At 52.9% G+C, this 57671-nt stretch carries 52 protein-coding genes (2 of these 52 running past the window's edge); 23 read left to right on the forward strand and 29 right to left on the reverse strand.

Going from position 1 to position 57671, the window contains the following annotated elements; all coding sequences use genetic code 11:
* Positions 1 to 1100, reverse strand: partial view of a proline--tRNA ligase gene (locus A6X21_RS02815; RefSeq protein ID WP_068846045.1) — the 5' portion only. It extends 673 nt beyond the left edge of the window; 1100 of the gene's 1773 nt are visible here — the first part of the coding sequence; the start codon lies at positions 1098 to 1100; its stop codon lies off the left edge, out of view.
* A 389-nt stretch (positions 1101 to 1489) separates the two neighbouring features.
* On the opposite strand from A6X21_RS02815, the gene A6X21_RS02825 reads away from it, so the two are divergent.
* The 6 genes from A6X21_RS02825 to pheS all read left to right on the forward strand — a co-directional run bounded on the left by A6X21_RS02825 (position 1490) and on the right by pheS (position 7141).
* Positions 1490 to 2746 (forward strand): glutamate-5-semialdehyde dehydrogenase, encoded by a 1257-nt coding sequence (locus tag A6X21_RS02825; RefSeq protein WP_068846046.1) that lies wholly within the window; start codon positions 1490 to 1492, stop codon positions 2744 to 2746.
* A 137-nt stretch (positions 2747 to 2883) separates the two neighbouring features.
* Positions 2884 to 4011 carry a flagellar motor switch protein FliM gene (gene fliM / locus A6X21_RS02830; protein WP_068845988.1) on the forward strand — a complete coding sequence of 376 codons (1128 nt, stop codon included), beginning with the start codon at positions 2884 to 2886 and terminating at the stop codon, positions 4009 to 4011.
* A gap of 303 nt (positions 4012 to 4314) precedes the next feature.
* Positions 4315 to 4824 (forward strand): translation initiation factor IF-3, encoded by a 510-nt coding sequence (gene infC, locus A6X21_RS02835; protein WP_390416245.1) that lies wholly within the window; start codon positions 4315 to 4317, stop codon positions 4822 to 4824.
* Between the two features lie 325 nt (positions 4825 to 5149).
* A complete protein-coding gene (rpmI, locus tag A6X21_RS02840) occupies positions 5150 to 5350 on the forward strand; it encodes a 50S ribosomal protein L35 (protein WP_013110759.1) in 201 nt (66 codons plus the stop codon).
* Positions 5351 to 5491: 141 nt separating this feature from the next.
* Positions 5492 to 5884, forward strand: a complete 393-nt coding sequence (rplT, locus tag A6X21_RS02845) for a 50S ribosomal protein L20 (protein WP_068845989.1) — start codon at positions 5492 to 5494, stop codon at positions 5882 to 5884.
* A gap of 252 nt (positions 5885 to 6136) precedes the next feature.
* Positions 6137 to 7141 (forward strand): phenylalanine--tRNA ligase subunit alpha, encoded by a 1005-nt coding sequence (pheS, locus tag A6X21_RS02850; RefSeq protein WP_068845990.1) that lies wholly within the window; start codon positions 6137 to 6139, stop codon positions 7139 to 7141.
* A gap of 184 nt (positions 7142 to 7325) precedes the next feature.
* On the opposite strand, the gene A6X21_RS02855 is transcribed toward pheS, so the two are convergent.
* From A6X21_RS02855 to A6X21_RS02880, 6 genes are all read right to left on the reverse strand, one after another.
* Positions 7326 to 8579, reverse strand: a complete 1254-nt coding sequence (locus A6X21_RS02855) for a DUF2135 domain-containing protein (RefSeq protein ID WP_131818158.1) — start codon at positions 8577 to 8579, stop codon at positions 7326 to 7328.
* A 188-nt stretch (positions 8580 to 8767) separates the two neighbouring features.
* The gene (locus A6X21_RS02860; RefSeq protein WP_068845992.1) at positions 8768 to 11275 is read right to left on the reverse strand and encodes a vWA domain-containing protein; all 2508 of its coding nucleotides are present in this window, start codon (positions 11273 to 11275) and stop codon (positions 8768 to 8770) included.
* 359 nt (positions 11276 to 11634) lie between these two features.
* Positions 11635 to 11949, reverse strand: a complete 315-nt coding sequence (locus A6X21_RS02865; protein ID WP_068845993.1) for a hypothetical protein — start codon at positions 11947 to 11949, stop codon at positions 11635 to 11637.
* A gap of 204 nt (positions 11950 to 12153) precedes the next feature.
* Positions 12154 to 12657: a hypothetical protein gene (locus A6X21_RS02870; RefSeq protein ID WP_131818159.1), complete on the reverse strand. Its 504-nt coding sequence runs from the start codon at positions 12655 to 12657 to the stop codon at positions 12154 to 12156.
* Between the two features lie 429 nt (positions 12658 to 13086).
* Entirely contained in the window at positions 13087 to 13383 is a 297-nt protein-coding gene (locus A6X21_RS02875) for an Hpt domain-containing protein (protein WP_068845995.1), read from the reverse strand.
* 69 nt (positions 13384 to 13452) lie between these two features.
* Positions 13453 to 13683 carry a hypothetical protein gene (locus A6X21_RS02880; RefSeq protein ID WP_068845996.1) on the reverse strand — a complete coding sequence of 77 codons (231 nt, stop codon included), beginning with the start codon at positions 13681 to 13683 and terminating at the stop codon, positions 13453 to 13455.
* Between the two features lie 356 nt (positions 13684 to 14039).
* Here A6X21_RS02880 and A6X21_RS02890 point away from each other — a divergent pair, with 356 nt between their 5' ends.
* Complete coding sequence (locus A6X21_RS02890; RefSeq protein WP_041401719.1) at positions 14040 to 15221, forward strand: LptF/LptG family permease; 1182 nt, start codon at positions 14040 to 14042, stop codon at positions 15219 to 15221.
* Positions 15222 to 15288: 67 nt separating this feature from the next.
* Here A6X21_RS02890 and tsaD read toward each other — a convergent pair whose 3' ends face one another.
* Positions 15289 to 16389 (reverse strand): tRNA (adenosine(37)-N6)-threonylcarbamoyltransferase complex transferase subunit TsaD, encoded by a 1101-nt coding sequence (gene tsaD / locus A6X21_RS02895; protein WP_068846047.1) that lies wholly within the window; start codon positions 16387 to 16389, stop codon positions 15289 to 15291.
* 91 nt (positions 16390 to 16480) lie between these two features.
* Complete coding sequence (locus tag A6X21_RS02900; protein ID WP_068845998.1) at positions 16481 to 18001, reverse strand: S41 family peptidase; 1521 nt, start codon at positions 17999 to 18001, stop codon at positions 16481 to 16483.
* A 1064-nt stretch (positions 18002 to 19065) separates the two neighbouring features.
* On the opposite strand from A6X21_RS02900, the gene A6X21_RS02905 reads away from it, so the two are divergent.
* Positions 19066 to 19488 carry a hypothetical protein gene (locus A6X21_RS02905; RefSeq protein ID WP_068845999.1) on the forward strand — a complete coding sequence of 141 codons (423 nt, stop codon included), beginning with the start codon at positions 19066 to 19068 and terminating at the stop codon, positions 19486 to 19488.
* 96 nt (positions 19489 to 19584) lie between these two features.
* Here the strand turns inward: A6X21_RS02905 and A6X21_RS02910 are convergent, their stop codons facing one another.
* Both A6X21_RS02910 and A6X21_RS02915 read right to left on the reverse strand, forming a co-directional pair.
* Positions 19585 to 20352: an ABC transporter ATP-binding protein gene (locus tag A6X21_RS02910; protein WP_240490145.1), complete on the reverse strand. Its 768-nt coding sequence runs from the start codon at positions 20350 to 20352 to the stop codon at positions 19585 to 19587.
* Between the two features lie 70 nt (positions 20353 to 20422).
* The gene (locus tag A6X21_RS02915) at positions 20423 to 21973 is read right to left on the reverse strand and encodes an ABC transporter permease (RefSeq protein ID WP_068846000.1); all 1551 of its coding nucleotides are present in this window, start codon (positions 21971 to 21973) and stop codon (positions 20423 to 20425) included.
* A 401-nt stretch (positions 21974 to 22374) separates the two neighbouring features.
* Here A6X21_RS02915 and A6X21_RS02925 point away from each other — a divergent pair, with 401 nt between their 5' ends.
* Positions 22375 to 23655 carry an AAA family ATPase gene (locus tag A6X21_RS02925; RefSeq protein ID WP_068846002.1) on the forward strand — a complete coding sequence of 427 codons (1281 nt, stop codon included), beginning with the start codon at positions 22375 to 22377 and terminating at the stop codon, positions 23653 to 23655.
* Between the two features lie 140 nt (positions 23656 to 23795).
* On the opposite strand, the gene A6X21_RS02930 is transcribed toward A6X21_RS02925, so the two are convergent.
* Positions 23796 to 24407, reverse strand: coding sequence for a peroxiredoxin family protein (locus A6X21_RS02930; RefSeq protein WP_068846003.1), 612 nt, complete (start codon positions 24405 to 24407; stop codon positions 23796 to 23798).
* Between the two features lie 323 nt (positions 24408 to 24730).
* Between A6X21_RS02930 and A6X21_RS02935 the strand changes: the two genes are divergently transcribed.
* From A6X21_RS02935 to A6X21_RS02950, 4 genes are all read left to right on the forward strand, one after another.
* Positions 24731 to 25750: a glycosyltransferase family 4 protein gene (locus tag A6X21_RS02935; protein WP_131818160.1), complete on the forward strand. Its 1020-nt coding sequence runs from the start codon at positions 24731 to 24733 to the stop codon at positions 25748 to 25750.
* 340 nt (positions 25751 to 26090) lie between these two features.
* Entirely contained in the window at positions 26091 to 26405 is a 315-nt protein-coding gene (groES, locus tag A6X21_RS02940; protein WP_068846005.1) for a co-chaperone GroES, read from the forward strand.
* Positions 26406 to 26563: 158 nt separating this feature from the next.
* A complete protein-coding gene (gene groL, locus A6X21_RS02945) occupies positions 26564 to 28183 on the forward strand; it encodes a chaperonin GroEL (protein ID WP_068846006.1) in 1620 nt (539 codons plus the stop codon).
* A 238-nt stretch (positions 28184 to 28421) separates the two neighbouring features.
* Entirely contained in the window at positions 28422 to 29027 is a 606-nt protein-coding gene (locus A6X21_RS02950) for a hypothetical protein (protein WP_068846007.1), read from the forward strand.
* Between the two features lie 1137 nt (positions 29028 to 30164).
* On the opposite strand, the gene A6X21_RS02955 is transcribed toward A6X21_RS02950, so the two are convergent.
* The 4 genes from A6X21_RS02955 to A6X21_RS02975 form a co-directional block, all read right to left on the reverse strand.
* A complete protein-coding gene (locus A6X21_RS02955; protein WP_083233361.1) occupies positions 30165 to 30851 on the reverse strand; it encodes a HEAT repeat domain-containing protein in 687 nt (228 codons plus the stop codon).
* A gap of 327 nt (positions 30852 to 31178) precedes the next feature.
* Positions 31179 to 31769 carry a hypothetical protein gene (locus A6X21_RS02965; protein ID WP_068846010.1) on the reverse strand — a complete coding sequence of 197 codons (591 nt, stop codon included), beginning with the start codon at positions 31767 to 31769 and terminating at the stop codon, positions 31179 to 31181.
* 99 nt (positions 31770 to 31868) lie between these two features.
* On the reverse strand, positions 31869 to 32417 hold the full coding sequence (locus tag A6X21_RS02970) for an REP-associated tyrosine transposase (protein WP_068846011.1): 549 nt from the start codon (positions 32415 to 32417) through the stop codon (positions 31869 to 31871).
* 81 nt (positions 32418 to 32498) lie between these two features.
* Positions 32499 to 33683 (reverse strand): alpha/beta hydrolase family protein, encoded by a 1185-nt coding sequence (locus A6X21_RS02975; RefSeq protein WP_068846012.1) that lies wholly within the window; start codon positions 33681 to 33683, stop codon positions 32499 to 32501.
* Positions 33684 to 34171: 488 nt separating this feature from the next.
* Here A6X21_RS02975 and A6X21_RS02980 point away from each other — a divergent pair, with 488 nt between their 5' ends.
* Complete coding sequence (locus A6X21_RS02980) at positions 34172 to 34570, forward strand: zinc-ribbon domain containing protein (protein ID WP_165603666.1); 399 nt, start codon at positions 34172 to 34174, stop codon at positions 34568 to 34570.
* 17 nt (positions 34571 to 34587) lie between these two features.
* On the opposite strand, the gene A6X21_RS02985 is transcribed toward A6X21_RS02980, so the two are convergent.
* From A6X21_RS02985 to tpx, 4 genes are all read right to left on the reverse strand, one after another.
* Positions 34588 to 35769: an ankyrin repeat domain-containing protein gene (locus tag A6X21_RS02985; RefSeq protein ID WP_165603667.1), complete on the reverse strand. Its 1182-nt coding sequence runs from the start codon at positions 35767 to 35769 to the stop codon at positions 34588 to 34590.
* Between the two features lie 50 nt (positions 35770 to 35819).
* On the reverse strand, positions 35820 to 36698 hold the full coding sequence (locus tag A6X21_RS02990; RefSeq protein ID WP_068846015.1) for an alpha/beta hydrolase: 879 nt from the start codon (positions 36696 to 36698) through the stop codon (positions 35820 to 35822).
* 200 nt (positions 36699 to 36898) lie between these two features.
* On the reverse strand, positions 36899 to 37834 hold the full coding sequence (locus tag A6X21_RS02995) for a YihY/virulence factor BrkB family protein (protein WP_165603668.1): 936 nt from the start codon (positions 37832 to 37834) through the stop codon (positions 36899 to 36901).
* Between the two features lie 232 nt (positions 37835 to 38066).
* On the reverse strand, positions 38067 to 38570 hold the full coding sequence (gene tpx, locus A6X21_RS03005) for a thiol peroxidase (protein WP_068846050.1): 504 nt from the start codon (positions 38568 to 38570) through the stop codon (positions 38067 to 38069).
* Between the two features lie 144 nt (positions 38571 to 38714).
* Here tpx and A6X21_RS03010 point away from each other — a divergent pair, with 144 nt between their 5' ends.
* The 4 genes from A6X21_RS03010 (at position 38715) to A6X21_RS03020 (ending at position 42772) form a co-directional block, all read left to right on the forward strand.
* Positions 38715 to 39230, forward strand: coding sequence for a hypothetical protein (locus tag A6X21_RS03010; protein WP_068846017.1), 516 nt, complete (start codon positions 38715 to 38717; stop codon positions 39228 to 39230).
* 72 nt (positions 39231 to 39302) lie between these two features.
* Entirely contained in the window at positions 39303 to 41144 is a 1842-nt protein-coding gene (gene mnmG / locus A6X21_RS03015) for a tRNA uridine-5-carboxymethylaminomethyl(34) synthesis enzyme MnmG (protein ID WP_068846018.1), read from the forward strand.
* A 39-nt stretch (positions 41145 to 41183) separates the two neighbouring features.
* A complete protein-coding gene (locus A6X21_RS24230) occupies positions 41184 to 41891 on the forward strand; it encodes a hypothetical protein (protein WP_131818161.1) in 708 nt (235 codons plus the stop codon).
* Between the two features lie 38 nt (positions 41892 to 41929).
* Complete coding sequence (locus tag A6X21_RS03020; protein WP_068846019.1) at positions 41930 to 42772, forward strand: dCTP deaminase; 843 nt, start codon at positions 41930 to 41932, stop codon at positions 42770 to 42772.
* A 194-nt stretch (positions 42773 to 42966) separates the two neighbouring features.
* Here A6X21_RS03020 and A6X21_RS03025 read toward each other — a convergent pair whose 3' ends face one another.
* The 7 genes from A6X21_RS03025 to A6X21_RS03050 form a co-directional block, all read right to left on the reverse strand.
* Positions 42967 to 45999, reverse strand: a complete 3033-nt coding sequence (locus tag A6X21_RS03025; protein ID WP_068846020.1) for a DPP IV N-terminal domain-containing protein — start codon at positions 45997 to 45999, stop codon at positions 42967 to 42969.
* A gap of 128 nt (positions 46000 to 46127) precedes the next feature.
* Positions 46128 to 47231, reverse strand: a complete 1104-nt coding sequence (locus A6X21_RS03030; RefSeq protein ID WP_068846021.1) for a cis-3-hydroxy-L-proline dehydratase — start codon at positions 47229 to 47231, stop codon at positions 46128 to 46130.
* A 122-nt stretch (positions 47232 to 47353) separates the two neighbouring features.
* On the reverse strand, positions 47354 to 47554 hold the full coding sequence (locus tag A6X21_RS23575; protein WP_083233363.1) for an alpha/beta fold hydrolase: 201 nt from the start codon (positions 47552 to 47554) through the stop codon (positions 47354 to 47356).
* An 18-nt stretch (positions 47555 to 47572) separates the two neighbouring features.
* A complete protein-coding gene (locus A6X21_RS03035) occupies positions 47573 to 48061 on the reverse strand; it encodes an alpha/beta fold hydrolase domain-containing protein (protein WP_083233364.1) in 489 nt (162 codons plus the stop codon).
* A gap of 50 nt (positions 48062 to 48111) precedes the next feature.
* Positions 48112 to 48564 carry a hypothetical protein gene (locus A6X21_RS03040; RefSeq protein WP_131818162.1) on the reverse strand — a complete coding sequence of 151 codons (453 nt, stop codon included), beginning with the start codon at positions 48562 to 48564 and terminating at the stop codon, positions 48112 to 48114.
* A gap of 121 nt (positions 48565 to 48685) precedes the next feature.
* Positions 48686 to 49681 (reverse strand): DUF1559 domain-containing protein, encoded by a 996-nt coding sequence (locus A6X21_RS03045; RefSeq protein ID WP_068846023.1) that lies wholly within the window; start codon positions 49679 to 49681, stop codon positions 48686 to 48688.
* Positions 49682 to 49887: 206 nt separating this feature from the next.
* Positions 49888 to 50631 (reverse strand): hypothetical protein, encoded by a 744-nt coding sequence (locus tag A6X21_RS03050; protein ID WP_068846024.1) that lies wholly within the window; start codon positions 50629 to 50631, stop codon positions 49888 to 49890.
* Between the two features lie 545 nt (positions 50632 to 51176).
* On the opposite strand from A6X21_RS03050, the gene A6X21_RS03060 reads away from it, so the two are divergent.
* Complete coding sequence (locus tag A6X21_RS03060; protein WP_041403630.1) at positions 51177 to 51755, forward strand: response regulator; 579 nt, start codon at positions 51177 to 51179, stop codon at positions 51753 to 51755.
* 304 nt (positions 51756 to 52059) lie between these two features.
* Positions 52060 to 52872 carry a sensor histidine kinase gene (locus tag A6X21_RS03065; RefSeq protein WP_068846026.1) on the forward strand — a complete coding sequence of 271 codons (813 nt, stop codon included), beginning with the start codon at positions 52060 to 52062 and terminating at the stop codon, positions 52870 to 52872.
* 73 nt (positions 52873 to 52945) lie between these two features.
* On the opposite strand, the gene A6X21_RS03070 is transcribed toward A6X21_RS03065, so the two are convergent.
* Positions 52946 to 53425, reverse strand: coding sequence for a transthyretin-like family protein (locus A6X21_RS03070; RefSeq protein WP_083233365.1), 480 nt, complete (start codon positions 53423 to 53425; stop codon positions 52946 to 52948).
* Between the two features lie 95 nt (positions 53426 to 53520).
* Positions 53521 to 54531 carry a DUF1559 domain-containing protein gene (locus A6X21_RS03075; RefSeq protein ID WP_068846027.1) on the reverse strand — a complete coding sequence of 337 codons (1011 nt, stop codon included), beginning with the start codon at positions 54529 to 54531 and terminating at the stop codon, positions 53521 to 53523.
* A gap of 664 nt (positions 54532 to 55195) precedes the next feature.
* Here A6X21_RS03075 and A6X21_RS03080 point away from each other — a divergent pair.
* The 3 genes from A6X21_RS03080 to A6X21_RS03090 form a co-directional block, all read left to right on the forward strand.
* The gene (locus A6X21_RS03080; protein WP_068846028.1) at positions 55196 to 56311 is read left to right on the forward strand and encodes a dihydrodipicolinate synthase family protein; all 1116 of its coding nucleotides are present in this window, start codon (positions 55196 to 55198) and stop codon (positions 56309 to 56311) included.
* Positions 56312 to 56519: 208 nt separating this feature from the next.
* The gene (locus A6X21_RS03085) at positions 56520 to 56960 is read left to right on the forward strand and encodes a hypothetical protein (protein ID WP_165603669.1); all 441 of its coding nucleotides are present in this window, start codon (positions 56520 to 56522) and stop codon (positions 56958 to 56960) included.
* A 143-nt stretch (positions 56961 to 57103) separates the two neighbouring features.
* Positions 57104 to 57671, forward strand: partial view of a DUF1559 domain-containing protein gene (locus A6X21_RS03090; protein WP_068846030.1) — the 5' portion only. Its footprint extends 395 nt past the window's final position; only the first 568 of its 963 coding nucleotides appear in the window; it begins with the start codon at positions 57104 to 57106; the stop codon falls past the right edge of the window.

Below are 57671 nucleotides of genomic sequence, written 5' to 3' on the forward strand. Positions count from 1 at the left end.
TCGACATTCGCACCCACGACGGCTGGAACGACCTGAGGGATATCGTGGTCGGCCACAAACCGGCACTTCAAACCGACAGGCCCGGCAAAGCCAATGGGAGCACTGGAAACCTTGAAAACAGTCGCGGCATCGGCCATTTCCAGAGTTTTGGCACCCAGAGCGCGGCGAATCTTCCCTTCGTTGGCTTCGTGATCGCCTCGTAAGAGGACAGCCACAGGCTCACCATCAGCCAGAAGGATCAAGGTCTTGATCAGTTGTGTCGGCTGGCAGTTCAGCAGGCGGCACAATGCATCGATACTCCCCACATTGGGAGTATGCAGTTTTTCCGATGCGGGAAGAGCCGTATCAACCGGCTTGACCTGGCTGCGGACACGCCCTGTCTCGGCACGCTCCAGATTGGCGGCGTAACGTGTCTTGCGGCAGAAGACAATCTGGTCTTCGCCATTGGCAGCGGGGGCCATGAACTCGTGAGAGGCATCGCCACCAATGGGCCCGCTTTCGGCCTCGACGGGAAGATACTCCAGACCACAACGGGCGAAGATGCGGCAGTAGGCGCGATAGATCTTCTGATAGGTCTCCGACAGCGATTCGACCGAAGAGTGGAAGCTGTACGCATCCTTCATGAGGAATTCGCTGGTGCGCAAGACTCCAAAGCGTGGCCGTTCTTCGTTCCGGAATTTGGTTTGAATCTGGTAAACCGTCATCGGTAACTGGCGGTAGCTGCTGATGTGACGCGACATGAGATCAGTCACAACTTCTTCGTGAGTCGGCCCCAGTGCCAGATGGACCTGATGATTCTGCCGGCGGATGTTGAAATTGATGAGGACGTTACCAAAGGCCTCTTTGCGACCTGTCCGCTCGAAGAGATCGATGGGCTGGAGGGCGGGCATGAACATTTCGAGAGCGCCGGTGGCGTCCATCTCTTCGCGGATGATGGCTTCAATTTTGCGGATCGAACGCCAGCCCAGCGGCAAATAAGTGTAAGCACCAGCCATTAATTGACGCACATAACCGGCACGCAGCATGAGCTGGTGGCTGGGAATTTCGGCATCAGAAGGATTTTCTTTGAGCGTGGGAATGAAAGACTGTGACCAGCGCACGAGTAACATCCTTGAAATATGGCAGATAGCAACCGGGCTTAAACTGAATGGCGAGCAGGGATTGTAAAGAAGAGACGATTCTCTTGAAAGCGAGGTTCATTCGCAGTCATCAGCCGGGCTGGCTGCTGCGGGTAGGGCAGCACCGGGGCAAATTCAGGGCACGCGCTGTTCGAATTCAAGTACTGGAATTGGCCAGAAACGCCGGAATTGACCGATTCCCCTGTTTCCGGGATGATTCCCCCTGAGCTTTGAGCGAACTTGAACCTGCCACCCTGATTGCGCGTCTAGCCTGAATTCTCGATTCATGAGGCAATGAAGAGGCTCTGAGCAGGAATTCCAAGACCACCTCGATGGTTGAACTCCGGTATTCGTTTGGGAAATTTGTCGCGATGTCCTGGCAAGCGTACTCACAAGATATTGGTCAAGCGGCTCGAAAAGCTTCCGTCGCGTTGCGGAATGTTTCCCCGGCCCGCAAGACTCAAGGCGTACTGGCCATTGCCAGAGCCTTGCGCAGCCAGTCGGCGGCGATTCTCGCTGCCAACGCGAAAGATATCGAAGCCGCCCCCGGCTATGGACTCAACTCGGCGGCGATTGATCGACTACGACTTTCGACTGACCGCATTGAAGCGATGGCTCGGGCCGTCGAGGAAGTAGCCGCACTGCCTGATCCTGTGGGAGCTGTGATTGATGGTTCTATTCGGCCGAACGGGCTGCAGGTTCAGCGAATTCGAGTTCCCCTGGGTGTGGTACTGTTCATATACGAATCCCGCCCGAATGTGACCACAGATGCTGCTGCCTTATGCCTGAAGAGCGGGAATGCCGTGATTCTGCGGGGTGGCAAAGAGGCCATGCACTCGAACCTGTGCCTGGGTGAAATTGTGCAGGGGGCTGTCGCAGAGGCCGGTCTACCCCCTGCCCTGGTCCAGATTGTCAATACGCCCGCCCGGGAAGTGGTTGGAGAACTGCTGCGACTGAACACCTTGATTGACGTGGTGATCCCGCGTGGTGGGAAGTCGCTGATCGAGCGGGTGATGTCAGAAGCGACCATGCCGGTCATCAAGCATTATGACGGCATCTGCCATGTGTATATCGACTCGAGTGCTGATCTCGATATGGCCAGCCGGATTCTGGAAAACAGCAAATGCCAGCGAACCGGGGTCTGCAATGCGGCTGAAAGTGTGCTGGTGCATGCAGCGATTGCTGAAAAGTTTCTGCCAATACTGGGCGAAATCATGTCCCGGCGCGGGCTCGAAGTGCGTGGTTGCTCGAAAACGTGCTCTCTATTGCCAGAAGCAAAGGCAGCTCAGGAAAACGATTACCGCACAGAGTACCTGGACATGATCATTTCCTGCAAAGTCGTCGATTCTCTCGAGCAGGCGATCGGACACATTGAAACGTATGGTTCGCACCATACCGACTGCATTATTACTGATGATTATTCTGCTGCTCAGCAGTTTGTGCAGGAAGTCGATTCTGCGGCTGTCATGGTCAATGCCAGTACGCGGTTTAACGATGGGGGAGAACTTGGCCTGGGGGCTGAGATTGGTATCAGCACTGATAAGTTTCATGCCCGTGGCCCTTGTGGGCTGATTGAATTGACGAGCTACAAATATGTTGTGCGGGGGGCTGGGCAAATTCGCGGCTGAGCCAGAGATCAAGCCATACCAGTTGTCAGCAGGGATGAGAGAAGAGCAGCGTGTTGGCAGCGATTCGTTATTAGCAAAAAATTTCGACTGAATTTTTCTCGACTGAATTCATCTCGACAGGGAAGTGGAGAGACAACATGGCCGATGTACTCAGCCAGTCGGAAGTAGAGACACTGCTGGCAGCACTCGATCCGGCTCCACGCAGTAATGCTGGAGCTGCCATGAGCAGCCCGGCACCCAGTTCGACACCGGTCCGTCGGCGAGATAATGGGCCACAGATCAGTGTGTACGATTTCAAGCGTCCCGAGCGCGTCAGTAAAGAGCAGATGCGTGCGTTTCAGGCATTGCACGAAGGTTTCAGCCGGGAGTTTGGCGCTGCACTTTCGGGGATGCTGCGAGCCATTGTGGAAGTCAAACTGATCAGCGTGGATCAATTAACGTACAGCGAGTTTGTCTTCAGCCTGGAGAACCCCACCTGCTTCAATCTCCTCGAATCGAAAGGTCTTGAAGGACATCTGATTCTGGATTTGAGTCCTTCGATCATTTTTCCGATTGTCGATCGTCTCCTAGGTGGTGGGAAAGAAAGCATCCCGAGCATTCCCAGTCGGCCACTGACTGAAATTGAACTGCAACTGGTTTCCCGGATCACATTGCTGGTGATCAATGGTCTTGAAAACGCCTGGCATAATGTGTGCAGCCTGGGTCTGAAGGTCACACAGATCGAGAGCAACCCTCAACTGGTGCAGATCGTCCCTCCCAACGAAGTGATTGTGCTGGTCAGTTTTGAGATCACGATGGGTGAAGTTCGCGGCATCATGAACCTGTGCATCCCGTTCAATACGATCGAGCCACTTTCCGGAAAACTCTCTTCAGACACATGGTCGGCTTATCAGAAGAAGGGGCTCGACCCCAAACAGCGAGTGATTCTGGAAGACGGGCTTTCCAAGGCTGCCGTCAAAATGATTGTGAATCTGGCACATACCCGACTCACAGCGCGAGACCTGGCCCATCTGGCGGTGGGTGATGTGATTATGACTGAACATCCCAAAGAAGATGGGCTGGAAGTGGTGGTCGAGGGCTGCCCGATGTTTATGGCGAAACCGGGTGCTGTGAAGGGGAAAAAGGCCATTCGGGTTACGGGAATGGTGGCCCACAGCCGGGATATTCTGCGGGAAAAGCTGCAAAGTGTCGCAGAATCATCGACGAGCAAATCTATGCCATCTGTCACTGAACCGAAAACTAATCCACCCAAGCCGCGGACCTGATTGACATTTGTGGTGCCAGTTCGCCGATGCACACTACGCCAGCAAATACATTAACGTGTATTGATTTGTATTCACCGACAGATATGCTGACAGTGACAAACTGATCCACCGAAAATCGTTGTCAAAAAAACTTCAATTTGCGGCAACTTGTTGACTCAGTACGATTTCCGGTATAAATCAATTGAGACAACGCGAAGTCGAGAAGAGAAATTGCTTGCCAGACGCCAGTTCATGGCGGATGCCATGCAGTTTGCGGCGATTGGATATTTGAAATAACTTCTTTCCTTACTGGAGATTACGGCAATCGAAACGACGCATCGTATTAATGATCAGATTCGACTTTCCCCAATTCGGGTGGTTGATCACGAAGGGAAAATGCTGGGAGTCATTCCCACCTCAGAAGCCATGCGTGTGGCATTGGAAGTTGGCATGGATCTCGTTGAGGTTGCTCCTGGCGAGCGTCCTCCAGTCTGCCGAATCATGGATTACGGCAAGTTCAAGTACGAACAGAAGAAAAAACACGCAAATTCGGCCAAGCAGCATCAGGTGCAGATTAAGGAAATTCGTCTCCGCCCCAAAACTGGTGAACACGACATCGAGTTTAAGGTGAAGCAGGCGAAGGAATTTCTGTCCCAAAAAGACAAAGTGAAGCTGAATATCATCTTTCGTGGTCGTGAAAATGCGCATCACGATCGCGGCAAGGAAATTCTTGCAAACATTATCCAGCAGTTGGCAGAGCACTGTAAAGTGGAGCAGATGCCCAAGCTGGAAGGTGGACGCAACATGATTGCCGTACTGGCTCCCAAGACATAACACGTTGGCTTAACAGCAGATGCAATCAGCCTGTTTGCATCAGACACGTGATGATTCGGGGAGATCAGCGGCTCAATCCGCCTAGTTTCCATCCATCGGTTCATTCATCATTCTGCGTTCTTGAGTGATTGAGCGCGATCGCTGGAAATTTACCGGGTCACTGAACTATACTCCCTTTTCCCGGATTCATGGCTTTTGATCAGAGGAACAGATCCTTTGATGAAAGACTTTGCTAAGCTGCAGCGTTTTCACTGCATTTTAAGACAGACAGTATTTCACGACAGGCAGTCTGCCGACATGTTGGCAGTCAAAGTTGAGAAGAGTTATGACTAAACAAAAGACCCACAAGGGAATGCTCAAGCGGTTCAAAGTCACAGCGAGTGGCAAGGCTAAGCACCGGAGTGCATACCGCGGGCACCTTTTGTCTCACAAGAGTGGCAATCGTAAGCGTCACCTCCGTCTTGATAACGTGGTGACAGGCCCGAACGCCAAGAACATCATTGAAGGTCTCCGGCCAATTCTCTAATCGACAGGCCTGTTTTTTATGGCCAATTTCTAAAGACCACTTTTTGATGTCCACTGTGGCTGGGAACGCGTTCATATCGTTTGTTCTTTGCTGATCGACGATCACACGAATACCGCCCTCTGAAGTTTACGACAGGTTATTATGCGTATCAGTTTTGCAGTTGCCCGCCATAAATCTCACAAACGACTTTTCCGCGAAGCTCGCGGTCAGGTTGGTGGTCGTAGCAAGCAGATTCGTCTGGTGAAAGAAACAGTGGTTCGTAACCGCTGCTTCGCTTTCCGTGACCGTCGCGCCCGCAAGCGTGATTTCCGCTCACTGTGGATCACTCGTATAACAGCCGCCGCTCAAATGCGTGGTCTTTCTTACAGCCGGTTTATTAACGGGATGGATCTTGCAGGGATCAAGCTCAATCGCAAGTCTCTCAGCGAGCTGGCGATTCATCACCCAACGGTGTTCGACGAAGTGGCCAACCTCGTGAAGGCTGCACTGCAGAAGAACAACGTCAATTTTGGTCGCAAGCTGGCTGCTGTCTAATCAACTATTTTCTGAATGCACGCTTTCGGGCGATTCAGGAGATTCAGGATATGGTTCTGGCGATGGGAGATCGCCCAGTCTTCAAATGTTTGAAGAGTCTCTCTGGGGGCGTGGAGTATCCACAGCCCCCTTTTCTTTTGTATGAAGCTCCTTGAAACGCTGGTTTTTCAGGATCATTGACTCACCGATCGAGCGACACTTGCCACGAAACGGGTCTCCATCACTTACCCATAATCACCGGATGAGAATCGAATGAGTACAGCCTACGAGGCCTTTCAGGTCTTTGAACAAGAGGCCACCGCAGCGATTGAAGCGGCACGAAATGTGGCTGATCTTGAGCAGGTACGCATCCTCTTTCTCGGGAAAAGCAAAGGGCGATTGAAAGATCTGCAGAGTGAACTGGGGAAAGCGACTCCCGCAGAAAGACCGGCCATTGGTCAGGCCTTTAATGAAATGAAACTGCGGGTCACTCAATTGTTTGATACCCGGGTCGAAGTGCTTTCTCGCCCGGAGAGCCAGCCTCGCGATTTTGATGTGACGTTGCCGGGAAATCTTCCCAGGTTAGGACGGGAACATCCCATCACCCAGACGATTGAAGAATTCAAAGAAATCATCGGTCGCTTCGGGTTCACTGTCGATGATGGCCCGGAGCTGGAAGACGAATATCACAATTTCGATGCGCTCAACATTCCTAAGGATCATCCCGCACGGGATCCGCTCGATAACTTCTACCTGGCGGCTGCTAAAACAGCGAACGGCCAGCCCATCCTTCTGCGAAGTCAGACTTCGACTGTCCAGATTCGAGTGATGGAACGAACTCGGCCACCCGTCAGAATTGTCTCTGTGGGCCGCGTTTATCGACCGGATGAAATCGATCGCACCCACCACCAGATGTTCCATCAGATGGAAGGACTCATGGTCGGCGAAGGAGTCACCATGGCCACTCTCAAGAGTGTGCTCAAGATGTTCGCGGCCGCTTATCTGGGTGAAGATGTCGAGATCCGCTTTCGCCCCTCATTCTTCCCGTTCACGGAACCATCGGTCGAAGTCGATGTCCGCTGGAGAGACGGCTGGCTGGAACTCGGTGGTGCCGGGATGGTCGATCCACAGGTTCTCGAGAATGTCGGTTACGATCCCGAGAAGATCACCGGCTTTGCGTTTGGATTAGGGATTGCCCGCTTCTGCATGCTGCGCCACGGCATCGACGATATTCGACTTTTCTATGAAAACGACCTGCGTTTCCTGAAGCAATTTTAGACCTGATCGCAGAGATCTCTCTTAGTGGCTGGTCGTAACAGTTCAGGAAAGACATATTCCTTTCCTGCGAGAAAACTGCGAGCTGCTGCCTGCTAAATCATGCTTGCCCAGAGCTGCAAGCATGGCACACGATCGGTGGTCTTTCTGTGCAATCAGTCAGTGGAAATCCATCAGCAAGTAACCGTCATCGACCAATCGGGCCGGAGGCTGTGCTGAACTGGAGCACGTCTCGAATTGCCGTAAAGTTAGGCTGCAATGTCAGCCTGACGTATCGGCGATCTCCCGAAACAACCGCCAGCGCTGCCATCGAAACGCCCTCGGCAATCGATGTGACCTGAGGAGCCTGAAGGGCTACTCCGACACCCACACCACCACCTCCGCCAGCATTGGGCCCGACCTGAGCCAGTGGTGGCCAGTTTCGAGCATCCGGCAAATGCCCTCTCAGCTCCGACAGGACCACATTGCCGGATGTTGTTGGCCTGGTCGCTTTACGCGAGGAAGCATCGGGAACTGGTGCAGCCACTTGACGACGACCACCTCGCATGAGAACTCGTAACTCCTGATCATCCTTTCCCAGGATAATCGTCCGGGTCGTCTCGTCCGCATCCGTCTGACCTTTGCGACGAGTGATCGTGACAGCCACCCGCTTACCGACAATATCGCCCTGCACATGACGAATCCGAATTCGATACTCACCATCGAAAGCGAACGGGCAGACGTATTCTTCCTGGCAGTTTTCCTGCCGTGGTCCAAAACCGTCTCGAGAAAGTAACCCACCGGCTGGAGTCCGGGGCGTTTCATGCGAACACGTCGACCCGCCGGGCTCATCGACCAGCAGATCGACATCACCGGCACCATTCCACTCGACTTTGACACTAAGGTCGCAGGCTTTGGATTGCTCGAATTGTCTGGTCAACATTTCTGCTGTCGCAGTCTCGCCCTTCTGTCGGAAAGCCGTGCTCGCTTCGATTGTCGCCGCTTCTGCCAGCTTGAGCATTTCTTCGCGATCAGCACCCCAGGCATACTGTGCGAGCCCTGGAGCACTCCACAAAATGGTCTCCCAGGCTTTATTGGCCATCGCGATTTTCGTGGCGAGTAAATACAACTCCACGCGCGTGGGATCTTGCCGAACTGCCTGGTCTAACAGCGACAGCGCACGTTCGGGCCGCCCTAAACGAGAAAAGTAGTTGGCAAGAAAAGCCAATGAAGCGGGATCATTTGCCCCCACATCGACGCCCGAGAGCATGACGCGTTCGATCTGTGCCTTGGGACGCTTATCAAGCTCCATCGATAACGCCAGCACTTCGTGCATCCAGGGCTGAACCTGGCCAGCCCGGATCGATGCCTCAATGAGACCGATGGCCGCTGCATGCTGACCCGATGAAGAAAAACCGGTGATCAGATCCCGAATAACATCGGGCTTTAGTGACTTCTCCACCAGAAACCGATCCCATTCTTCTGGCGTTTTAAAATTCACTGTTCTGGATGTGATATCCGTCGATGGAGAGTCTTTTTTCTGGCAGAAAGTCCGCTTGGAAAAAACAGAACTGCGAAGCGGGGCAGGTGGCAAAACCTCCTGCCCAAACTCCGCAGTTTCATTAAGAGACCTAGAACTCTGAGTCGAGTTTATCGGGTCTGGTTTTTTTTTAGTTGTTCAGCAGGCAAGCTGAAGAAGTTTCCTCCGCCACCGCCAAAGCCTTGCTGCCCACCCTGATTACCTTGTCCGCCGAGACCATTCTGCTGGCCACCGTTTAACTGGCCATTGTTACCACCACCTAAGCCACCAGCGCCAAAGAACGATTGAATCGGGATTACCAGGTCTGCGACCGGATAAACGCGGGTCGAAAGTGCGGTTTCAGCATCGGTGAGGGTCGTGATCTCCATCACTTCGTTACGAATCACATAAGTAAGCTGCAACGGTTCCAGCATCAGTCGGAGTGCACTCCGCAAGCTGACACCTGAAAGCTGCAGATTCACAGGTTGATCAATCGCGATCCCCTCTTCCATGATCTTGGCTTCATTGATCCAGATCTCAATCTTGTGGAGATCTTCGATGAAGTCCAAAGCGTCCTTCAGAGAGGTATCAATGAATTCCACTTCAGTAGGCTGATCCAACGCCGACAGAATCTTCTGCTCGTTGGGGCTGTTCTGCCTCAGGTCAACCGACTGGTAACGCTTGCGTCGTTCGCTCAAGGCCTTCCAGACTTCGGCCGGTGGGAAGACAATCGGAGGTTCATCCGGGAATGGCACGTGCGAGAGTTCAACCTGGTAAAGTGTTTCCAGGAACATATCCGCACGGCGAGCCCGCAGACGGAACACCCGGCGTAACTGTGTGGCTGCTTCGGCATTGAACAGAGCCGCTGCGGCTGCACCACTATTGGGTTCCAGATCGACCGCGACTCGGGCCACCGCCTCAGCTTCCGAGAAGGCGGCATCATCACCATGCCATCCCGCATTCATCAGAGCACGAATGCGGTCAATCAGATTCGCCAGACGCTCATCATCGAGAACCGATTGTTCGACAAGACGCTGCTGAGCCTCAAGCTGGGCCGATCGTTCCAGATTGCGAACGCGATCCAGATTTTCTTTTTCAATACGATTCGTCGTGGCCAGAATTTCCGAGCCAAGGACTCGTTCGAGACGCACACGTTCTTCAGCATTAATATCAATCGCAGACCGAACGGCAGTCAGTGACCGCTTCAGTTCATCGAGTGCCGCTCCGGAATCAACGGCTGAACGGGCAAACTGGACTGTCGAACTGACCTGCTGCCGTAACTTCTCGGCTTGAACTCGAATCAGTTGTTCCCGCTCGTCGAGTAATGAGGGCCCCTGGCCTGGAACAGTTCGTTCAACCATCGGTGCTTCGGAGGCAGGGGCATCCTGAGGAGCTGCGACCAGTCGTTCAATGGCGGCACTTTGAACTGAAAGAACTTTGGCCTGGGCAGCCAGTTGTGCGAGAACCTGACGATCACCTTCGCGAGAGGCTTTTTCAGCCCGGGCTGCGAGTAATCGGCTCCCTTCTTCAAATTCGCTGCTGGCCAGGCCCAAAGCTTCGAGCCCTGCCAATGAATTGGTGATCCCTTTTTCCGAAATCACCTGTCGCACAAAGGCGGGCAGGAATGCCGCATGGGCTGAGGATGGAGAGAGGTTATATTTCTCGGTGACAGCCCGACCGGCGACTTCACCGCGGATTGACAGTTCTTCGCCATGAATTGTTCCACGGCCCAGATAAACAGTTTCGCGATCTGACCTGAGTGGCAGGCCGCGAGACGGAATGAGTTCAAAAGCGGCATCACCTTCCACCTGAAATTCTTCAACTCGCAGGATGGGTGCTGTAATCGAGGCAGCGACTTGTGGGGCATCAGCCGCTGGTGTGGCTGAAGGCAGGCACCACAGGGCTCCACCGGTCTGCTGAGCGAGTGAGCCAATCAATTTGCCGTTGAATTTCGGCCCAAGGACATAGCTGTGAACAGCAACCTGCTGCTTCTCCAACTGGTTCAAAGTGGTCTGAAATCGTTCGATCGACACATACTCGGCGGTGCTATGGCCATCGCCAATGTAAAGAATGTGTCGAGGCCCTTTTTGGGTAAACCAGCCAGAGACTTCGTCCAGAGCCGCTGGAAGATTGGTGGCTCCCAGAGGTGTTCGCATCTTCAACTGTTGAACAGCTGAAACAGCGGCCGGTGTTGTCGAGGATGCGAATTCACCCATGAGGGATTCGACACCCACATCGACGGCAGCCACCCTGACTGTAACTTCTTGAGGAAGCGATTTGAGCAATTCGCTCACCAGTTCGAGGCTACCCTGGCGATAGGCACCCACCTGGCTGGCCGAAGTATCGACCAGAACAACCAGTTCTTGCGGACCTGCCACCGGAGCGAGATTTTTCCCTCGCAGGGCAATTGCCGAGTAAGTCGTCCCATCAGCATCTGCCTGCTGAAAGACCTGTGCGCGAACTCCGTGCTGATCGCCAGCAGTCGTGGCGACTGGCCGGGAAATGCGGGCATTGGCAGCATTGGTGGCCTTCTCATCCGCCCACGAGAGAGGCGCCCATGAGAGAGGAATGGCTACCGAACCGCTGAGGAGTGTGCAGAGCACCAGTCGTGACCACTGACGCTGAGAGAGGAAATGCATGTTTGAGCTTTCCAGAACTTCTGGCCGAATCTTCGAGATGGGGCTGCTGAATCAACATTTCAACAGCAGACAGATTTCCTGATCCGCAAAGTTTACCGCCATGAACCAACACCTTTGAAGAAAAATCTTCTCGCTTCTCGGGTGCAAATTGGCAAAAACCACACTTACCCGGCGCAATCCGTCTCATCGGTGGTCGTCGGGAAGATCGGCGAAGTCGCTCAATGACCGTGATTTCTGTTCTTCACAGGCGAATGAGTCTTGCAACCCGCATAACCCGAACAAGATTTTCAAGGGCAAAAAACTGCGGCCGTTGAGAAAATAGACCTGCAAAATAGCGAACCATCGATTTCAATCGCATTTTATCCAATCGCCTGCATTCCCAGAAACACGGCTCCTAAAATCCAGACGACGACCAGCAGGCTTTGCATCGACGTGAGTTGAAACCTGCCGCGAAGATGCCGCACTTTTTCAAACTCGGTTCTACCCCAGAAAATATAGAAAACCATCATTGCGAGCGGCACGACCATTAAACCAGCTCGTACCCATGGTCTATTTCCGCCAGGATCAACTCCGCTGAACCGCAACACAGTCAGCACGATTTGAAGCTCAAAAAGCGTCAAGAATATCAGCACACATGCCAGTGTGTACGTCGAAACACTGGGGGGTTGAGACATCGTCGAATCTCCTAAAGATCCCATCCCAAGAGATCACAGCCCAAGAGATCACAGTCCAAGAGATCACAGCCCAACCCGTTTTGAGCTGTCAGCAAACGATTCCGCCTCTAGCAACGGAAATATCGTGGAAAGCTCATTCGGCATGTGAACAGCACAACATGGCCTTGGACGGAATTCGATGACGAATTGATCCGCGATCGACGTTTAGTTTTCCGGAGCGGCTTCTGTCGCCGCCGCCTTTCCGCTGGTGAGGCTGATCCGCTGTCCTTCCAGCTTTTTGAAGCGAGAAATCGGATACATGCGGATGACGCGGTTTTTGTACATCAAACGACCTTCCTCATCCTTGGTGAGATGAGTCGCAATTTCGTCTGTCGCATCGCCTGAATACAGTGCTGCAAATGTGTAAGGATCGACGCCTCGACCTGATTCCAGATCGGAAACCACATCCAGCCCGCCGACAATCACACCATAAGGATTCAGAGATTTTGTCGCAGGAACATATCGTTGCTCCTGCTTGAGCCCTTCCATCGCGGCCCGCAATGAATCATAAGCGACAACAATCTTCTTGACTGTGTCCTCTGAAGGAGCCTGAAACTGCTCATCCTGAGCCGCGATTTGTGGCACCATGGCCTTCTGCCAGCTAACCCCTGCACCAAAAGCCAGAATCAGGCAGCTTACAGCACCAGCGAACTTCAATGATGGCGGCATCAACATTTCCTCAATTCAAATCCCACGGGCACATCGAATCAGCAATATACGGCCCAATCACATGGAAGTGTGATTGTTATGGAGTACTTTCCACATTCGCGGCGTGAACTCGTCGGTCCGCACTCAATTTGCCGTTCGTGCCGACCACGAGTCATCTCGTTTGTCAGGTCAAACGAGACGACCTCCCTGACAGCATAATTGCTGAATCCCCCGGGGAAAAGTCCCTGTTTCTTCAGGACGCGGATTCAGGAATCACTTCGCCAGAGGGCAGCAAGGGAAAATACGCGTCATCAGCAGTGATTGACACGAGAGATCGCGGTGGCAACACAATGAAAGGGAATCTGAAAAGCCAGGCCATCCCCCCAGGAACCCACACATCCAGAGAACGCGTAAGTCATAACCAATAAGCATTTTACGACAAGCAGAGAGTCAGACTGAAATTCGCCGCAAGTAGGAAATCAATTCGGCTGTCAGTTCCAGAATGTCATCTGTCCGATTTTCCCGGCAGGCCGATTCCACCTGAGCAGCCAGCAGGCTCAACTCCGGGAATCCATAGCCACCTCCAGCCCCTTTGAGCTGGTGCGCCTTCCGCTTCAGTTCATCGTGGGCTCTTTGCCCCAGCACCAGTTCAAGTTCAGAAATCCGCTCCGGCATCACTGCCACAAAATCAGCGATCAGTTCTTCATAATCGGGATCAGAAGCATATTCAGAGCGAACAGGTTGCATCAAACAATTCCTGGTTTCCAACACGATTTCGGCTGGGTGGCTCGAAAGGAAACAGCGTGGAAGCCTGCGTCAGGCGGCCTTTTCCTGCCAGCCATGATTTTGAACCGGGACGACTTCGCTCGGTCCCTTGGGAAGCAAATCTGCCGGCAATTGCCAGGCATCATCTGCACAAGTTTCCAGTCCGTCAGCCGCACGGAACCAGCCAGCCAGCTTGAGCAACACCAACCCGGCACCCAGCCCGGAAGCGCACAGCAATAAAGCTGTGGCGTCATCACCGATCAAATGCCTGAGAATTTCCATGGTCTTCCTCGCCACGAGGGTGCAAATGTCTGGTGTTGCACAAATTTTGACCGGCTCATGGGAGCTGATCGTGTATTTGCCGCTTAGCAGCAAAATGACTGACTTCAATCTCTGTTTTCCATCGACTTCCGCACTCCGGCGACTGCAATACAAAAACTTCATTCCTCAAGGATCAGGTGAACTCGCGCGTTAATCCCGGTGTATCCGCGCGGCTTGACACCTCCGCCGGCCTTATGGAAGCGAAAAATCGTCCTTGACCATTTCCATGGTTTTCTCGAAAACCCTGCATGAGTTCATTCCCCGGATGCCTCAGGACATCCGCATGGCCATTTCACCAGAGGAGTACAGCGACCGTGATGCCGCTGCTGCAGCGATACATCCTGGTCGATTTACTGAAGGTATTCGCCGTCAGTGCTGCAGGCTTTACGCTTTTGCTCGTCTTTGCCGGGGTTTATGTTGAGGCCAAGGAACATGGCCTGGGACCGATGCAGATCCTGCAGATCCTCCCCTTTATCATTCCCACACTGCTTCCCTTCACAATTCCTACGGCACTGCTCCTGACAGTTTGCGTCGTTTACGGCCGACTCTCTGGTGATCAGGAAATCATCGCTGCGAAAGCAGCTGGCATTCATATCATCTCCGTCCTCTGGCCCGCGTTTCTGCTGGGTGTGGTTCTCAGCATCTTCACGCTCGTCATCACGGACCAGATGATTCCGTGGTCGATGAAGCGTATTCAGCGGACCATCGCGATGGCTGTTGAAGACATTTTCTTCGATGTCCTCAAGGCCCAGAACCAGTTGAATCTACGCGATCAAGGGCTCTCGATTACCGTCATGGATGTCCGGGACCGTACGCTTTACATGCCCACATTCCGGTACATGCGTGGCAATAAGCCGGTCACAGTGCAGGCCAAAGAGGCCAGACTCCGCTTTGATCTCGACCGTGATGTCGTCGTCATGGAATTCAAGGATGGTTACATCAGCCTTCCGGATGATGCCAATACGCGTGTGCGCTTCCGCTATGATGCTCGCGAATTTCCCCTGCCAAATCGCAGTCAGAAGGCCAAATCCCGAGATATGACATCCCGGGAAATTCTGGCAGAAACGCGAGCGATGGCTACAGGCGATGCCACAGCCACCCGCCAACTGGCGATTGAGGCCGCTCTCATTCTGGCATCCGGCGATTTTGATCGCTTTGGGGAAAAAGAGTTCGCTGTCAGTCGCTATCAGGTCGACGAAGAACGCAACCGCAGCATGAAACTGACCACTGAACTCCACAACCGCATTTCCATGGCGTTTGGCTGTTTTTTCTTCGTGCTCGTGGGTGCACCATTTGCCGTCTACATGGCCAAGAACCAGTTTCTGACCAGTTTTCTCTTCTGTTTTGTTCCGATCCTGGTGGTCTATTACCCACTCTCCATGATGGCTCAGAATCTGAGCAAAGTCGGCAAGGTCGATCCCTCTTGGGCGGTCTGGCTCCCCAATGGTGCTCTCACCTTGGGATTCCTCTACATCATTCGACAACTGGCCCGCAATTAAACAGTTCGGGCCACCGCACGATGAGACCAGATTCCCGAATCATCGGTTTTACCTGAGACGATCCTCTTCACGATTTCCGCGGGACTGCCGTTCGAATCAGCCCTGGGGAAACATCCAGATCGAGTGGTGCCAAGCGACCTTTTTCGACCAGTTCCCAACCCAGGCCCCCCATCGCTGCGTTATCAGTGCACAATTCCCGAGGAGCGACATGCAGCCGGAAGCCTCGCTTTTGTGCCACTTGCTCCAGCTTTTCCCGAAAAGCCTGATTCGCTGCCACACCACCACCAACGCAGAGCGAGGAATATCTGGTCTTTTTCAAAGCCTGAACCGCTTTTGCAATCAGGACATCGACCACAGCCGCCTGAAAACTCGCTGCCAGATCGGCTCGACGGGCATCATCCAATGGTGGAGGCTGAACTTTAGCTCCTTGAATTCCATGAGCCGCATAAAGCACGGCAGTTTTCAAACCACTAAAGCTGAAATCGAGCCGCTCTTCGTGAATGAAAGTCCGGGGAAAGGCAAAGGCATCCGCTCGGCCGGCTTTGGCACACTTCTCGATCGCCGGGCCACCTGGAAACCCTAAATCGAGGACCTTGGCAACTTTATCGAAGGCTTCACCCGCAGCATCATCTGTCGTAGCCCCTAGAAGCTCAAAATCGACCGGCGAAGCACAGGCATAGAGGTTCGAGTGTCCGCCACTGACGACCATTCCCACACAGGGATAGATCGACTCCGACTGAACTTTTTGCTCAGCGGCTTGACCCGATTGCGACCATAATGCCAACTGGCAGGCGTAAATGTGTGCCTGCAGGTGATCAATCGCAACCAATGGCACTCCCAGGCTCCATGCCAGGGTTTTTGCCGCTGTCAATCCAATGAGTAACGAACCAACCAGACCAGGTGTTGTCGCGACAGCAATGGCGGTCAAATCTGCAAGACGAATCCCCGCCTGCCTGATCGCTTCATCGATCACTGGCAGAATGTTCTGCACATGAGCTCGCGAGGCCATTTCAGGAACCACGCCACCAAAGCGGGTGTGCAATTCAAACTGGCTCGCCACCACATTCGAGAGCACTCGCCGCTGCCGATCAATCACTGCAGCGGCCGTTTCATCACAGGAAGACTCAATAGCCAGCAGAAAGCCACTTTCAGAAGATTCTGCAGCCACGGACGCTGCAGAATCTGGCGTAACAACATCAAATGGAAGCAATTGGATTCCAGAATCTCGCGAGACGTTAAATCAGGAATAGCTGCCGTCTCTACCTGGCAGAATTCTCTTTGGAAGCAGAATCACCTTGTGGAGCAGTACCAGGCGGGGAAGTTTCGCCTTTGGCCTTTTCCTTCCCATCTTCTGGCTTGGCTTCGGAAGCCGGTGAGATTTTGGACTTCAGATACTCCACAGCCTTCGCCAACTGAGGATCGTCAAACGACGAAGCGCCGGCTTCTTTCCGCAGCACATCCCGCTGCCGACGATATTCCAGATATTTCTGCATCTGCTCAGGTGTCATTTTCACTTCATAACCCTCGGTGGGTTTGACACCCCATTCATCGGTCTCCTTCGAATTGGGGAAGCGATGAATGTTCTTACCACTGGGGCGATGGTAGCTGGCTGTGGTCAGCTTGAGTGCACTCTTGCCACCATCGACATTGATGACATTCTGTACGCTCCCTTTCCCCCACGATCTCTCACCGACAATGATCGCTCGATCATGATCCTGCAGTGCAGCACTCAAAATCTCACTGGCCGAAGCACTGAAGCGGTTCACCAGCACGACGACAGGAAAATCGCGAAATGTCCCAGACTTTTTCGCCTTGAAGACCTGTTCCTCGGTGTTGCGACCACGAGTGCTCACAATCACACCACTATCAAGAAACATGTCGGCAATTTCAGTGGCAGCCGTCAACAGCCCGCCCGGGTTGTATCGCAAATCAAGAATCAAACCCTTCATCCCCTGTTGCTCCAGCTCTTTCAGAGTGGATTTGATTTCATCAGCACTGTTCCTGCCGAACTGAGAGAGCCGGACATAAGCCACCTTGTCGAGTCCATCGAGGTAGAAAGACCAGCTTCCATCCTCGTTGTACTTGTCGCCCAGCACAGAAGGCGTACGAATAATCGCCCGTTCAACGTCCAGTTCCACGGGTGTCGATTCTGTCTCGTGAAGCACACTCAGTTTCACGATCTCGCCGGGTTTGCCTTTCATCAGCACGACGGCTGATTCGAGTTCTTTACCATCGGCAAACTCAGCTGTCGGCTTTCCCGCGATGGAAAGAATTCGATCTCCAGCGCGAATTCCCGCTTTATAGGCCGGTGTCCCAGGAAGCGGTGTCATGACGACGAGCTGCCGCGTTTTGGGATCGAGTGAAACCTGAATACCAATCCCACCAAACTCCTGCTCCACCTGCTGCGTGAACTCTGCCAGACCCGATGAATCGATATAGGACGAGTACGGATCCAGATCGGCCAGCATCCCTCTCAAGGCCGATTCCAGCAGTTGCTTGCGATCCACAGGTTTCACATAGTTGCGTTCGACCTGTTCAAACGAATCGACAAACAGTTTCATCAACTCGTAATATTCTTTTTCCCGCGCATCCGGAGGTGTGGCCTTTTCTTCGTCTGCCAGCACCAGTGATCTCGGTGCCATCGCCAGTAAGACGGCACCACAGAACAAAGCCAGCCAAACCTCACGAGACCAGCAGCCTGGAAACCACCGATTGGCACAGCCCGTGTGGGAAAGTGATCCCGCATTCGGCGGTAGAAACTGCATCCGAGCTGAAAACATAAGGTTCCTCCTGTGCGACAGGCTTAACAGTTTTTTCGTGCCTTGCTGACTCTGTTTCTGACTGGTTGAAGGTGATCACGTGGCCTGCAACCACCTGACTGTACCGGCTATCTCACTTCCTAACGCACAAATTTCCGACGGGCACGGCCGTCAGGCACTCAGGCACAGTCGTTACAAATTCGAGCGTCATCAAACCGAGTGTCAGGATAGCTTAGTCTTTTCACACAATGGTCGCTACAAACCTTTTCTTCAGAAATGCCTGAACGACAACAATGTCTGAGTGAGAATCAATCCCATTGTGAATTACCTTCTGCACAGAGTGAATCAGCCGCTGCACCGACAATCCCGGCCCACGGGAATACCGTCAGCAAGCAGGGTTCAACAGGTTCGGGACAGCCGCATGGGGAGCCATTCAAACTTCCAAAAATTAATCTCAACAACAATCGCCGTAAACACCTCAATTCATCCATTCACTTGATATCAACACTGGCTCTTCTATAAACCTTTCGATGTCTCACACCCGTCACATCATCACTCCAGACAGCACAATTGGAGTGACTCAACTTGATCGCAGTCGATCACTCAGGTTTACACCTCATGGACTCAGAATTTCCGTAACTTACTCCCAAGCAAAGCACAATTCTCCCTGAAAGACAGCCTGCCTACTGAACAGAAAGCCGATAACAACCAACACTTACGGATTTGAAACCTCGGGTTTTCATGTCGTATGGTTGAAATCTGTTAAGTTATGGCTAGGCTCTGAAACATGCACCTTTGTTTTGATCTTTTTATCCATCCCCCTGACCCGCTGCGAAACTGAGGCAGATACGAAAACGTGTGAGTCGTCGTTACTGATGGGAGAGTCATCTCCTCGACCATCGATGTAACCGTCTTAACCTGGGCAGAGTGAGTGCACTCCCACTCAGCCCTTGAAAAACGGACTACGAAAACTGCCAACACGACAGATCGAACAATCGCGACAGAGACATGAATGGAGACTGTCACTGGTGTGTTATTCGGTCAGGTATGCAGGCACCTGAACTCACGAAAGTCTGGCTGAAATTATGGTTGAACCATCCGCAGAGCTCACCGTAGCCGAACTCGAACGCATGCTGACAAAACGTCGCCAGGAGTTGACCTCGCTGATCGGTCAGCGGGATAAGCTTCAAAAAGAACTCGACGTCATTTCGCGACGGATTACTGAGCTTCAAGGGGGTTCCGAATTCACCCCGAGTCGCTCACCAGCCTACAACAGCGGTCGCGGTCGGAATCCTGTCTCACTCAGACACACTGTGATTTCCATCCTGACACAGTACCCACCAGGGTATGCGCTCTCTGATCTGAGTGACAAGATCATCGAAACAGGCTACAAAACTTCCAGTAAAAACTTCCGGAACGTTCTGTACCAGTGCCTGTACAACACCCCACAGATATATCACGACTCCAAAACCGGGACTTATCGAATCAATCCCAAGTCAGATACGTAACAGTGAAGTTTGTGTCACTGAGTTCTTTGATTCGACAGAACCACCCAACTAACAACTCATGTCGAGACATCTCGACTGTCGTTTAGCCCTGAGGAATCAGGCGGCTCCCGCCAGGGCCTCCACTCGACCTGCAGTCAGCCGCACAGTTCGGGTCGCTTCTCGCGCCAACTGGGCATCGTGGGTCACCATCACAATCGAAAGCTGCTCTTCGGTATTGAGCCGTTTGAGCAGATCCATGATTTCACGACCCGTCTTTTCGTCCAGATTACCCGTTGGTTCATCAGCCAGCAAAATCTGAGGTTGCGAAACGAGTGCCCGGGCAATGGCTGCCCGCTGCATTTCACCACCGGAAAGCTCCGAAGGCTTATGCGTCAATCGATGCGACAAGCCCACGCGGTCGATCAGTTGTTTGGCCCGTTCGATATGTGATCGACGGTTCTTCCAATACGACCAGATCGAATGCCGGATCATCAATGGCAAAACCACATTCTCAACCAGCGTCAGTTCAGGCATGAGATGATAGAACTGAAACACAAAGCCAAAGACTCGATTACGAATCTGATCACGGGTGCGGGCTGGCAGATCATCAATCCGCTGTCCATCGAGCAACACTTCACCCAGATCAGGGGCATCCAGTAACCCCATCAAATGCAGCAGAGTGCTTTTCCCTGAGCCTGATTGACCCACGATCGATAGAAACTCTCCACGATCAATCGAGATATCGACCCCGCGAAGGACAGGAACCTGATGATCTCCCTTGCGGTAAGCCTTATCGATCCCCGTGGCGACAAGCTGTGCATGAGGTGGCATGGCTGAACTGAGCAAGATTGTCTCGCAAGATTCGTCGACAACAGGATCGGACATCAGGCCGCCCTCACGACTAAGGTCGAAATGAACTTTGTTGGCTTGTTTGAACACTGGAAACCACAATCAACTATTCAGAACGAAGTGCCTGGACGGGTTGCAACCGAGCCGCTCTGCGTGCCGGCAGAATACTGGCAAGCACTGCGATCCCCATCGCACCCAGTGCGACAGAAACAACCATCCAGGGATCAATGTATGTCGGTATCTCAGGAAAATAGTAAATCCGTTCATCGAAGACTTTGCGGCCCGTGATGTAGGTAATCACCAGTTCAATCTGGTTGATATACCTCACAAACAGCAGCCCGCAGGCCACACCGCCGCCACTCCCCACAACTCCCAAAGAGAGTCCGTAGAGCAGAAAAATCGACATCACACCCGTGGAACTCGCACCCAGTGCCTTCAACACTCCGATATCGCGTGTCTTCTCCACGACAATCATGAAAAAGATGGCCAGAATCCCGAAGCCAGCGACAGTAATGATCAGAAAGAGGAGCACATTCAAAATGGAGGATTCGACATCCACCGCAGCCAGCAGCGGCCCCTGCTTCTGTTCCCAGGTACGAATCGTATACAGCCCCGGTGGAAACGCGGCCCGCAACTTATCAACCACTTCACCCGCAGATCGGAAATCCTTGAGTTTCAACTGAATCGAAGTAATGGCCCGTTCGCCCGTTGTGGGATGCACCATGCCGCGAACCTGCTGCAGGTACTCCAGATTGCAGAAAACCAGCGAAGAGTCATATTCACTCATTCCGCTCTTGAACGTATCGACGACCGTCGCATTGAAATAGACAGGCTGTGGTGTCCCGGCTGTCACCGTGCTGATTTTGACATCATCACCGGTACGTACCATCCACTGGGTACGAATTTTTCCGGTCTCAGCATCTTCAAATGGAAAACTGATCAGTCCAGCGCCAATGTAGAGCTTGCCGGGCAGTGGTTCTGTCGGATCAACAGGCGCCGGCGGTACCGCGGCACCATTGGCCTGGGCTTCCATGGCAAAGGGATCGACCACACTGTCATCGACAGCAGGCTTGCGATCCTCAGGGACAGCAGCACCTCGCTGACGCTGATCGTGCAGTCGCTGCTCGCGAAAGAAGGCTTCCTGGGCGGCTCGATCCCGGCGGTAGTTTCGTGCCGAACTTGTTAATGACCAGCCCGGCGGCTCATTCGCCTGCCGCTCCGCTTCACGAACAACTTCATCGCCCTCTTTTTCCTGTCGATAACTTTGCAGGTAATCGACCAGTGGCCCGACTTCGGCTTTACTTTGAGGATCAATTCCAATCAACGTCACGGGCCTGGTGATCCACTGGCCGGCATATTCGAAGCTGATCATCCCGTAGATTTCGACAGTCGTCGTCATGCCGGCGATATGCTCACCGACGACTTTTTTCACAAGTGCCGCATGCGCATCAGGATTCTTCTCGCCATCGTAGCCATTGGTTTCAATGACCACATCGGAGAGCAACCCCTTGATTCGATCACGCATCTCACTCGAAAAACCAGCCATCACACTGTTGACGACAATCATGGTCGCCACACCCAGCATGACGCTGATGATACTGGCGAGCGCAATGTATCTGGTTCGAAGATACTTCTGACACAAGAGCAGTTTATACATGTCGCTTCTCGCCAATCCTTTGGCCGAACTGCCTTAGTAAATTCCGAAATTCTCCGTCAGTTCAGGATTGAGCGATGCCTTGATCAACATCTCAAAGCCCAAATTCAACACGACGAAGCCGGAATTCCGACGTAGCGGTTCCACCGCTTTTCGGAGCCCATCGACTGCGACTCTAAGACTTTCGGCAAAAACTGCCAAGACCAACACCCGGACTTCCATTTCCCGCCATTTCTCCCATCCCCTCAATCAACAACAAAATGGGGCAAATAAGCAAGGTAGGAAGAGTGCGACCAGCACAACATTGCCATGGTGAAAGTTGTTGGCCTAAATCCCTGTCGCGAACCACCTGATCCCAATCCGCCAGGCGAACCTCGATCTGCGCAATGTGTCAAAGACAGGCAATGAAAAACACAACCTCAACAATTCGACCAGCCATGATCCGAAAAGCCGCAGCCGAGGAAACTCTGGAACTGCCAGTTTCCTTGCGCACAGACACCACCGATGAATGCGCGACCGAATCGACCACTCTCCACACGGCGAGCAAGCCTCGTGCTGAGCTTGATCGCCTGGCCAATCGTGATCTGGCCAAAGTCCTTGAACTTGGCCAGAAAACCTTTGGCGAACCCGTGATCCCCTTCACTCTCGATTGGGTGGGTGAATTTCTCCTGGGCCAGAATTCCCGTGGCCCGATCGCTCGCGGACTTCCTTCTCAACCGCCCGTTCGATACATCGATGCCGAATCGCATCGTCAAGGCATGGTTTTCGGCATGCGCGAATACCAGATCACGCTCCGCACAGGGGATTGCCGTGTGATCAATCTCATCCAGCAAACCTCTCAAAAATGCCCGTCATTCACGAGAGATGTCTGGCTGGTGGCCGAGCGGCAATTCCTGGCGCTCTACTACAAACTCAGACGTCTGGAAAAAGCCCGCTCACAAGTTGTGGCACCACTGATGCAGGATTCGCTTCGCGAGCGACTCTGGAAAAACACGATTGGTGTCCTGACACGCAATGCGGCATCCATGAAAGCCCTCGGTGTCGCCATTCGTCGCGGCATGCTCCTGCGCGGAGAACCAGGAAATGGCAAGACAATGGCTGCACGCTGGCTCAAATACGAAGCCGAGAAACGCAGATTAGCCTGGAAATCAATTTCCATTGCTCATTTCCGAGCCGCACAACATCGCTGTGAGGTAGGAGAACTTCTTTCGCTGGGTTCCCCCGGGATCATCTTCTTCGATGATTTCGACGAACTCATCCGCCGTCGCGAGGAGAACCACAATTCGACGGATATTTGCACACTGCTCAACGAACTCGATGGCATTGACCGCCGATATGGTACGGTCTTTCTCTTCGCCAGTAATTTGCAGTGGAACGAGATCGATCATGCATTGCGCCGCCCTGGCCGCATTGACCTGATGATCGAATTCACCAAACCGAATGTCGAACTGCGTCGCCAGTTGATGGAAATCCACTGGTCGGAAATCCTCAGTCGAAAGATTGACATCCCCCTCGCCGTCAGTCAGACCGAAGGGATGAGTTTTGCCGAACTGGAAGAACTTAAAACGTTGCTGGCCATGCAGCATTTCGATGAAGAGGAGATCGACTGGACTCGTGCTCTGGCCGAATTCCAATCCCGTCGCACAGAAACCGCGAAAAAGCCGATTGGTTTTGGAGCGACATAAACCTGTTGTCGCGGGTGTTTGAAAAACTCGACAAGGGGTAACTCAACTTCATCGATAACGTCGCGTCAATGAACGCCTCAATCACAGCCGCAGTGTGTGTCGGTATGCACCCCGACACACACTGCCTGACTGTCATCGATCTACTTCGATCCCTGCTGTTGATTCTTCGCCAGTTGTTCAAGGACCTCCTTGGCCGTTGTTCTCCCGCCGTGGCTGTCGCTCACTTTTGAGAAGGCGATCTTTCGGTCGCTATTGAGCACAAATGTCGCTGGATAGGCCGTTTCATTCGGTGCATTCCAGCGTAAGCCGTACTGTTTCGTAAACTGATAATCGGGATCAACCAGCAGCGTAAAGTGCTCGGGAATCACGCGCTCTCCGCGAAACTGCTTCGCCTTCTGGACAAGACCACTTCCAGCACCTGGGTAGACAAACACAACCCGCGCCCCTGCTGCCTGGAACTTCTCCTGCGACTTTAAAAAGTCATTCACCTGCACATTGCACAACGGGCATTGATAGCCCGGAAATCCCCGCAGCACAATCAGCACGACCGGCCCCCGCTCAGCAATCGTCGATAGCTTTGTCGTCCCCCCATCCACATTGGCCAGTTCAAAATCAGGGGCGACTTCTCCCGACTTCGGAGGTGCTGCCGTCGCGACAGAGAACCATAAACCGCTCATCGCCACCAGGAGCATGGGCACGAGCCACTCATATCGCAGACGCTGTCGAAAATTCGCGATAACTGCCTTCAGCATTTTCTAGTCCCTTCTCAAAGTGAATCGACTCTCCCCCGCTGATCACTCTCTCAGACAAGTGCTCACCAGCAGTTCACAAACTCTGAGATACAACTCACGGCAACAAGTGACAGATTTTCCCAATAACATCAGCTCATCAGAAAAATTCCCATCATCTTCCAGCAGCCCCAATGGAACACCCGAGACTCTGCCAAACATTCAACTTTCCAAGAAAATCAAGTCGCTCTACACTGCTTCGCAGCCTTCCAGCCAGCCCGATGGATGACTCCACAACTGCACCTGGGAAATCATCGGCAGGCCTCGTATGACAGGGATTCTTTCCAGTGAATGTCGCACTTCTAGGCCAGTGGCGGGACCGACCATCCTTTCGATTTCGCGCGTTGCAGTATCTCCCCTACCTCGAAGCTGCGGGCCATGCGGCCACGATCATCGAATTCTCGCCTCATCTGTGGGGTCGCCTTCGCCAATACTCACAACTGGCCAAGTTTGATTCTGTTTTCATCCAACAGCGATTGCTCCACCCTTTCGAACTCTTCTGGCTCAAGCGCAATGCGAAACATCTCATCTTCGATGTCGATGATGCGATTATGCGCAAAAGCGATGGCAGCCCCGATTCCCGCCGCATGTCAAGATTCCGCGCCATATGTCGCTCGGCCGATCTCGTCATCTGTGGCAATCAGTTCCTTGCCGATGAAACCCGCGTGCATACATCCAAGCTGGAAATCATACCTACAACGATTGAGTTAAATCGCTATCCAGCTCTATCGAGTAGATACGAAACATTAGTAAATAGAAAAGATTCATTACTAACCATTGGCTGGACAGGTTCGCGGGCCACATGCCGCTACCTGAATGAGGTATTCCCGGTCATTGCTGATTTTCCAGGTCAGGTGCAGGTTAAACTCATTGCCGATGATCTCTCGAATTGCGATCTGAAACTTCTTGAAGACGTGCCTTACGAATTCATTCGCTGGTCGCCCGAAACCGAAATTGCCGCCGCCACTACGTTTGATCTGGGAATCATGCCTCTCCCGGATCAGGAATTCACCCGCGGCAAATGCGGCTGCAAAGCTCTGCAATATATGGCTCTGGGCATCCCCGCCATTTGCAGCCCCGTGGGGATGAATGTCGATCTCATCGAACCAGGCAAAACCGGTTTTCTGGCGCGCACGGCTAACGAATGGCGTGTGGCCTTTCAGCAATTGATTGCCAGCCCGGAACTGCGCGCACAAGTCGGCAGTGCCGGCTATCGCGTAGTCAGTGAACAATTCGCCGCCTCAACCTGGGCACCCGCCTGGCTGAATGCCGTCTTCCCCATGGCTCAATCATGCACCCCCGCCTGATTCACGCTCCGCCTCTTTTCGCCCCTCCCACTTTCTCCCGTCATCACTTCCTCACTTCCTCGCTTCTTCCCTTTCCACCTTCTTCCCTTCCTCCCTTCTCGCCATCTCCCCACTGCCAGTTTGGCAGCCAAAGCCTGGCCACTGGCCTTGGCAGTACCCTTTCTGGCAGCCGATCAACGCCAAGCCGCAGCAGCAACCTATTGAAATATATTATCTTACATCAATACGACCTTGCTGGCATGATTTTCGCTTCTCATACGAGGCACACGGTGGCGTATCCCACCAGACTGACAGTCTGAACGTATCCAACTACTGATTTTGACAGCGAGGAGTTCTCACGATGGCCAAAAAGGCTGCCAAAGACGGCATCAAGCTGACCCCTCTCGGCGACCGTCTGGTGCTCAAACGAGCCGAAGCCGAAAAAAAGACTGCTGGCGGCATTGTGCTGCCCGATTCTGCCACCGATAAGCCACAGCGAGGCGAAGTCCTCTCCGTCGGCGAAGGGCATGTCAAGAACAACGGTTACCGTGTCCCCCTTACTGTTAAAGTGGGCGACGAGGTGATCTTCAGTTCCTACGCCGGTGATGAATTCAAAGTCGGCGATGAAACCTACCTCCTGCTCCGCGAAAGCGACGTCCTCGCCATCATCGCCTAATCGCTGCTCTTAACTGACGATACAGGATGCCATGGCATCCGGGTGCCACTGCTGGTTAGCCCAGCAGTGCTCCTCCCTCACATAGATACGACTCAATAAATCTCATCCGAGATGGCGGCACAACACCTTGACCCGCCCTCTTCATCAGGAGTTTCTCAATGGCCAAGATTCTTGCATTTGACCAGGAAGCCCAGGAAGCGATGCGTCGCGGCGTCACCAAGCTCGCCAAGACTGTTCGCGTAACTCTCGGCCCACGCGGCCGTAACGTGATCATCGAAAAGAGCTTTGGCTCCCCCACTGTCACTAAGGACGGCGTAACTGTCGCCAAGGAAGTGGAACTTGCCGACAAGTTCGAAGACATGGGCGCCCGCATGGTTCGCGAAGTCGCTTCCAAGACCAGCGACAACGCTGGCGATGGCACGACGACCGCCACCGTTCTCGCTGAAGCCATCTACGTCGAAGGCCTCAAGGCGGTCGTTGCTGGTGTGAACCCCATCGACCTCAAGCGCGGCATGGATAAAGCCGTCGAGCAGATTGTCGAAAAGCTCAAAGCTGCCGCCGTCGAGTGCAAGAGCAAGAAAGCCATCGCCCAGGTCGGGACTGTCGCTGCGAATGGCGATACCGAAATCGGCGATATCCTCGCCAACGCCATGGAACAGGTGGGCAAGGACGGCGTCATCACTGTCGACGAAGGCAAGAGCCTCAAGACCGATTTCGAAGTCGTCGAAGGGATGCAGTTTGACCGTGGCTACCTCTCCCCCTACTTCGTCACTGATCCCCAGACGATGGAATGCGTCCTCGAAGACGCTTATGTCCTGATCCACGAAAAGAAGATCAGCAGCATCAAGGATCTCGTCCCTGTGCTGGAGAAGGTCGTCAATAGCGGCAAGCCAGTCCTCATCGTTGCTGAAGAAGTCGATGGTGAAGCCCTCGCCACACTGGTGATCAACAAGCTCCGCGGCACCTTCAAGATTGCTGCCGTCAAGGCTCCCGGCTACGGCGACCGCCGCAAGGCCATGCTCCAGGATCTCGCGATCATGGTCGGTGGCCAGGCGATCTTCGAAGACCTCGGCATCCAGCTAGAAAACGTCCAGCTCTCCGATCTCGGCCGCGCCAAGCGGATCGTCATCGACAAGGACAACACCACCATCATCGAAGGGGCTGGCAAGGCTGCTGACGTGAAGGCCCGCATCGAGCAGATCCGTCGTGAACTGGCCAACTCGACCAGCGATTACGATAAGGAAAAGCTCGAAGAACGCATTGCCAAGCTCTCCGGCGGTGTGGCCCGCGTGAATGTCGGTGCTGCCACCGAAAGCGAAATGAAGGAAAAGAAGGCCCGCGTCGAAGACGCTCTGCACGCCACCCGCGCTGCTGTGGAAGAAGGCATTCTTCCTGGTGGCGGGGTCGCCCTGCTCCGCGCTTCGCTCGACCTCAAGCCCACTGGCCTGAACCATGATGAAACCGCTGGTTTCAACATCATCGTGCGGGCTTGCCGGGCACCGCTCACCCAGATCTCGAACAACGCCGGCGTCGACGGCGCTGTGATCTGCGAAAAGGTTTCCGAGCTCAAGGGCAACCACGGCTACAACGCCGCGACCGGTGAATACGAAGACCTCGTCAAGAGCGGCATCATCGACCCCGTGAAGGTGACCCGCACCGCTCTCCAAAACGCAGCCAGCGTCTCCACCCTGCTGCTGACCAGCGACTGCCTGATCGCCGAAAAGCCTAAGGCCGAAGAAAAAGCCCACGGCGGCCACGGCGACCATGACATGTACTAACTAGGGTATGTACTAATCAGCCCTGAAAAGCTGATTCGGCTCCAAAAAAAGAGGCTGCTGGTGAAAACCAGCAGCCTCTTTTCGTTTTCAATCGACCTCGCCGCATCAGGCTAGAAGACAAGATTATCCCATGGCATACTTGTTTGTGCGTCAAGACAACGTCTCCGAACCATTTCTAGACTTGAAAGTCAGATCTAACAATTCCGACATCCATTGATCTCTCTGCGAAACTCAAAACATGGGAACCGACATTCATGCATTTGTCGAAGCACGCTCCTCGGACAGCGGTATCTATGCCAGTTTGGCGCAGATAAACCTAAATCGGGACTATGAAGTATTCAATATACTTGGAAATGGACGAAACTACTCCTTCCCAAAATCTGAATGGTGGAGTGAAGCTCACATACCTCCGCGAGGTGCGCCATCCGATATTAGCGTGTGGACAGCGACATTTTTTTACGATCTTATTCTTGGGAGCTCGAGTCCTGATCAGGGTTTTACTCCAAATCGTTGGTTTTGGGAAGCTGCGAGTTGCGTATCAAAAGAAGAGGCGGAAAAACGCGTTTCGGAAGAAGGCAGTTTTATCGGTGAGGTTCAACAAACTTTTAATTTAAAGAAAGAAACAAATAGTCAGCACTTCGCTCGCTGGCAGGCAGTGCCCAAAGTGGGCAACCACTCTCCAAGCTATCTGAGCCTGCGTGAGATTGAAGAGGCATTTGCAGTGAATGACATTGACATAGCTGAACTTGACGTAACCTACAGGGCCTTGCTTGCGTTTATGCGTGTTATTGAGGCAGATCCGGACACCCAAGACATGCGACTTTTGTTCTGGTTTGACAACTAAGCAAGGCGGCCCCTGTCGAAAATCTGATTTCAACCGTGGGGTTCCCTGCATAGTGTAATTGAACTCTCCTCTATAAAAGGCAGTTAAGCATGAAGGCGCCGTCACTATTCATGAAGTGGCCAGCCCGTGTCAGGCTCATGGCTTTACCATGCATTACTTGTACTTTGCTAGCAGGACCGAATTCTTGGAGCAACGAAATCAATCATGTTGGCTGGTCTGTGGTTATTCATGAGAATGGCAGGGAGGTTTCTCGGCAAGCTGTTCCACAGTCGAACATTCTTTTTACAGAGATCGAGGCCTTATCAAAACGATGTCAAGAAAGCGCGAGGCCAGACAGAACATCCTATTCTCCATACGTAAGAGTTGAATCAGATTTTGTCAGGATCGACTTGCGATCAAAGAGTGTGGTCTACTCAACAAGGAGCAGCGTCGACAAACCGTGGCAACAAACTTCTTTGAAGGCAAGCACTGACGACCAGAAGCTCAGAAAGAAACTGATTGACTTTGCCGCGATTCCAAAGCTTCCCGTTCGATAGCTACCCATTTCGCTTTCTAATAGTATCTTTGATAACAATAAGCAATGTTTTATCCGCAGGCTGGGCTGGGTGGCATGCTCAGGGACTCAAAACCCCCGTGCCATGCTCACGGCTTTGAGTGAGCATGCCGGATTCTTGTTTGGTAACGATCCTGAAGAGACCCAAGAGCATGCTTGCTCAGAGCCGCAAGCATGGCACGAAGCGCGGGGCACAAGCAGCGGACGAATGCACCAATAGTGGTCTTTATTCGTTGAGAATGGGTAACGTTTCACGATTCACCCGAAGAATGGCCCGGGTGGCATGCTCAGGGATTCAAAACTCTTCGTGCCATGCTCACGGCTTTGAATGAGCATGCCCGATTCTCGTTTGGTAACCGATCTTGAAAAGACCGAAGAGCATGCTTGGCAGGGTGGCCCCAGTTGAAATTCCGATTTCTACTGGGGTGGCAACTCCACAAGTGGTTTCCAAGGCCAACCGGCATCCGTTGTGAAAGTCCTGAGAATCGACCTGACTTGGTTTTCACTCGTTCGAGACACCTCAACCTCTTCTGCCTGCGGAACACAGGTCGCCTGAAGACAGGCCACCCACGCCACCCTCAAATTCACTTTTCAGTGATCATTCCCCGATCTTTGAGTTCCTGTAATGAATTCATTGCCATACCACGCACCCATTCATCTCTTTCCATCCTGAGAACCTCATGCAAAAGATCAACGGCTTTTTCATCGCCGAGGCAGCCAATCGCTTCTACCGCATGTGCTCTTGCATAGACGTCTGAGTCTTTCACAAGTGGAATAATTGATTCATAGGCTCTTTTGTCCCCAATCTTTCCCAGTGCCTCAGCCGCAATCCATCGATTCTCCCCCTTAAGTAGAGGGATCAGGTGATCGACGGCCCTGTTGTCTCCAATATCACCGAGAGCAGCCATGGCCCATTTGGAGACTACTGAATCCCCCAAATTCAACACGGAAATTAGCGGTTCAACCGCACGTTGGTCACCCAGTCTTCCCAATTGCCCTGCTGCAAGATATTGTCCGGTCAAATCGTTGCTTTCCAGTATTTTGATGAGGGCTGGAACTGCTCTTTTTCCTAGTCGATCAAAGTCCGCTTGAATCCAGCTATCTGGCCTGCCAATCCATAGGATGTCAATATGTCCCCCGGGACGATTTTTCAATTCCCAAACAAGCCGAGGGACTTTTTGTGACGGCGACTCAAGCCAAAGGTAGGCAAGTAGTACAATTGAGACAGAGATAAACAATTTGTTTGATGGCGATTTCCACCGACATCTCATGACTTACCCCCTTAACTTTTGCGGGTATCCCAGGCTGAAACCCTGATTTCTACCGAGGTGGCAACGCCGCTAGAGTTTTCCAAGGCTAATCGGCAACCGTTGTGAAAGTCCAGAAAATCAACCTGACTTCGTTTTCGCTCGTTCGAGAAACCTCAACATCTTCTGTCTGGGCTGGGTGGCATGCTCAGGGACTCAAAACTCTTCGTGCCATGCTCACGGCTTTGAGTGAGCATGCCGGATTCTTGTTTCGTAACGATCCTGAAAAGACCCAAGAGCATGCTTGCTCAGAGCCGCAAAGTACCAACTGCGGCCTCGGACACGATGATCTCAGGTGGTCGCGCGGTTTTTGAGAGAGTGCCTCAAGGAGATGAATCCACCAGTTGCGGCACCGGCCAATGCACCACAAGCCGTCGGGATCAATCCCAACGTCAAAGCGATTGGATGGTTGCTTCTCAAGACTGGTCGATCAAAAACAGTTCCCGGCTGACGCTCCCGCACAACCTCAACTGACGATGCAACAGTCCGGGGTGAGAATGGACTGTAAGCCAGCGAGAACCAGAAAATGAGCAAATTGGCACCCACAAAGAAGCCGAGGAGGCTCCCCAGAAACCCGCAGACCAGCACCCCACGGAAAAAGCCATATCGATCACGACCAGCTTTATCATCATCGCCGGAGGGTTCCGTCATCGCCCCCGCCCCAGACTTCTGAACGGCTTCACTCAAGTGATTTCCCAGACTCGTTCCGTTAATGAACCTGAGTTGCCCAGTGACAGCACCAAAAAGGAAGATCGCAGTACCAAGATACCAGCCAGTGTCGGCCCATGGCTGAACATAAATTCCTTGATTTTCAACCGCGAAGAATTGAATTCCTATGATCGCCACCAGATTGGCACCCAGAATCCCACCGACAGCCGCCATCCAGAGAATGACAATCAGCTACGTAGGGTGGGTTAAGGCTTTGCGCAACCCACCAGCTTCGCAGACATCTCCCAAGCATGGTGGACACATCTCCCGCCCTCATTCCAAATCACTGAATTCGTCACCACTCCATTCACAGGTGCGGCTCCACTCCAAGGGATATTCACCCGCCCGCACGAACCGATGAAATGAACTCCAGGGCCAATCGGCGACACGGTTCACCAAGCCGTGCTTCAGAGGGTTCGCATGGATGTAATCGACGCAACGTTTCAAATCCTCCTCGTCGCGGCAAGTATGTTCGTAAAAACGACGTTGCCAGATCGCCCGCTCTCCTTTGGACTGGCGACTTGCGTTGGCGGCAACATCAGAGCCCCCACCGTTCAGCCACGCTTTGGTAAAATGCATTTTGATCAGCCTCCAGCGGCGTGAATAGTCAACATCGTCGCGAGGTAATGTCCATACGGTGTGCAGGTGATCCGGAAGCAGCACGATCGCAACGATCTCAAAGGGATATTTCCTGCGAACCATGCGAATCGCCTGACGCAAATGGTCCCTGCCGGCGTCTGTGGTCAAGATCGGACGACGGCGTTCTGTGACAACTGTGAAGAAGAATGTCCTGCCGTCGTAATTCCTGCGATAATCGCTCATGGGAATTCAGGTCTTTGGGGTTGGTGGGCTGCGCAGAGCCTTAACCACACCCTACAACTCTCGGTTCCGAATGGGCATTCGCTACTTGATGGCTTCGGCGTCTTCTTCGGTCAGGGTGACCTGGCCGGCGATGATTTGCGGGGCCAGCTTCTCGGCAACCGGTCCGATGACGCTGAAATGTGTTTTACGGGGGATCTTCAGGAAGTGGATTTGCGGATTTTTGTTCTTCTTCAGCATCGAGCGGATCGTATTCCAGTTCCCGCCGGTATCACCTTCAATCACATACATGGGAGACTGGATCGAATCGAGCCAGAATGATGGGGAGCGGACGACGACTTCCGTCCGGTTGGACGTGTCGCCATAGACATATTCTCCATCGTATTGATTGGCAAACGCGACCGGCCCCAGGGCGAAAATCGCTCGATAGCGATCACTGGCTGCCCCCACCAGCATGACCAGGGTGCCGCCAGTGCTGTGTCCGCCGAGATAGATCTGCTGCGGGTCGACATAGGGCAGTTTCGCCAGGTGATCGGTCGCCGCCAGGATGTCATCCACTTCGCCCAGGAAGCCTTCCCGCACGCCGGGATTGTCGTTGCCGCCGCGAAGCGAGGGGAACATCATGACGATCCCCGCTTTGCGAAAGGCACTTGCCGACTGATCGAAGTCACGATCGGCGGGCGACCAGACATCGCCAATCTCGTTAGAGTCCCCACCGGTAATCCAGATGATTGCCGGATGCCGCTTTCCATCTCGGGGATCCTTGGTGACATACGCCGCCAGATTTCCCACAGGGCTGGTGTAGCGAATCAATTGAAATGGTGACGACTTGGGCGGAACTTCCGGGGGGCCAGAGCGAGGAATTTCCGAGACGATCTTTGTCTGGAGTTTCTTCCGCGCTTCGTTGAATTTGTTCGTCGCCGCGTCAGGAGAAGCTGTCACAGTGGCCGGTGAGTCGGCAACCGCCTGCGGGTTGACAGCGGGAGGCGGTGCTGGAGTCATGACGACGGCCTCGCTGGCGGCCGATGGCTCCGGGCGGGCCGCTTGAGATTGTGGCTGAGGATCGCTGGTGGGGAGTGGATCACTGGTGGCCGGCGGAGCCTGTGTCGCCACAGGAGGTGTGGTCGCCGGCTCTTGAGACTGTGCGACCTGCTGCTTCTTTTCGGAAGCCGATCCACCAGCCGTTGCCGGACTTTTGCCTGCCTGAGAAGAACATCCCTGAACGATGCAGAGGAACGCCAGCAAGAGAATGACAAAACAGCCAGACATACCACCCCTTTGCAGATTCATCGATCAAACGCCCCGGTCAAAAACAAATGCAAAAGTCTACAGTAGCCTGGCCATGGTCTGCTGAAAAGAGGCCGAGGGTCGATCAACTCGTTTAATGATTTCCACCGAGGTGGCAAAGGAGCGGTTGGCTTCCATATATGGAGTGAGGTAGCATCACATGATGCCGAAAAACTTTGCAAAAAGAATGAACTGCCCAGTTTCGGGGTGTGTCCAGAGGTGGGGTGACGAGATTTGGGCGACTGGTTCATGGGCTGAGGGGGCGGGGAATGCATCGACGGAAGCATAGGATTGCACAGCTGACCCGTCCGTTGGATCTGGTGAAGCATCCGTTGTATCGGGAGCCTGCTGATGCTCTGCGAGAGACACTTGTAGAGTTGTCGCGAAGTTCGGGGTTCTGGAAATACGCTCAAGCAGTGGGGTGGATTGATGCCCCGGTGCCGGCGGATCCGTCTCAAATTAATCGCTGTATGTTTTCGTTTGCTTACTATTATGACGTTCTCAAGCAATGCCGTGATTGTCAGCGGGATTTTATTTTTTACGCCAAAGAGCAGAAATACTGGTTTGAGACGTTAAAGCTACCATTAGAGGCGGATGCGGTTCGATGTGTGGGCTGCCGTCGCAGGAAGCGTAAGCAGAGTCAGGCTCACCAGCGATATTCTGTTCTGGCAGGGAAGGCCTCGCTGGGTGATCAGGAGTTGGAGGAACTCGCAGGGCTGTTTCTTGGCCTCTGGAATTCAGGGCAGAGAATGAGTCCGCAGAAATTAGCGGCGATCTATGGACGCTGTCGCCGACAGATCCCCGAGTCTGATGTCGCTAGAGAAGCCGAGACGTTGCACCGTGAAATCAACTGCGAGAAAGAAGATTAGTGGTTTCTTATTGACCTCTATATGAGATTTGTAGAGGCTTGTGCATCTTGTTTTGTCCAGCGACCTGTATTTAAATCGAGTTGGTGGCGGTGTGGGTTGGGGCTGTATTCGTAGCCTCCATGAGGGGTGACTTCGATGTACTGGCCGCCTTCAATAACGATTGCATCCTGAGAGGCGTTGAGTTTTGCAGTGTGGTCCCAGATCCAGCCAGGATTCTCGCCTGTTGTTTCCACACGTTCGATTTCCCAGGAATCCAGTGTCAGGCGGTAGACTGGTGTGACCGATCCGTTTCGTTGCTCCCGGTAACCTATACAGCCAATGATATAGATGTGATTGCCAACCAGTGTGGCAGAAGCGAAATCTGTCGGCGGGAATACTTCGCGGGGATATCCCCAGATCTGGAATCCCCCTTTGCCATCAAAGACCGTGATGTCATTGAAAATATAAAATTTGGGGTCGGTACCGTCTTCGTGTTCACCTGCGATGCGGACAAAGCGGCCGTCAGGGAGTGAAACAATCGGGGCACCATAACGTTCGTAGGTCCAGACTTTTCGCGAATAGTCTGGTTCGGCTTCGCCCGCGTAATGTCGATACCCCATATAGGCATTCTCTCCCGTGCGAACCATCTCCCGCCAAAAGGGGACATCCATCAACTCAGGGTTGGTCAAGCCATCACGCGGCGCCATTTGTGCTTGAAACTCTTCCGGCGTGAGTTTTAACTCGAATGTGGCATCAGGTCTTAAGCCGAGATATTCACGCTTGAATTTTTCATCCGCCTGATTCAGGTCATGTCCCGCATCGACTAGTCGCCTGACCGCTTCGATGCTCCAGGCTTTGGAGATGACTGGCAATCTTCCAGGAGGCGTTTGTTCGGAATGCATTTTCAGCGAAGACTGCGGAAGTGCATTCTGAATCGCTTCGGCTTTTAAGAGGAGGTCGATGCCGGGTAAGAAATTCTCTTCTACGGCGAGATGGAGCGCTGTCCGGTTATCGGCATTGATGCGAGTGAAATCTGCTCCGAGTTCCAGCAAGAGTTGGACCTTCTCTGGATCCCCTCTCCGGACGGCATGCATCAGGAGTGTATTGCCGTCCGGATCAGTGCTGTTAATAGAGATTTCTGGTGTCAGCTTTTGACGAAACTCTGTGATGGTTCCGAAATAGATGGTCGTCAGCAAGCTGGTCAGTGAGTTGTGATCCATAATCAATTCATTGTAGGGCAATTTGCCCATGAATTAAACACTATCAATCACTACGGCATCCGGCCGTCGATCATGTTTTTTGGCTGCGGGACGGGCAGGCGGCGGAAGAAGAGTTCTCGCTCGGCGGCACACAAATGAATGTGGTCATCCACATGGCTGGCGCCGTGTACGACGACAAACTGCTTGGGCCCGGGGGCCGCTTCAAAGAGCTTCTCTCCCAGTGACAGAGGAATAAGCTGATCTTCATCGCCATGGCTTTGCAGCAATGGGCCCTGGTATTGCTTGAGCTTTTCAGCCGAGTTCAGCCGCTGGGTCATATTCCATTCAGGCAAGAGCCAGGCGGCGTGTTGCCGGGCGACATCCGGGAGCGAAGGGAAGGTACTTTCGAGAATCAGTCCGCGGGCTCCCTGATTGGCAGCGAGGTCAACCGCGACCGCTCCGCCCAGCGACCGGCCCATCAACACAATTTCCTCAGGAGCGATCTGATTCTCTCTCGCCAGCCAGTCGCGAGCAGCGGTCGCATCGATGAGAATTCCCCGCTCATGAGGAATCCCCGTACTGCGGCCATATCCGCGATAGTCAAAGACCAGAATTGTTAATCGATGCTGACGACTCAGCCTGGCAGCCAGCACACTCCACTGATCGACAGTCCCTGCATTCCCATGACAATAAAGCACAACGGCCTGAGGAGCGGGATGGGCAAAATAGCGACCATCCAGCTTTTGACGATCAGGGGTTTCGATCGTGACCTGCTCACCAGGCGGCAGGACTTCGCCAGGCTTTTGCTCGCCACCGGCAACGAGGGAAGAAAAATTGGGGTAGACCAGCACCTGTTCGACAGGCCGGAGCGGCGAGAGAGGCCCCAGCAGACGACATCCCTGGGCCTGAACGGCTTGAACCAGAATGAGCAGGAAGAACACCCAGCGCATGTCGGCGTGTTCCTCCCTTCGTCTGTCGTTCCACCGTATGGAGCAATGAGCACCAGCAGAATCTGCCGGTTCAACCCGCCAGATCGTGGCTGGAATCCCAGCCTATCAATTCCAGTTTCGGCTACACGCTCAATGAGGCTTGAAGGATTCTCCCTCGCTGAAAAATCAGTGGCAGCACTCGCCGACCGGAGGGAGAATTTTCAGGAAGGAGACGACACAGCGGGCATCGATTCCGTTTCGCTGCCGCGGCGGGGAATGCGTTCACCGCCCACCACGGCACCACTCCCCAGGTTGAGCGAGAACGATCTCGTCAGTTCGGCCCCAAAGAGCAGCACCTGCATCGAGTAGTACATCCACACGAGGAAAACGACAATCGATCCGGCGGCCCCATAAGCATTCCCGACGCCGCTCTGGTGGAGATAAAACGAGATCGCGATCTTGCCCAGAAGGAATAAAATCGCAGTCACGACGGCTCCGAGAGCTGTATCCCGCCAAGTGAGCGAGACATCCGGGAGCCAGCGAAAGACACCCGCAAAGAGGAGCACGAAAACCACAAAGTTGATCGAAGGATCAGAGAACTGCAGCAGCGATTGAGTGGCTGGCACGATATCAGTCGCCACCTTACCCAGTGAGGTCACAATCAGGCTCAGCACAATCGAAGTCAGCACCAGCAGCCCGATGCCGAAAATCATGAAGAACGACAGGAATCGATCTTTAATGAACCGCCACCAGCCTGTCGTACGATGAGGTGGGACTTCCCAGATCGTATTGAGGGCATCCTGCAATTCGACGAAGACCGCCATCGCTCCGACCACCAGAGTGATGATGCCAATTGTGGTCGCAATAAATCCGTTGGTCGATTTGCGGGTATTGGCCACAACGGAACTGACAATCTGGGCCGCTTCTTCACCGACGACTTCGCGCATCTGGTCCGTCACTTCGCCGCGAGCGACTTCTCCACCGACAATCATGCTCAGCAGCCCGACAGAGATCACAGCCAGAGGAGCCAGCGACAAAATGGCGTAAAACGCGAGCGAAGCCCCCAGCCTCGGACACTTATGAGACAGCCATTCACGGCCGGCATCCACGAAAACGTGGGCCACTGCTCGAAAACTCAATCGCTTCACCATGGGCATAAAAACATTCCACCGCTGGAATTGGACAGAGGAATGAAACCGTGGAACCTCGTCGAAACACCAACCGTCAGGCATTTGGCATTTGGCATTTGGCATTTGGCATATGCCAAATGCCAAGATCAACTTCGCAGGGTCATCACTCAGCCATCACTTATAGGTGAACAAAAATGGGTGACGATCTTGATCAACCGGCACCCATGGGTTTACCTGTGATTTCATCCCACACGGAGCATTACGACTTCGCAGCCGCCAGGACAGCTTCGTAGTTGGGATGATCGGCAATTTCCTTGCAGTATTCGACGAACTTCACCTTGCCATCCGCACCGACGACAAAAACAGCGCGAGCGAGGCAACGATCGAGTGGGCCGCCGCTGATCAGCACGCCGTAATCGACACCGAAATCGGTGCAGCGATGAGCGGAGAGCGTCTTGATGTTTTCGACCCCTTCCGATGCACACCAGCGCTTGTTGCCAAAGGGGAGATCCATGCTGACAACAAAGACATCGACATTCGGCAGATTCTTGACTTCGTCGTTGAACTTCTTGGTTTCGAGAGCGCAAACTGAAGTATCGAGCGACGGGACGGTGGCAATAATTGTGGTCTTGCCACTCAGTGTGACTTCACTGAGATCGTTAGCCTGCAATGAAAATGTCGGTGCGACATCTCCTACGACAATCGCACGGCCCTTCAGATCGACAGGATTTCCCTTGAGTGTTGTTGCCCCAGCACGCTTCATGATGCCATCTCCCCCTGAAAGATGAGTTTGTTCAGCGAATCCATTGATCCGGCTCTCAGCAGGAAGTATCGCAGGTCGGTCGGCAGTTTCAAAGGAACAGGTCAGTTCAGTGCGAATCCCTGGTAACCGCAGAAAGGCCATCCCATGCGTTTCTCTAACTCGGCGATCACCTTTTTGACGACACTGGGATTACTGACTATTGGCGTCATGCTGCTCGATATCCGACAAAACGGTGTCAGTTACTGGATCTTCCCAACGCCTTACAAGGGCTGTGGCACTTCCCACCTGCGATTACTCACTGCCGAAGATTTCCCCTGGAATGCATCCGCCCGCTGCCGACTGATTCACACCAACTCATCCGAGGAAATCGTACAGGAAGCCGTCTACATGAAACATTCGATCCCAGAATGGACGACGCTACAGCCACCAGGGCAATCGACACTTCTGCAAGGATCTGTTGCGGTCGATGGACGCATGATTTTCCCCCTTCTGGTGCGATCCAAGAAGATTTTTCAAGAGAAACATGTGATCGTACGCCTCGACGTGCCTGGGGAAGCATCGCGTGTGTATGTGGTGCCGGTTGATTGGGGCGTTCGTGGAAACCGCGCCACCGCCACGCTTTCGAAAGATTCGCAGTATTACAATCTGCCAGAAATGTGACAGAAGCCTACAGACTTGTCACAATTGGCAATGAGATTTTGATTGGTACTTGTTGCGGATATTGGCAAGCGAATGTCGACCTACGATTTTGATGTGCTCGTGATTGGTGCAGGTCATGCAGGGTGTGAAGCAGCACTGGCAGCGGCCCGGCTCGGTGCGCGGACAGCACTCCTCACGATGAATTGTGATACCGTCGGACAGATGAGCTGTAACCCCGCGATTGGCGGTGTTGCCAAAGGTCAGATTGTTCGTGAAATCGACGCTCTCGGCGGCGAAATGGGCAAAGTCATCGATGCCAACGGACTGCAGTTCCGCATGCTCAATCGCAGCAAAGGGCCCGCGATGCACTCGCCGCGAGCCCAGGCCGACAAAAAGCTCTATCAGTTCGACATGAAGCGGCGAATTGAAGAACAGCCAAATCTCACGCTGCGACAAGAAACCACAGAACGGCTTCTGGTCGAACACCTTCCCGGCCAACGACCACAACTGACCGGTGTGCTGGTGCGAGGTGGTGCGACTTACAAGGCTCGTGCCGTCGTCCTCACGACAGGGACATTCCTGCAAGCCATTATGCATACCGGGGAAGCCAAAACTCCCGGCGGACGGGCCGGAGATGGCACGACGGGTACACTTTCTGATTCACTTCGCGAACTCGGCTTTCAGCTCGAACGCTTCAAAACCGGCACACCCGCCCGGCTCAATGGCCGCACGATTGACTACAGTGTCATGCAGGAACAGCCCGGCGATGAGAATCCCCAGCCCTTCTCCTTCATGACGACCAAACTCCACCAGCAGCAGCTCAGTTGCTGGTTGACCGAAACCAATGAATCTGTCCACGAGGTCATCCGAGCCAACCTGCACCGCGCACCGATGTATTCGGGCCAGATCAACTCGCGCGGGCCGCGCTATTGCCCATCGATTGAAGATAAAGTGGTCCGTTTTGCCGATAAGTCTTCGCACCACATTTTTCTGGAGCCCGAGGGGTATAACACCCGCGAAATCTACTGCAATGGCATCTCGACGAGCCTGCCACGCGATGTTCAGGATCAGATGATTCACAGCGTCAAAGGCCTCGAAAAGGCCGAAATCATGCGTTATGGCTATGCTGTAGAATACGACTACGCACCACCCACCCAGCTTTTGCCATCACTGGAAACCAAGTCTGTCAAAGGGCTTTACTTCGCCGGGCAGATCAATGGGACGACAGGCTATGAAGAAGCCGCCGGACAAGGCCTGCTGGCAGGGATCAATGCCGCCCTGGCGCTGCAGAGCCGGGAACCACTCATTCTCGATCGCAGCGAAGCCTATCTGGGAGTGCTCATCGACGATCTCGTCACCAAAGGTGTTGATGAACCATACCGCATGTTTACCTCACGAGCCGAGTTTCGCCTCGTTTTGCGGCATGATAACGCCGACCTCAGGCTGACTGCCAAAGGACGTGATGTGGGGCTTGTGGATCAGGAGCGGTGGACGGCGTTTGAAAAGCACACTCAAGACCTTCAGGCAGGCCGCCAGCTTCTCACGAAGGAGCGATTCGAAGGAGCGACTCTCGAAGAAATCCTGCGCCGGCCTGAAACGACGTGGCAGACCTTAAAAGAACTTTCTCCTGCCGTCGCTGCACAGGCGATTTCTACGCGCGCCGCCGAGCAACTGGAAATCGAAACCAAGTATGCAGGCTATATCCGCAGACAGGATAGCGACATTGAAAAAGCCTCCAAGCTGAGCAATGTCCGCATTCCGACAGCCTTCGATTACCACGCGATTCAACACCTGCGCAAAGAAGCCAAGGAAAAACTCTCCCGCATCCAACCCGCCGATCTGGGGCAGGCAGGCCGCATCAGCGGCATCACCCCGGCGGATCTCTCCATCATACTGCTGCATATTAAAGAACGTGATCGAATGACAAGTGCCTAACAACTACACACCGCTATACATGAAGGAAACATACTATTTATGACTCCAAAAACAAAAACAACTAAAAGAGAAACCCCCCTAAACATTTCGACACTGGAGCGAACATCGCACTGTGAATACTGCATTGAATTCCATAAAGTAAAGGAAAGCAGATTTCAAAAGCGTTATGGTTTCGAAAGAGTTATTCGCACACATCGACGAAATAACCAAATCGCAATCTTCCCAACACTTGGACAACTCACGCCACACTCATTACTGCTTGCGCCAATAGTGCATATTGAGTCAATGGCCAAAGCCCCACGAGAGCTTCAACTCGGGGTATTAGATGTACTATCTGAGATCTTCAATCACATGGCTACAGTTTCGCCAGTAGCATATTATGAACACGGATCAACATCACATAATGGAACTGGCTGCGGTATTTTTCACGCACACATCCATATAACACCGATACCCGATTTTGTCACCCTTAGTGGGCTAATGAACGAAAACGTGTTTTCGTCTCACAATATTATCGACGCATGGAACACACTATCGCACTGCGATGACTACTTGCTTTTTGGAACCTCATTAACGAACACGGAGTATCTCCCAACTAACACCTGCGGAAAGAAAATCTCCTCACAAGTTTTACGAAAAGCACTCAAAACCCACTTCAACCTAAACAAGCCGTGGGATTGGCGTGAATGCCAAGATGATAAGAACTCCCTTTTGTCCTCAACAGAACTTATTAAATCCTGGGTTTAATTCAGAATACATCAGCATCGCTTCCAAGGAACCTACATATGCCGTTTCTTTCAGATGTGGAGATTAACAGCCTAATTAATAGCTCAGAACCAATAATCAAAGACATAGATCTATCTCAATCCATCGGCAATATAAATTCTCGTATTCAGCCATGCTCAGTCGACCTGAGCGTCGGATTGATCTTTCTTCCATCAGCAGAGCCCAAAGAAAAGCTGGAAGATTACCCAAGGGTTGAACGCTATTCGCTCCCCGTGGGAGCATCAGTTCGAATTGAAACGAAAGAAGCATTTCACCTCCCCAACGATATTGGAGGTATAGCCGTCGCACCGGCACGAGTTTCCCGACGTGGCATTTTGATTTCTGACACTGGTCATATAGATCCTGGATTCAAAGGGAAGATTCGCTTAACTCTAATTAACTTCGGAAACTCTGACTTCCTGCTTGAAAAGAACCACACGATCGCAACGGTATTGCTTTTCCGCCTAAACAGTAAGCCAGAGTCAGACTGGTCAAGCCTAACCAATAACGTGGACACACCATATTCACACGGTTTAGATGATATAAAGTACCTTGCAGCAGATTTATTGAGTGTCGAGAAAAGGGCTACCCACGCGGCATCGAAAGAGGCAAAAAGGGCCCTTGGAGAAGCCGGTTGGCGATATGCGCTTTTCACGGTGTTCATACCAATACTTCTTGGCATCTTAGGGGCTTACGGACTCGAGCAGTTGGTGTTTGCTCAACGGCTTGCAAAAATTGAGGGGCAACTTGAGAAAACTAACGAAGACGCAACGTCTAATGAAACGTCAAAGGCAATCGAACGTATTTCAGACAGGATGTATTTGATTGAGCGATCAATTCTTCTACGCGATGAAGAAGAATAGTCATCTCTAGTCAGTAATAAGAAGGCCACAATTCAGGTAATCAATTTGTATATTGTGTCATCGTGAATGGCTCCATCATCCGCAAGGTTTTTGAAAGTAATGCGTGCTTGCTTTTGGGATTTCTGTAGTATCAAGACTTCTTCTTGATTTTCACTTTTGAAACAAGAATTGTTTATCGCACCTCCGGTCAGTATCTACCTGTCTTCCCAAAGCTGCTTCAGGACAGGCACTAAACTGGGATCGTGCTGAATGAGTTCTTCTCGGTTGAATGGGAAGAAATCATTGGTTACGAAATAGGCTTCACTCGATTCAGCAAAGTATTCCATCGGATTGGTCAGTGCGTAAGCCTTGGCTTTCGTCGAGCGGCCGTTCCCAAACCTTTGCTCGACTTGTTCGTACTTTTTCGATTCTTTTGCTGCTTCATAGGCCTTGGCGACATCGACATTTCCAAAGCCCCCCTCGAGTACCCGGTCGTGATAAGCATGTGCCAGTTCATGCAGCGCGAAATTGGGCATGCGACGGGTTTCTTCTGCGAAGATACGCACGTTCGTGAACTCGACCCCTTTCGCCATCTCCGGGAGCCGATTGTTCGCGACCAGCCATTGACGATTCGGGTGATACTCCGCCCGTGGCGAAATGCCTTTGTATTCGGGCGACAGCCAGAGTGTCACCTTTTTGAGTTCCTGAACGGCATTCGGTGGCACCACCTGAACGATTTCTTTGAGCTGTGCCTCCAACAGTTCCAGCGCCTGATTCAGCTTTTCAGGATTGTCGGCTTTGAGTTGCCGGTGCACTCGCACAGTCCAGCCCTGAAGGCTCGATGAGTCGTAGTTGTCTGCTGAAAGCTTATTGTTTTCGACGGAATCCTTGTCAGCACGCTGCACAGCCGGCCGGGCCTTCACAGCAGACGCAGCTCGAACAGATACTTTCTCACTTTGAGGGAGACTCTTTAACGGAAGCTTCTCATGGATATAACTCGTCATGAGCTGATAGAGATGAAAGTTCGTTCCCCGCCCTTCACTGATACTATGCGACCGGCTGGGATAGGGCATGACGGAAAACTGCTTTCCATGCGCAATCAGTTCGTTCATCAACTGCTCAGTCGCCTGATAATGGCAATTGTCGTCGCCCGTTCCATGAATCAGCAGCAGATCACCTTGCAGTTGTTTCGCAAATGTCGTCGGCGAGCCCTGTTTGTATCCCTCCTCGTTATCGCCTAATAACCCCATATAGCGTTCCTGATAAATCGTATCGTAGAGCTTCTGATTAGGCATTGGCGCGACAGCAATCGCCATCTTGTAAATCTCGGGATAGCGGAAGAGTGCATTGAGGCTCATACTGCCACCACCACTCCAGCCCCAGATGCCAATGCGGGCAGGATCAGCCTCCGGCCACTTCGCCAGCAGGGCTTTGACGGCCAGCGCCTGCTCTTGAGAGGCGAGAAGCCCGATCTGTTTGTAAACGCATTTGCGGAAATCACGTCCACGGGGAGACATGGTGCCGCGATTATCAACAGCCGCCACGATATAGCCCTCCTGGGCCAGCATGCTGTACCACAAGCCGCGTTTCCCCATCCAGACATCCCGCACCACCTGCCCATGCGGCTCTCCATAGACATGAAAGAGGACTGGATGCTCCTTTTCCCCCTGGATCGTCCCCGGTGAAAAGCGCCAGCCATCGAGTTCAACACCATTCCCAATATCAATCCGGAACAATTCCGGCAGCGGAATTTTCCATTCGGCGAGCTTTTCTTGAAGAGCCTGATTATCAGCGAGTGTGCGAACCACCGCATGGCCGGGAAGTCGAACAACCTCAGTTCGCGGAGGAGTTGTCAGATTCGAGAACGTATGGATCGCGACTTCAAACGATGATGCGATCTGATAGGTATGCCAGCCGAATTGCCCGGCGGGAGTCACCCGCTGAATATCGCCACCGCTGAGAGGTACCTGATAGAGATAGCGTTGAGTGGGATTCTCCGGCGAAGCAGCGAAGTAGAGCACTCCTTTGGTCTCGTCGATGGCTTCGACATCAATCACATCGAAGGATCCCCTGGTGACGACCTGGAGTTCGCCGCTTTCAAGATTTGCACGATTGACGTGCCTCCAGCCCGAACGCTCACTGATCCAGAGAAACTCTTTTCCGCCTGCCAGCCATTTGACGGGATTGTCGTTCTCAATCCACGTCTCTTCGACTTCGGTCAGAACCGTCCGCAGCTTTCCCGAAGCCACATTAGCGAGGAAGACAACATTGCGGTTCTGCGGGCGATTCATCTGTTGTATCAGTAGTTGGCCACCCGCCGGCGTCCATTCAACCTGCGGAATATAGTGCTCACGAGGATCGCCGGGGAGTTCAATCCAGGTGGGCTTCCCACCGGCAACAGGGACCACTCCAATTCTCGTCGATGAATTCTTCTCACCCACTTTCGGATAAGGGAATGTGATTACCTTCGGGTAATTCTGCTGACCATGATCAATCATGGTGAAGCGCGGCACACCGGTCGTATCGAACTGATAAAAGGCAATCGACTGACTATCCGGACTCCAGCGCCAGCCATCTCGAATCGCCAGTTCCTCTTCGTTCACCCAATCCGAAGTGCCATTGATCAGCGTCTCTGAACCATCCGTGGTTAAAGGAGTGACCGTCCAGTCTGTCAGTGATTGAACATAGAGGTTATGAGCGTAAACAAAGGCCACTTTCGATTGATCGGGAGAGATCTTGGCAAACATCATCTGCGCGGGGGGAGTTGTCCCGCCCAGCTTGGTCAACTTCTGCTGCTTGAGATCAAACAGCCAGTAATCGCCACGAGTATTCTGCCGCCAGACTTTCTGACTGTTGGTATAGATCAGTAGTTTCGATTCGTCCTCGGTGAACTGAAAACGCTGCAGAGCCAATGGCTGCTCGCTGCCAGGTGGAATGAGCAGATTCCCTGCAATGACAACCTCTTTCGCCCCTGTCTCGATATTGATCCGCATCAGGCTGACAAACTTCGCCTGAGGATTGTCTTTCTCTAATGAGAAATAGCTGTTCGAGAGCCGACTCCACTGGAAACTCCCGACTCGTTGCTCATCAAAATCTTTCGACTGGAAGATGCGCTGCAGGGTCAGTTTTTCTGTTGCAGCCTCTGCCGCAGCCTCTGCCCAACAGTATCGCTGGCAAAGGGAGAACTGCAAAGAAACAACTGCAGCACTGACAAGCAGCATCGATAGAGAAGCCGACCGAAAAAACATATCAATCACCTGTCGCTAAATACGGTATTAGAATTTCCATCCTCAGTTGATCCACCCGATTGATTCACAGGGAGAGAAAACTGAATCGTGATCATGAAACTGCTGTTTCTGCAACAGCCTCTGGCCAATTAAAAGATATCCACCAGGCGTGGCCCCCAGACATCAAACTTGGGTGTAATCCCCAGACCAGGAGCTTCACTCGCCTGCATGTAGCCATCGACACGCATCGGCGCACCGTCGGCATTACTGACAGTGACATAGCTGTTAAAATCGGTACTCGTAAATCGATAGTGTTCGGGAGTACTATGAGCCAGATGTGCAATGGCAGCGGTCGTAATATCACCACCCCAACTGTCTTCCAGCGTCATGGCAATTCCCAGCGAAACACATAAATCGCGAATCTGCCGTGTTCTCGTCAGTCCGCCCAGCTTACTGATCTTCAGATTGACGGCATCCATCGCCAGATCAGCCTTCGCCCGCATGAACATACTCAATGAATCGATATTCTCATCGAGAATAAAGGGATGATCCGTCGCCCTGCGGACAGCAAGGCACTCTTCATAAGTCAGGCAAGGCTGTTCGATATAAACATCCAGATCTCGGACGGCCCGCACGACGCGAATCGCCTCATGCTGTGACCAGCCAGTATTCGCATCAGCCACCAGACGATCATCGCTATCAAGCATCGCTCGAACTGCGCGAATCCGTTCAATATCCGTATCAGGATTCCCTCCCACTTTGAGTTGAAAACGGGTATAGCCATCTTTTTTATAAGCCGCGACCTTGCGAGCCATGACGTCGGGAGCTTCCTGAGAGATCGCTCGATAAAGCCGGATTTTTTCGCCATAGCGCCCACCAAGAAGTGTGCAAACTGGCAACCCAGTGCACTTCCCCAATAAATCCCAGCAGGCAATATCAATCCCGGATTTCACATAAGCATGCCCTTTGAGGGCGGCATCCATACGTTCATTGAGTTGGGAAATCTCCCGGGGATCCCAACCCAACAGGTGCGGCCCCAGTTCCTTAAGCCCTGCCCTGACTCCTTCGGCATACGCCGGCAGATAGAAAGGCCCCAGTGGACAGACTTCGCCATAGCCAACATGGCCGGTATCGGTCTCGACTCCCACGAGTGTGCTGTCAAAAACCGAAACCGACTTGCCACCCGACCAGTGATAGCTCCCTTCACACAAAGGAAGCTCAACACGATGGGCAAAGATCCGGGTGATGATCATGAGGAAGATTCCCTGGTGGTGCAGTCATAGTCGCGAGAATTTGTGTTATTGAACACAACATTTCATTGACGCACACCATACGGAGTGGCGGGCCATCTGCACAAGAATCAATCCGCCGAGGTTTACGGATTTGCCGGAGTCCCTTGCCATGAAAGACTTTTTGTACCAATGAGCCGGGCGGCTTCGGCTGGTTGAGTCTGCAGCAACAGGTGCGGCCCTGCAATTTGGCTGAACGTCACCTTCGGCTTTAACTTCCGAATGATCGATAAACAGAATGCAGGGACCAGTCGATCCTGTGTGGCCTGGAGGTAATGAATCGGCACGGAAACGTGCTGCAGTTCCTACTGCACATCAACCCGCAGGACTGCTCGCAACCTGGCAGCCAGAATGTTGGCAGGCACCTGATCGAGAACAGTTCGAATCAATGGCTGCAAGCCGGCCTGTGCTCCCTTTGCCAGAAAGATCATGGCCAGTGGTGTGCGGAAGGGATGGGAAAACCACCACGAAGAAACCATCCATGCAGCCCAACGGGGAACCCATCGTACAGGTGAAGTCACAAAGCTGGCACACAGAATGACGCCACAAAGGCCAGGAGGACTGGTGGCTGCCAACTGGATCGCCAGGGGCCCGGAGAAGGACTCCCCCAGGATCACGTAAGTTTCATCTTCGGGGAGTTGTTGTTTCACGAAAGTCAGCAGTTCGGGATAACCCATCCGGGGATCGAACGGATATCTGAAAACGACAGCTTCGATATCGGAGTGCAAATGACTCAGCAACGGTGTAAAGAGTTCACCTGTACCATCCATGCCTGGCATGAGGAGCAGTTTCATTCACGACTCCTCCTGCCAGCCATCATCGACCTCTCTTCAACAACAAAGGTTTATTTAGCAGCTTCAAGCTCAATATTAAATGTGGTCGCGGATGCTCCCACTTCAACTTCCAGCGGTGTGGATTCTTTGCTTTTGTACTTCGGAGTAATCTCAGGGTAAGTGGCTTTATCCGTCGGATCGACCATCGAGACGCCATCCTTTTCGATCACTCGCTGCGGGGGCGGAGTGATCATCACTTTATATTTGCCGGGGATGACTTTCGCGCCGCCGGGAGGAGTATAGGCGTAAGTCCCATCCGCTTTGACGCGCGTCACGAACGACTCATCGCGGCCGACAGCCGAGAACGTCAGGATGGTCCCTTCTGGGAGTCCCTTACCAGCGGCAGAAGTCGTTCCCGAGACACCGCCAATTTGCGGCACCGAAGACCCGCAACCCAACGTCGCGACCAGCATCGACACGCTCAGGCAGAATCCAGTGCAGCGAGAAAATAAAGATCGGTTCATTTCAAGTTCCAGGTGTTGACCAGCTTTATCAACCAGCCGGTCATCAGAAAGTGAGGAGAGAAAAACAGCCGCCTGACCAGGTGAGTCAAGCGGCTGTAGGAATTCAACTTTCGACAATCGCTTAGAGTTCACCAATGGTCTGGCCATCATCTCGAATACAGGCATGGCGGAGCGTGTCGAGATTGATGTTGTCACTGATGAAACTCACATGCCCGTCGCCAAAGAGGCAATGGACACCGCCCGTGTGTGCTGAGTTGAGAGGGTTGTTCGGACCGAAGTTCACATTGATGCCAGGCTGATCATAGTTTTGTGTGTTGGGTGCATAACGAACGGTCGTGAGATTGAAAGTCCGCTGGTTTGGACGCTGTCCACCGCCATTAGTTCCCATCGTCCAGCAGTGCGGGCCTGAGCCTCCAATGAAGATACGATTCCCTGTAATCGTATGAGCGTGTTGCGCTTGTATAGCGGCTTGAAAAGTCGCCGTAACGAGAAAACCCCCGGCTTCGCCAACCATGATGATGTTGGAGGTACCGTCACTGGCATCTCGCATGCGTGTTACATCATTAACGAGCATCATTCCGCCAGAACTGAGTGATCCGTTTCCAGATGCACCGCGATCGCCGCAACAATCTGCGGCCGAGTTATTTAGACGGCCTTCGGTAAATGCGGCAGTGCTTGTGGCACCAGCGATACCAATGTAAGTCGATCGTTTTTGCCAGTCCGTTGGCTGGGCCATCGCACTAGAGGGGCAAAGCTGGGCAGCAATCGTGGCATTCTGAATTCGTGTGCTATTTCCGCCCGATCCAAAACCTGTGCTGGGAGTACTCATATCCAGCGAGTTAAACAAAGGCCCTTGATCAAGCCCTGGCAACAACCCCACCCACCATGTCATTCCCCAGCCGCCATTGGAATCTCGACGGCAACCAATCGGAAAGGTGCTGTAGGTATCGTGATAGTTGTGAATGGCCAGGCCAATCTGCTTGAGATTGTTCCGGCACTGTGTGCGACGGGCAGCTTCGCGGGCCTGCTGTACTGCCGGAAGTAGCAAGGCAATCAAAATGGCAATGATCGCAATCACCACCAGCAATTCAATCAATGTGAAACCACGACGCGACATGCGTGCCTCCAGTCAAAAGAGAAGAAGTTTTGAACAAGACAGGAACTGAGACAGGACGACTTGATATAACGTACACAAGAGAATGTTTATGAGTCAATCAGCGATCGTCAAAATCTTATACTTACGGGAAAAGTCACCTGCTCGACATAGAATTTTTCCAGAGCAGTTCAGACGGAGATCAACTCACTGCAAGTCATCAGTACAAATCATGTTGTGGATTTTCTTTCCACAGATTTCTTCTCGCCGGATTTGCAACTGGCGATGATTTCATCTTTCAGTGAGTCTGACATCACCAGACCGGCTGGAGGGGCCTCAATATGGTTGATGCCGTGAAACAAGCTCAATTCTGCGAGCGCTATGCGCATCTCCTGGGGAGCATGAACGCCCAGTGCTGCAGAGACAGAGATTCTGCGTTCGCTCTCGAGCAGCTTTCGGAGCGCAGCGGTCAATCGCTCACGGTTCGCTTTACGAATGAGCAGCATGCGTTGAATGGCGAAGAAGACCAGATGCCACGACGCCGGCCCGATGAGCAGGAACATCAGAAAGATTTTGGCTGTGGATAGCAGGTCGAACGAATGGCCAAAAGTCACCCTGGGCATACCTATCGACAGGAATGACAAACCTGTCCACTGTCCAAACTGGAAAGCCTGCGTCGTCCCCAGGTTCTGTAGTGAATCCCAACTCACAAAGTAATAGATCACCCCCAGCAGGAGAAAAATTCCGGTCGCCACTTCGGCAAACCAGCCCGGAGCAATGGCCCACTGGAATCGCATGACCAGAATCATCCAGATCATGTTCCAATAGAGAAGTGTCAGAAAACTGGCGACGAACAGGCCCATCACCAGCCCTCCTCCGGCCCAGAGCATTGCTTCCTGAAGTTGCTGGTCGACCCAGACATCGAGCGTGACTTTTTTTCGTTTCTTCTGTGTCACTCCGGTTCCCGCAGCCATGCCCCCTCAACTTCCTCGAAAGTGAAACTGGTTTGACCCGGAAACTGGCTATGCCTGCAAAATGCCAGTGAATCTGAGCACTCTAAGACCCTGTCGCCCATACGAGGAATCTTCGATGGAAGATCAAAATCATACTCCTGTTTTGAGAGCGCAGGCTCACTTGTAAGAAATCGGCCCGAAGATTGTGAAGATGGCCAAAACTGCTGAAACAATGCGAATTCCGCAAACCTCTTGACCATGGCAAACTTCCCAAGCCAACAAACATTGACCAATGGCAGAGAATGGCTACAATCGGCCAAGTCGGCAGGATCGGTAAATTAATCACACTCGTGAGAACCCGAAAACTTGCTGCAATGTTACCATTGTTGCACACCTCGGGGTTTTCGGCAGGTTTGGGGTTTGCCGCTGATGACGCAATTCGCGGACTTGGCGGCATTCGGCAGGGAATTGCCACCTCTTCGACTACGGAGAGCGAAGGGGTCACAGTCCAGTGTTCCGTTCATCAACAGGGTGTGCGGAGCCGCTTCAAAGGATGGACGTTTGTCATGAAAACGGTTTTCACCACAGGCGAGGCGGCCAAGATCTGCAAGGTCAGCCAGCAGACGATTATCCGCTGTTTCGATTCGGGTCAGCTCAAAGGTTTTCGAGTTCCGGGATCACGATTCCGACGGATTCCCCGAGACATTCTCTATCGTTTCATGAAAGAGAATGGCATTCCGACGGATGCTCTCGAGAGCGGCCGCCGCAAGGCTCTCGTGGTGGATGACGATGTCGAACTTGTCGAACTGATTCGCGATGCCCTTGAGGCCGATGGTCGGTTTGAAGTTCGAGTGGCCAATAATGGCTTTGATGCCGGGATGATGGTCAAAGAGTACCGTCCCGACATTATTGTCCTCGATGTGATGCTCCCGGATATCAACGGTAAGGAAGTCTGCCAGCGAGTGCGTAATGATCCGGCTCTCGATGATGTGCGCATCATCTGTATCAGCGGGATGGTGGAAGCCGACAAGATTGACGATCTGAAGAAATCCGGAGCCAACGAGTTCCTGCAGAAGCCATTCGAAGTCGAAACGCTGGTCGATCGGATGTGCCGCCTGCTCGATGTCGAGCCTTCTGACAACTAAACAAGAAGAATTTCCCGGGTCGGGTGCATGAAGTTCCGACGGAATGCACCAACTCACTCGGGTTGGATCCATTGAGCACACTGGTATTCACCGAGTTGACCGGTAACTCTGTCGCTGTGTCTAGGACATTGCACACGCACTGTTGCGCAATTGAAGGTGGAAGTCTCAAGGCTGGTGCATTCCGCGGACTCCATGCACCCTACTTGAAGTGCCACGTAACTTCTGCTGGAAACGTCGTGGGCCTTCACTGGAAAACACTCCGAGAATCACAGTCGAATATGCTGTTCCAGAGAAAGCCTCGGCCATGAATGACGAGGATCAATCAACTCTCCCCATCGACTCCGCGACGAGCAGCCATGCTTCTCTTCCTGAGAACTCCTGGTCGCCGGATGCATCCCGCCTGGAAGCTTTAGCCGAGTTTGCTGCCGGTGCTGGTCACGAGATCAACAACCCTCTGGCAACGATTCTCGGGAGAGTGCAACTGCTGCTGCCCGGTGAATCGCACCCGGATCGTCGCAAACATCTCGAAACGATCATGTCGCAGACACTGCGTATCCGCGACATGATCGGTGACCTGATGCTTTTCGCCCGGCCCCCTGCACCACAGCGAGCCATGGTCGATCTCAAACAACTTGTCGAAGCCGTCTGCCTGAAACAAAAGCCCGAGATTCAGATTGCTGGCTGTGAGCTCGAATTCACCAGCGAGCTTGTGGAAACCACGACTGGAAGTCACAACAAATCTGGAGAATTCCAGGCCTATTTCGATCGACATCAGCTCTCGATCGTCGTCGCGGAACTCTTGCGAAATGCCCGGCAGGCGATGAAGGAAAATGGCGGAATCGTCCGAGTCCATCTTTCCCGAATCACTGATGGAGACCTGCCACAACTCCAACTGATTGTCACCGATACCGGGCGCGGCTTCTCAGCGCTGGATCAGCGGCACGCTTTCGATCCTTTCTACTCGGGTCGGCAAGCGGGTCGTGGAATTGGGTTTGGCCTGTGCAAAGTATGGCAGATCGTCCGTCAGCATCACGGAACGATTGCCATCGATTCTCAGCCAGAAGGCCCGACGAGCATCACCATCACGATACCCGTCGAAGGACCGACAAAACCATGATCATTCCGTCCAACACGAGGCAATGGCCAAAGGACGATCGCCACAGGGCAATGGCCTCGATCATCCCAGGCAATCAGTTCTTGAGGTCAAAATTGATCGTGTTGCTCCCGGCTTTGACTTCCGCAGTCAGCGCCCCGGGTTTCAAGTACTTGGCTGGGACAGATTCGGGCTGTCCTTTGACCCACTCACCCTCTTGACCATTTTGAGGAGGTTTGGCATAGCCATCCGTACGCGTAGTAACGGAAACCACATGCGGGCCCACTTTCGCACCATAGTTTTTGGGATCGAATCTCAGGGTGTAGGCCCCGTTCTCGTCGGTCATCCCTTCCGAGGCTCGACTATCTGGCGGCTGAAACTGAACTCGCGCATTGGCCAGCGGTTTGCCATCGAGCGTCACCACCCCGGAAACCTTGCCGAGAGGAGGCAGATCACTCACACTGCCGCCACAGCCACAGGCCATTGAACTCAGGATGGCCACAACAGAGAACACCAGCGTCGGGAACCGGGCCGGATTGATCTGTCCGACCCAATTCCGTAATGCGAATACCCACATAGTCGTCTCAACACCTCGATTGTTGACCCATTTGTCAAAGGCCCGAGCGGGCTTGCATCATCCACTGCCCAGAAAATCCACAAAAATGGACAACACTAATAGTCGCCAATCACAAATCCATCAGCAATCCCGACGAGGGCTTCGAAGGTGCTGTTGATGGGGGCAGGTGGCGTCGTCTCACCGATGTTGAAGATGTTTTGGGAGAGGAACTTGACGGCTCCATCTCCCATAAGGAAGTGTGCTCCACCCGTATGCTGGCTGCTATAGCTGGCAGATGTTTCGGTATTGGGCCCTGTGAGAACGGGATTAATGCCCCATTTCGAGGTCCCTACGATTGTCATGATCCCCTGATTCCAGCCCGGATTGACATCCTGTGCCGCAGGCCCTCCCGCATTGGCGTCGCGAACTGCATAGAGCGTTCCGGCACTCATCCGCTGTGCACCGGAAAGCCAGGCCCGCTCGCCCACAAGAATCGTATTGCTGCTGCCATCCGTAATGTTCGAGAAGTTTGTGCGGCTATTGCGGAAGAACGCTCCCGTCGCTCCCTGTGTACCGTCCGTCCCAGCCCGGCCAGCCTGCCTTGGTGCCGAAGTGCTGTTGGAGGCCACATAGTTGCTCAGTGCCAATCCTCGATTGGTCGTCGTCGTGGCATCTTCAATGGCATAACCGGGATCAAGAGCTGGATCATGCACTCGCGGCCCGTTATCCGAAGGGCAATCAAAAGCTGCCAGTTGATTCTGCATGGCGCCCAGATTTGCCTGAATGGCAGCGCTGGGAAGCTGCCCGTTGACATTGAGTGTGTTGAACAAAGGTGTCTGATCGATATAGGGCAAGAGAAACGCCGACCATGCCCAATGCCCTTTATTGTCAGCGACTGTGACCTGGACGTAGGCTGGCGGCAGCGTGTTGTACGTATCGTGATAATTGTGCATTGCGATCCCCAGTTGCTTGAGGTTGTTTCTGCACTGCGTCCGCCGAGCCGCTTCTCGTGCCTGTTGAACAGCAGGGAGCAAGAGTGCAATCAAGATCGCAATAATCGCAATCACTACCAGCAGTTCAATCAGCGTAAACCCGCGAGAGGGCTTGGAAGCTCGTGTTTTTGACATGAATCAACTCCTGAGAAAAGCTCGAAAGAACATCGAGAAAACTGGGCAGAAAGCCCGGAACAGTCATGTGAAATGAAATCGAAGTAGAAGATTCAAGCCGACGGATTGCTGGCCGATGACAGATGTGAGATCTTCCTTGATCGAAATACGTAACTGAGCCACCCCAACTTTTAATGGATCAATCGCAACATCGAAGCGAAATTATTCATCAGCAGGACTTGTGGCGAACGCCATACGAATTGACATATGAAATGAAAGCAGAAGAAACAAACAGCTTGAGCGCCGGTTGACCGATTTCACCTCATGAATCCAACCCACTGGCGCTTGAGTCATGTCTGATGCATTAAGTCTGCGGATCCAGGCGATTCGCCTGCCAAAGTTTTCCAAAACTCAAAGTGCCACATCATCTTGCCATTCGGAGAAAGCCCCTGACTGGCCGACAATCTGTGATGCCTGATGTCATGTCACTAGGGATCAAACTCGAAAAGCTTTGCAGTTCGAGCGCAGAACTGAAAAGCTTGAGTCATACTGATCATTTGCGTGACAATACGCAAGCGAATAAAAATATGTCCATGCGATTGCTTTTGTCGACAACTATATGATTGGCTGTCGACATACTTCTTAGATCGCAGACCTGAATTCACGGCTCAACTTCCAGGAACTGATGCAATTGAGTACAAATCCCAAGTCAAACAGCCAGAAACTCCGTGGAATTTTGACCCCGAACATTGTGCCGCTCGATGATCAGGGGCGGATCCATGAATCAGAACTTCGCCGCTATGTGGATTGGCTGATTGCCCAGGGTGTCCATGGGCTCTACCCCAATGGTTCGACGGGAGAATTCCTCAGGTTTACCGCCGATGAACGCCGGGAAATCATGCGGATCATTCTGGATCAGGTTCGCGGCCGTGTCCCCGTATTAGCCGGTGCAGCCGAAGCCAACACGCGGGAAACGATCCGTGCCTGTGAAACGTATTTCGACATGGGTGCGACGGCTGTGGCCATTGTTTCCCCCTTCTATTACAAGCTGAGCCCGCGGGCGGTTTATGCGTATTTCAAAGAGATTGCCGACAACACCCCCATCGATGTGACTCTCTATAACATTCCTTTGTTTGCCAGCCCGATTGATGTGCCGACCGTCGAACGCCTGGCGTTCGACTGCCCCAAAATTGTGGGGATCAAAGATTCTTCCGGCGACCTGCCACACATGGCTCGAATGATTCAGGCGATCCGCCCACATCGCCCCGAATTCAGTTTCCTCACGGGCTGGGATGCAGCTCTGGTCCCCATGCTGCTCATGGGTTGCGATGGTGGTACCAATGCCAGCTCAGGCGTTGTTCCAGAGATCACCCGCAAGCTGTTTGACCTTTGTGAACTGAGACAGTATCAAGAGGCCCGCGAAATCCAATTCGAGTTGATCACTTTATTCGACGCCATGATTGGTGCCGCAGAATTTCCCGATGGTTTTCGACTGGGTGTGCGACTGAGAGGCTTCGAAACGGGGGCTGGCCGTCAACCTCTCACTGCCGAACAACAATCCGAACTGACGAAACTGGCTGACACTCTGCAGTGCCTGCTCGCCCGGCATGGCTTGACCAATGCTCCTCACTCCGGCTGCGACCCCAAAATGGGACCGGCAGCATTCACCTTCGGCAGTACTCCCCTCGCATCATCACCATCCGGCAAAGCAGAGACTCCACCAGTTCCAACACCACTGACGGAAGACCAACTCACACAGATCGTCCAAACGGTTCTGACGGAACTCGGACGACCTCGCTAGAAACCGATTCGGCCAGCCATACAGATGTCGGAATCTGGCCAGTTTGACAGCTCAAGTCAGCCTCGATGTCTGGCAATAAAAAAAAACCTGAGTTTTCTGTTTTCGACGGGAAAAACTAAAAAAAGAACTTAACAAATAAGAAATAGCCGATAGGATCATTGCTCAATTCAAGATGACCTGCCCATCTGATCATTGTCGACGGAGGTGCATGTTGGCTATGCAAATCTCAAGGTTCGTCGAAAAGCGGTTTTTTTCCAGCACAGTATTCTCATTCCGGGTTTTCGCTCCCCTGGCAATCGCGATTGGGCTCGTAGGATGCGGTGATACGAGCTACCAGAAAACCACAGCTAAAGTCACCGGGAAAGTGACTACGGGCGGCCAGCCACTCACATTCGGCGAGATCATCTTTTCGCCCCTGGCTACCGGCACAGACAGTGGTAAAGCTGCGATTGGCTCGATTGGCGAAGATGGCACATTCACACTCTCTACCTATGTGGCCGGTGATGGCGCGATCGTTGGCAAACACAAGATTTCCCTATCTGCAGTCGACCCTGCGAAAACACTCCCGGGCAAGCTACCGAAAGATTTTCAGCTCGAAGTTCAGCCCGGCTCAAATACCTTCGAGATCTCTTTAGAGCCACTTAAATAATCGCATTGCACATCCAGCTCGAAGTGCTGACGAACCACGAATCTCATTTCCTGATATTGATCATTCTGATTGATTTTCTCACTGGATTTGCCAGTTCACGTCTGTTCTAAAGTCTTTTTCGCCCTTTCTCCAAGGACCGTTCTATGAGAAACGACACATCGCAAAAACTTACGAAATTGCAACACTCCCGCGGCTTTACACTGATTGAGCTACTTGTCGTGATCGCCATTATTGCGATTCTCATCGCCCTGTTACTACCTGCAGTACAACAGGCTCGCGAGGCCGCTCGACGAACTCAGTGCCGCAACAACCTCAAACAAATTGGATTGGCACTTCATAACTACCTCGACACACATCGTGTCTTTCCCGCCTCATGCTATAAGACCCTCAATCAAGATACATCACCCACCACAGAGAATCGCCGAGCCACCCACTGGTCAGCCATGATACTTCCTTTCATGGATATGGGGCCGCTTTACAATACTTTAGTTTTTGGCCAGGACGCGGGCTGGAACACTGGAGCCAACCTGACGGCTCGCCGGCAACTGATACCCGCCTTCCAGTGCCCTTCAGCCCCTGATCGCCGCACTTACGACTACGATTCCACCACTGGCCTGGCGGTCTATAACTATGGCGTCGTCATGTCGGGTGCGATTGGCAACCCAGCTTCACGTCCAGGGGAAAACAAACACCACATGGACGATAACTTTC

The organism is Planctopirus hydrillae, assembly GCF_001707835.1.
Taxonomy (GTDB): Bacteria; Planctomycetota; Planctomycetia; order Planctomycetales; family Planctomycetaceae; genus Planctopirus; species Planctopirus hydrillae.

What these genes read in the sequence shown, in the direction of transcription:
- A6X21_RS02825 (WP_068846046.1), top strand. Translation starts at nt 1,490, where the DNA reads ATGTCCTGGCAAGCGTACTCACAAGATATTGGTCAAGCGGCTCGAAAA.
- fliM (WP_068845988.1), top strand. Translation starts at nt 2,884, where the DNA reads ATGGCCGATGTACTCAGCCAGTCGGAAGTAGAGACACTGCTGGCAGCA.
- rpmI (WP_013110759.1), top strand. Translation starts at nt 5,150, where the DNA reads ATGACTAAACAAAAGACCCACAAGGGAATGCTCAAGCGGTTCAAAGTC.
- rplT (WP_068845989.1), top strand. Translation starts at nt 5,492, where the DNA reads ATGCGTATCAGTTTTGCAGTTGCCCGCCATAAATCTCACAAACGACTT.
- pheS (WP_068845990.1), top strand. Translation starts at nt 6,137, where the DNA reads ATGAGTACAGCCTACGAGGCCTTTCAGGTCTTTGAACAAGAGGCCACC.
- A6X21_RS02860 (WP_068845992.1), bottom strand. Translation starts at nt 11,275, where the DNA reads ATGCATTTCCTCTCTCAGCGTCAGTGGTCACGACTGGTGCTCTGCACA.
- A6X21_RS02865 (WP_068845993.1), bottom strand. Translation starts at nt 11,949, where the DNA reads ATGTCTCAACCCCCCAGTGTTTCGACGTACACACTGGCATGTGTGCTG.
- A6X21_RS02870 (WP_131818159.1), bottom strand. Translation starts at nt 12,657, where the DNA reads ATGCCGCCATCATTGAAGTTCGCTGGTGCTGTAAGCTGCCTGATTCTG.
- A6X21_RS02875 (WP_068845995.1), bottom strand. Translation starts at nt 13,383, where the DNA reads ATGCAACCTGTTCGCTCTGAATATGCTTCTGATCCCGATTATGAAGAA.
- A6X21_RS02880 (WP_068845996.1), bottom strand. Translation starts at nt 13,683, where the DNA reads ATGGAAATTCTCAGGCATTTGATCGGTGATGACGCCACAGCTTTATTG.
- A6X21_RS02890 (WP_041401719.1), top strand. Translation starts at nt 14,040, where the DNA reads ATGCCGCTGCTGCAGCGATACATCCTGGTCGATTTACTGAAGGTATTC.
- A6X21_RS02900 (WP_068845998.1), bottom strand. Translation starts at nt 18,001, where the DNA reads ATGTTTTCAGCTCGGATGCAGTTTCTACCGCCGAATGCGGGATCACTT.
- A6X21_RS02905 (WP_068845999.1), top strand. Translation starts at nt 19,066, where the DNA reads ATGGTTGAACCATCCGCAGAGCTCACCGTAGCCGAACTCGAACGCATG.
- A6X21_RS02910 (WP_240490145.1), bottom strand. Translation starts at nt 20,352, where the DNA reads ATGTCCGATCCTGTTGTCGACGAATCTTGCGAGACAATCTTGCTCAGT.
- A6X21_RS02915 (WP_068846000.1), bottom strand. Translation starts at nt 21,973, where the DNA reads ATGTATAAACTGCTCTTGTGTCAGAAGTATCTTCGAACCAGATACATT.
- A6X21_RS02925 (WP_068846002.1), top strand. Translation starts at nt 22,375, where the DNA reads ATGAAAAACACAACCTCAACAATTCGACCAGCCATGATCCGAAAAGCC.
- A6X21_RS02930 (WP_068846003.1), bottom strand. Translation starts at nt 24,407, where the DNA reads ATGCTGAAGGCAGTTATCGCGAATTTTCGACAGCGTCTGCGATATGAG.
- groES (WP_068846005.1), top strand. Translation starts at nt 26,091, where the DNA reads ATGGCCAAAAAGGCTGCCAAAGACGGCATCAAGCTGACCCCTCTCGGC.
- groL (WP_068846006.1), top strand. Translation starts at nt 26,564, where the DNA reads ATGGCCAAGATTCTTGCATTTGACCAGGAAGCCCAGGAAGCGATGCGT.
- A6X21_RS02950 (WP_068846007.1), top strand. Translation starts at nt 28,422, where the DNA reads ATGGGAACCGACATTCATGCATTTGTCGAAGCACGCTCCTCGGACAGC.
- A6X21_RS02955 (WP_083233361.1), bottom strand. Translation starts at nt 30,851, where the DNA reads ATGAGATGTCGGTGGAAATCGCCATCAAACAAATTGTTTATCTCTGTC.
- A6X21_RS02965 (WP_068846010.1), bottom strand. Translation starts at nt 31,769, where the DNA reads ATGGCGGCTGTCGGTGGGATTCTGGGTGCCAATCTGGTGGCGATCATA.
- A6X21_RS02970 (WP_068846011.1), bottom strand. Translation starts at nt 32,417, where the DNA reads ATGAGCGATTATCGCAGGAATTACGACGGCAGGACATTCTTCTTCACA.
- A6X21_RS02975 (WP_068846012.1), bottom strand. Translation starts at nt 33,683, where the DNA reads ATGTCTGGCTGTTTTGTCATTCTCTTGCTGGCGTTCCTCTGCATCGTT.
- A6X21_RS02980 (WP_165603666.1), top strand. Translation starts at nt 34,172, where the DNA reads ATGTTTTCGTTTGCTTACTATTATGACGTTCTCAAGCAATGCCGTGAT.
- A6X21_RS02985 (WP_165603667.1), bottom strand. Translation starts at nt 35,769, where the DNA reads ATGGATCACAACTCACTGACCAGCTTGCTGACGACCATCTATTTCGGA.
- A6X21_RS02990 (WP_068846015.1), bottom strand. Translation starts at nt 36,698, where the DNA reads ATGCGCTGGGTGTTCTTCCTGCTCATTCTGGTTCAAGCCGTTCAGGCC.
- A6X21_RS02995 (WP_165603668.1), bottom strand. Translation starts at nt 37,834, where the DNA reads ATGCCCATGGTGAAGCGATTGAGTTTTCGAGCAGTGGCCCACGTTTTC.
- tpx (WP_068846050.1), bottom strand. Translation starts at nt 38,570, where the DNA reads ATGAAGCGTGCTGGGGCAACAACACTCAAGGGAAATCCTGTCGATCTG.
- A6X21_RS03010 (WP_068846017.1), top strand. Translation starts at nt 38,715, where the DNA reads ATGCGTTTCTCTAACTCGGCGATCACCTTTTTGACGACACTGGGATTA.
- mnmG (WP_068846018.1), top strand. Translation starts at nt 39,303, where the DNA reads ATGTCGACCTACGATTTTGATGTGCTCGTGATTGGTGCAGGTCATGCA.
- A6X21_RS24230 (WP_131818161.1), top strand. Translation starts at nt 41,184, where the DNA reads ATGACTCCAAAAACAAAAACAACTAAAAGAGAAACCCCCCTAAACATT.
- A6X21_RS03020 (WP_068846019.1), top strand. Translation starts at nt 41,930, where the DNA reads ATGCCGTTTCTTTCAGATGTGGAGATTAACAGCCTAATTAATAGCTCA.
- A6X21_RS03025 (WP_068846020.1), bottom strand. Translation starts at nt 45,999, where the DNA reads ATGTTTTTTCGGTCGGCTTCTCTATCGATGCTGCTTGTCAGTGCTGCA.
- A6X21_RS03030 (WP_068846021.1), bottom strand. Translation starts at nt 47,231, where the DNA reads ATGATCATCACCCGGATCTTTGCCCATCGTGTTGAGCTTCCTTTGTGT.
- A6X21_RS03035 (WP_083233364.1), bottom strand. Translation starts at nt 48,061, where the DNA reads ATGAAACTGCTCCTCATGCCAGGCATGGATGGTACAGGTGAACTCTTT.
- A6X21_RS03040 (WP_131818162.1), bottom strand. Translation starts at nt 48,564, where the DNA reads ATGAACCGATCTTTATTTTCTCGCTGCACTGGATTCTGCCTGAGCGTG.
- A6X21_RS03045 (WP_068846023.1), bottom strand. Translation starts at nt 49,681, where the DNA reads ATGTCGCGTCGTGGTTTCACATTGATTGAATTGCTGGTGGTGATTGCG.
- A6X21_RS03050 (WP_068846024.1), bottom strand. Translation starts at nt 50,631, where the DNA reads ATGGCTGCGGGAACCGGAGTGACACAGAAGAAACGAAAAAAAGTCACG.
- A6X21_RS03060 (WP_041403630.1), top strand. Translation starts at nt 51,177, where the DNA reads ATGAAAACGGTTTTCACCACAGGCGAGGCGGCCAAGATCTGCAAGGTC.
- A6X21_RS03065 (WP_068846026.1), top strand. Translation starts at nt 52,060, where the DNA reads ATGAATGACGAGGATCAATCAACTCTCCCCATCGACTCCGCGACGAGC.
- A6X21_RS03070 (WP_083233365.1), bottom strand. Translation starts at nt 53,425, where the DNA reads ATGTGGGTATTCGCATTACGGAATTGGGTCGGACAGATCAATCCGGCC.
- A6X21_RS03075 (WP_068846027.1), bottom strand. Translation starts at nt 54,531, where the DNA reads ATGTCAAAAACACGAGCTTCCAAGCCCTCTCGCGGGTTTACGCTGATT.
- A6X21_RS03080 (WP_068846028.1), top strand. Translation starts at nt 55,196, where the DNA reads ATGCAATTGAGTACAAATCCCAAGTCAAACAGCCAGAAACTCCGTGGA.
- A6X21_RS03085 (WP_165603669.1), top strand. Translation starts at nt 56,520, where the DNA reads ATGTTGGCTATGCAAATCTCAAGGTTCGTCGAAAAGCGGTTTTTTTCC.